The sequence below is a fragment of the Salmonella sp. 32100201201700099SM genome (assembly GCF_017572645.1).
GTDB lineage: Bacteria > Pseudomonadota > Gammaproteobacteria > Enterobacterales > Enterobacteriaceae > Salmonella > Salmonella enterica.
This window is the reverse complement of sequence record NZ_JAGERQ010000005.1, coordinates 287,702-345,372: the sequence shown is the minus strand read 5'-3', so window position 1 is coordinate 345,372 and position 57,671 is coordinate 287,702. Positions and strand designations below refer to the sequence as shown.

The 57,671-nt window shown below is 53.9% G+C and carries 50 protein-coding genes and 2 pseudogenes (2 of these 52 running past the window's edge); 24 read left to right on the top strand and 28 right to left on the bottom strand.

Annotated features, from left to right (window positions below; genetic code table 11):
- Positions 1 to 657, bottom strand: partial view of a DnaJ family molecular chaperone gene (locus tag J4685_RS10980; RefSeq protein WP_001033457.1) — the 5' portion only. Its footprint begins 519 nt before the window's first position; only the first 657 of its 1,176 coding nucleotides appear in the window; the start codon lies at positions 655 to 657; its stop codon lies off the left edge, out of view.
- Positions 658 to 982: 325 nt separating this feature from the next.
- Between J4685_RS10980 and pheP the strand changes: the two genes are divergently transcribed.
- Positions 983 to 2,377, top strand: a complete 1,395-nt coding sequence (pheP, locus tag J4685_RS10975) for a phenylalanine transporter (RefSeq protein WP_000786293.1) — start codon at positions 983 to 985, stop codon at positions 2,375 to 2,377.
- Positions 2,378 to 2,418: 41 nt separating this feature from the next.
- Here pheP and J4685_RS10970 read toward each other — a convergent pair whose 3' ends face one another.
- Positions 2,419 to 3,666: a mechanosensitive ion channel family protein gene (locus J4685_RS10970; protein ID WP_001156971.1), complete on the bottom strand. Its 1,248-nt coding sequence runs from the start codon at positions 3,664 to 3,666 to the stop codon at positions 2,419 to 2,421.
- A 310-nt stretch (positions 3,667 to 3,976) separates the two neighbouring features.
- Here J4685_RS10970 and J4685_RS10965 point away from each other — a divergent pair, with 310 nt between their 5' ends.
- Positions 3,977 to 5,947: an autotransporter domain-containing esterase gene (locus J4685_RS10965; RefSeq protein ID WP_000192439.1), complete on the top strand. Its 1,971-nt coding sequence runs from the start codon at positions 3,977 to 3,979 to the stop codon at positions 5,945 to 5,947.
- Between the two features lie 266 nt (positions 5,948 to 6,213).
- Here J4685_RS10965 and nfsB read toward each other — a convergent pair whose 3' ends face one another.
- The 3 genes from nfsB to J4685_RS10950 form a co-directional block, all read right to left on the bottom strand.
- Positions 6,214 to 6,867, bottom strand: a complete 654-nt coding sequence (gene nfsB / locus J4685_RS10960; RefSeq protein ID WP_000355879.1) for an oxygen-insensitive NAD(P)H nitroreductase — start codon at positions 6,865 to 6,867, stop codon at positions 6,214 to 6,216.
- A 96-nt stretch (positions 6,868 to 6,963) separates the two neighbouring features.
- Complete coding sequence (locus J4685_RS10955; protein WP_000348986.1) at positions 6,964 to 7,332, bottom strand: MmcQ/YjbR family DNA-binding protein; 369 nt, start codon at positions 7,330 to 7,332, stop codon at positions 6,964 to 6,966.
- Positions 7,332 to 7,913 carry a TetR/AcrR family transcriptional regulator gene (locus tag J4685_RS10950; protein WP_000113608.1) on the bottom strand — a complete coding sequence of 194 codons (582 nt, stop codon included), beginning with the start codon at positions 7,911 to 7,913 and terminating at the stop codon, positions 7,332 to 7,334. The genes J4685_RS10955 and J4685_RS10950 overlap by 1 nt, the downstream gene beginning before the upstream one ends.
- A gap of 288 nt (positions 7,914 to 8,201) precedes the next feature.
- Between J4685_RS10950 and J4685_RS10945 the strand changes: the two genes are divergently transcribed.
- On the top strand, positions 8,202 to 8,543 hold the full coding sequence (locus J4685_RS10945; RefSeq protein WP_000155633.1) for a RamA family antibiotic efflux transcriptional regulator: 342 nt from the start codon (positions 8,202 to 8,204) through the stop codon (positions 8,541 to 8,543).
- A 5-nt stretch (positions 8,544 to 8,548) separates the two neighbouring features.
- Here J4685_RS10945 and J4685_RS10940 read toward each other — a convergent pair whose 3' ends face one another.
- The 4 genes from J4685_RS10940 to J4685_RS10925 form a co-directional block, all read right to left on the bottom strand.
- Positions 8,549 to 8,797: a DUF1158 family protein gene (locus tag J4685_RS10940; RefSeq protein WP_000682497.1), complete on the bottom strand. Its 249-nt coding sequence runs from the start codon at positions 8,795 to 8,797 to the stop codon at positions 8,549 to 8,551.
- 66 nt (positions 8,798 to 8,863) lie between these two features.
- On the bottom strand, positions 8,864 to 9,982 hold the full coding sequence (locus tag J4685_RS10935; protein ID WP_001196906.1) for a YbdK family carboxylate-amine ligase: 1,119 nt from the start codon (positions 9,980 to 9,982) through the stop codon (positions 8,864 to 8,866).
- An 11-nt stretch (positions 9,983 to 9,993) separates the two neighbouring features.
- Positions 9,994 to 10,698, bottom strand: a complete 705-nt coding sequence (gene entD, locus J4685_RS10930; protein ID WP_001260573.1) for an enterobactin synthase subunit EntD — start codon at positions 10,696 to 10,698, stop codon at positions 9,994 to 9,996.
- Positions 10,699 to 10,744: 46 nt separating this feature from the next.
- Positions 10,745 to 13,000 carry a TonB-dependent siderophore receptor gene (locus J4685_RS10925; RefSeq protein ID WP_001034968.1) on the bottom strand — a complete coding sequence of 752 codons (2,256 nt, stop codon included), beginning with the start codon at positions 12,998 to 13,000 and terminating at the stop codon, positions 10,745 to 10,747.
- Between the two features lie 188 nt (positions 13,001 to 13,188).
- On the opposite strand from J4685_RS10925, the gene fes reads away from it, so the two are divergent.
- The 4 genes from fes to wzz(fepE) all read left to right on the top strand — a co-directional run bounded on the left by fes (position 13,189) and on the right by wzz(fepE) (position 19,919).
- Positions 13,189 to 14,403 carry an enterochelin esterase gene (gene fes, locus J4685_RS10920; RefSeq protein ID WP_000656602.1) on the top strand — a complete coding sequence of 405 codons (1,215 nt, stop codon included), beginning with the start codon at positions 13,189 to 13,191 and terminating at the stop codon, positions 14,401 to 14,403.
- 30 nt (positions 14,404 to 14,433) lie between these two features.
- Complete coding sequence (locus J4685_RS10915; RefSeq protein ID WP_000396011.1) at positions 14,434 to 14,652, top strand: MbtH family protein; 219 nt, start codon at positions 14,434 to 14,436, stop codon at positions 14,650 to 14,652.
- Positions 14,649 to 18,533, top strand: coding sequence for an enterobactin non-ribosomal peptide synthetase EntF (gene entF, locus J4685_RS10910; protein ID WP_000194148.1), 3,885 nt, complete (start codon positions 14,649 to 14,651; stop codon positions 18,531 to 18,533). Before J4685_RS10915 ends, entF begins: the two co-directional genes overlap by 4 nt.
- A gap of 249 nt (positions 18,534 to 18,782) precedes the next feature.
- Positions 18,783 to 19,919 carry an LPS O-antigen length regulator Wzz(fepE) gene (gene wzz(fepE) / locus J4685_RS10905; protein WP_001139584.1) on the top strand — a complete coding sequence of 379 codons (1,137 nt, stop codon included), beginning with the start codon at positions 18,783 to 18,785 and terminating at the stop codon, positions 19,917 to 19,919.
- A gap of 52 nt (positions 19,920 to 19,971) precedes the next feature.
- Here wzz(fepE) and fepC read toward each other — a convergent pair whose 3' ends face one another.
- From fepC to fepD, 3 genes are read right to left on the bottom strand one after another with little or no spacing between them, the layout of a single operon-like run.
- Positions 19,972 to 20,766: an iron-enterobactin ABC transporter ATP-binding protein gene (gene fepC, locus J4685_RS10900; RefSeq protein WP_000140618.1), complete on the bottom strand. Its 795-nt coding sequence runs from the start codon at positions 20,764 to 20,766 to the stop codon at positions 19,972 to 19,974.
- Positions 20,763 to 21,752 carry an iron-enterobactin ABC transporter permease gene (fepG, locus tag J4685_RS10895; RefSeq protein ID WP_000480056.1) on the bottom strand — a complete coding sequence of 330 codons (990 nt, stop codon included), beginning with the start codon at positions 21,750 to 21,752 and terminating at the stop codon, positions 20,763 to 20,765. Before fepG ends, fepC begins: the two co-directional genes overlap by 4 nt.
- A complete protein-coding gene (fepD, locus tag J4685_RS10890; RefSeq protein WP_001277879.1) occupies positions 21,752 to 22,759 on the bottom strand; it encodes a Fe(3+)-siderophore ABC transporter permease in 1,008 nt (335 codons plus the stop codon). Before fepD ends, fepG begins: the two co-directional genes overlap by 1 nt.
- Positions 22,760 to 22,869: 110 nt before the next feature.
- Here fepD and entS point away from each other — a divergent pair, with 110 nt between their 5' ends.
- Positions 22,870 to 24,114 carry an enterobactin transporter EntS gene (entS, locus tag J4685_RS10885; protein WP_001081664.1) on the top strand — a complete coding sequence of 415 codons (1,245 nt, stop codon included), beginning with the start codon at positions 22,870 to 22,872 and terminating at the stop codon, positions 24,112 to 24,114.
- 62 nt (positions 24,115 to 24,176) lie between these two features.
- On the opposite strand, the gene fepB is transcribed toward entS, so the two are convergent.
- Positions 24,177 to 25,133: a Fe2+-enterobactin ABC transporter substrate-binding protein gene (gene fepB / locus J4685_RS10880; RefSeq protein WP_001238996.1), complete on the bottom strand. Its 957-nt coding sequence runs from the start codon at positions 25,131 to 25,133 to the stop codon at positions 24,177 to 24,179.
- A gap of 308 nt (positions 25,134 to 25,441) precedes the next feature.
- On the opposite strand from fepB, the gene entC reads away from it, so the two are divergent.
- The 7 genes from entC (at position 25,442) to J4685_RS10845 (ending at position 32,827) form a co-directional block, all read left to right on the top strand.
- On the top strand, positions 25,442 to 26,617 hold the full coding sequence (entC, locus tag J4685_RS10875) for an isochorismate synthase EntC (protein ID WP_000367600.1): 1,176 nt from the start codon (positions 25,442 to 25,444) through the stop codon (positions 26,615 to 26,617).
- A gap of 9 nt (positions 26,618 to 26,626) precedes the next feature.
- Positions 26,627 to 28,237 (top strand): (2,3-dihydroxybenzoyl)adenylate synthase EntE, encoded by a 1,611-nt coding sequence (gene entE, locus J4685_RS10870; RefSeq protein WP_001222442.1) that lies wholly within the window; start codon positions 26,627 to 26,629, stop codon positions 28,235 to 28,237.
- Positions 28,238 to 28,250: 13 nt separating this feature from the next.
- Entirely contained in the window at positions 28,251 to 29,108 is an 858-nt protein-coding gene (locus J4685_RS10865; protein WP_001007166.1) for an isochorismatase, read from the top strand.
- Positions 29,108 to 29,863 (top strand): 2,3-dihydro-2,3-dihydroxybenzoate dehydrogenase EntA, encoded by a 756-nt coding sequence (gene entA / locus J4685_RS10860; RefSeq protein ID WP_001112172.1) that lies wholly within the window; start codon positions 29,108 to 29,110, stop codon positions 29,861 to 29,863. Before J4685_RS10865 ends, entA begins: the two co-directional genes overlap by 1 nt.
- A 2-nt stretch (positions 29,864 to 29,865) precedes the next feature.
- Positions 29,866 to 30,279, top strand: a complete 414-nt coding sequence (entH, locus tag J4685_RS10855; RefSeq protein ID WP_000637964.1) for a proofreading thioesterase EntH — start codon at positions 29,866 to 29,868, stop codon at positions 30,277 to 30,279.
- Positions 30,280 to 30,460: 181 nt separating this feature from the next.
- Positions 30,461 to 32,566: a pyruvate/proton symporter CstA gene (cstA, locus tag J4685_RS10850; RefSeq protein WP_001043113.1), complete on the top strand. Its 2,106-nt coding sequence runs from the start codon at positions 30,461 to 30,463 to the stop codon at positions 32,564 to 32,566.
- Between the two features lie 63 nt (positions 32,567 to 32,629).
- On the top strand, positions 32,630 to 32,827 hold the full coding sequence (locus tag J4685_RS10845) for a YbdD/YjiX family protein (protein WP_000460619.1): 198 nt from the start codon (positions 32,630 to 32,632) through the stop codon (positions 32,825 to 32,827).
- 35 nt (positions 32,828 to 32,862) lie between these two features.
- On the opposite strand, the gene J4685_RS10840 is transcribed toward J4685_RS10845, so the two are convergent.
- Positions 32,863 to 33,951, bottom strand: a complete 1,089-nt coding sequence (locus J4685_RS10840) for an oxidoreductase (RefSeq protein ID WP_001016853.1) — start codon at positions 33,949 to 33,951, stop codon at positions 32,863 to 32,865.
- Positions 33,952 to 34,077: 126 nt separating this feature from the next.
- On the opposite strand from J4685_RS10840, the gene J4685_RS10835 reads away from it, so the two are divergent.
- The gene (locus J4685_RS10835; RefSeq protein WP_001245592.1) at positions 34,078 to 35,238 is read left to right on the top strand and encodes a pyridoxal phosphate-dependent aminotransferase; all 1,161 of its coding nucleotides are present in this window, start codon (positions 34,078 to 34,080) and stop codon (positions 35,236 to 35,238) included.
- On the opposite strand, the gene J4685_RS10830 is transcribed toward J4685_RS10835, so the two are convergent.
- The 4 genes from J4685_RS10830 to dsbG all read right to left on the bottom strand — a co-directional run bounded on the left by J4685_RS10830 (position 35,239) and on the right by dsbG (position 39,195).
- A complete protein-coding gene (locus tag J4685_RS10830; RefSeq protein ID WP_001164759.1) occupies positions 35,239 to 35,856 on the bottom strand; it encodes an IbrB-like domain-containing protein in 618 nt (205 codons plus the stop codon). It lies immediately after the preceding gene.
- Positions 35,829 to 37,064, bottom strand: coding sequence for a phosphoadenosine phosphosulfate reductase (locus tag J4685_RS10825; protein ID WP_000118146.1), 1,236 nt, complete (start codon positions 37,062 to 37,064; stop codon positions 35,829 to 35,831). The genes J4685_RS10830 and J4685_RS10825 overlap by 28 nt, the downstream gene beginning before the upstream one ends.
- Before the next feature lie 165 nt (positions 37,065 to 37,229).
- Positions 37,230 to 38,132, bottom strand: coding sequence for a DNA-binding transcriptional repressor CitR (gene citR / locus J4685_RS10820; RefSeq protein ID WP_000002504.1), 903 nt, complete (start codon positions 38,130 to 38,132; stop codon positions 37,230 to 37,232).
- A gap of 316 nt (positions 38,133 to 38,448) precedes the next feature.
- On the bottom strand, positions 38,449 to 39,195 hold the full coding sequence (gene dsbG, locus J4685_RS10815; protein ID WP_000597122.1) for a thiol:disulfide interchange protein DsbG: 747 nt from the start codon (positions 39,193 to 39,195) through the stop codon (positions 38,449 to 38,451).
- Positions 39,196 to 39,635: 440 nt separating this feature from the next.
- On the opposite strand from dsbG, the gene ahpC reads away from it, so the two are divergent.
- The 6 genes from ahpC to J4685_RS10785 all read left to right on the top strand — a co-directional run bounded on the left by ahpC (position 39,636) and on the right by J4685_RS10785 (position 46,492).
- Positions 39,636 to 40,199 (top strand): alkyl hydroperoxide reductase subunit C, encoded by a 564-nt coding sequence (gene ahpC / locus J4685_RS10810; RefSeq protein WP_000052802.1) that lies wholly within the window; start codon positions 39,636 to 39,638, stop codon positions 40,197 to 40,199.
- Between the two features lie 241 nt (positions 40,200 to 40,440).
- Positions 40,441 to 42,006 carry an alkyl hydroperoxide reductase subunit F gene (ahpF, locus tag J4685_RS10805; protein ID WP_000887650.1) on the top strand — a complete coding sequence of 522 codons (1,566 nt, stop codon included), beginning with the start codon at positions 40,441 to 40,443 and terminating at the stop codon, positions 42,004 to 42,006.
- A gap of 332 nt (positions 42,007 to 42,338) precedes the next feature.
- A complete protein-coding gene (locus J4685_RS10800; protein WP_000377429.1) occupies positions 42,339 to 42,899 on the top strand; it encodes a molecular chaperone in 561 nt (186 codons plus the stop codon).
- The gene (locus J4685_RS10795) at positions 42,892 to 45,171 is read left to right on the top strand and encodes a molybdopterin-dependent oxidoreductase (RefSeq protein WP_000064326.1); all 2,280 of its coding nucleotides are present in this window, start codon (positions 42,892 to 42,894) and stop codon (positions 45,169 to 45,171) included. Before J4685_RS10800 ends, J4685_RS10795 begins: the two co-directional genes overlap by 8 nt.
- Positions 45,168 to 45,725 (top strand): 4Fe-4S dicluster domain-containing protein, encoded by a 558-nt coding sequence (locus tag J4685_RS10790; protein ID WP_001250381.1) that lies wholly within the window; start codon positions 45,168 to 45,170, stop codon positions 45,723 to 45,725. Before J4685_RS10795 ends, J4685_RS10790 begins: the two co-directional genes overlap by 4 nt.
- On the top strand, positions 45,725 to 46,492 hold the full coding sequence (locus tag J4685_RS10785) for a dimethyl sulfoxide reductase anchor subunit family protein (protein WP_000417104.1): 768 nt from the start codon (positions 45,725 to 45,727) through the stop codon (positions 46,490 to 46,492). Before J4685_RS10790 ends, J4685_RS10785 begins: the two co-directional genes overlap by 1 nt.
- Before the next feature lie 67 nt (positions 46,493 to 46,559).
- On the opposite strand, the gene uspG is transcribed toward J4685_RS10785, so the two are convergent.
- The gene (gene uspG / locus J4685_RS10780) at positions 46,560 to 46,988 is read right to left on the bottom strand and encodes a universal stress protein UspG (protein ID WP_000278499.1); all 429 of its coding nucleotides are present in this window, start codon (positions 46,986 to 46,988) and stop codon (positions 46,560 to 46,562) included.
- 222 nt (positions 46,989 to 47,210) lie between these two features.
- Between uspG and J4685_RS10775 the strand changes: the two are divergent.
- A pseudogene (locus J4685_RS10775) lies at positions 47,211 to 48,448 on the top strand (zinc-dependent alcohol dehydrogenase).
- An 82-nt stretch (positions 48,449 to 48,530) separates the two neighbouring features.
- Here the strand turns inward: J4685_RS10775 and rnk are convergent.
- The 9 genes from rnk to citC form a co-directional block, all read right to left on the bottom strand.
- Positions 48,531 to 48,941: a nucleoside diphosphate kinase regulator gene (gene rnk / locus J4685_RS10770; RefSeq protein WP_000089748.1), complete on the bottom strand. Its 411-nt coding sequence runs from the start codon at positions 48,939 to 48,941 to the stop codon at positions 48,531 to 48,533.
- Positions 48,942 to 49,175: 234 nt separating this feature from the next.
- Positions 49,176 to 49,982 (bottom strand): ribonuclease I, encoded by an 807-nt coding sequence (gene rna / locus J4685_RS10765; protein WP_001092588.1) that lies wholly within the window; start codon positions 49,980 to 49,982, stop codon positions 49,176 to 49,178.
- A 109-nt stretch (positions 49,983 to 50,091) separates the two neighbouring features.
- Positions 50,092 to 51,597 (bottom strand): anion permease, encoded by a 1,506-nt coding sequence (locus J4685_RS10760; RefSeq protein ID WP_000059033.1) that lies wholly within the window; start codon positions 51,595 to 51,597, stop codon positions 50,092 to 50,094.
- Positions 51,598 to 51,634: 37 nt separating this feature from the next.
- Complete coding sequence (gene citG, locus J4685_RS10755) at positions 51,635 to 52,531, bottom strand: triphosphoribosyl-dephospho-CoA synthase CitG (protein ID WP_000982665.1); 897 nt, start codon at positions 52,529 to 52,531, stop codon at positions 51,635 to 51,637.
- On the bottom strand, positions 52,503 to 53,054 hold the full coding sequence (citX, locus tag J4685_RS10750) for a citrate lyase holo-[acyl-carrier protein] synthase (RefSeq protein WP_001236076.1): 552 nt from the start codon (positions 53,052 to 53,054) through the stop codon (positions 52,503 to 52,505). Before citX ends, citG begins: the two co-directional genes overlap by 29 nt.
- 3 nt (positions 53,055 to 53,057) lie before the next feature.
- On the bottom strand, positions 53,058 to 54,587 hold the full coding sequence (citF, locus tag J4685_RS10745) for a citrate lyase subunit alpha (protein WP_000192319.1): 1,530 nt from the start codon (positions 54,585 to 54,587) through the stop codon (positions 53,058 to 53,060).
- Between the two features lie 9 nt (positions 54,588 to 54,596).
- Positions 54,597 to 55,505, bottom strand: a complete 909-nt coding sequence (locus J4685_RS10740; protein WP_000622338.1) for an aldolase/citrate lyase family protein — start codon at positions 55,503 to 55,505, stop codon at positions 54,597 to 54,599.
- Positions 55,502 to 55,798 carry a citrate lyase acyl carrier protein gene (citD, locus tag J4685_RS10735; protein WP_000700687.1) on the bottom strand — a complete coding sequence of 99 codons (297 nt, stop codon included), beginning with the start codon at positions 55,796 to 55,798 and terminating at the stop codon, positions 55,502 to 55,504. Before citD ends, J4685_RS10740 begins: the two co-directional genes overlap by 4 nt.
- The gene (citC, locus tag J4685_RS10730; RefSeq protein WP_000467871.1) at positions 55,795 to 56,871 is read right to left on the bottom strand and encodes a [citrate (pro-3S)-lyase] ligase; all 1,077 of its coding nucleotides are present in this window, start codon (positions 56,869 to 56,871) and stop codon (positions 55,795 to 55,797) included. Before citC ends, citD begins: the two co-directional genes overlap by 4 nt.
- 384 nt (positions 56,872 to 57,255) lie before the next feature.
- Between citC and dpiB the strand changes: the two are divergent.
- A pseudogene (dpiB, locus tag J4685_RS10725) lies at positions 57,256 to 57,671 on the top strand (sensor histidine kinase DpiB) (it continues 1,246 nt past the right edge of the window).

Genomic DNA, 57,671 nt, shown 5'->3' with positions numbered 1-57,671 from the left:
CTGCGCCTGGCGGAATGCGCTGTCGTCCTGATGGGAAAAATCCGCTTCCAGCTCGCGAATTTCCGCCAACAACGCGGTGATTAACTCCGTCTGCTGCTGGATTCGCTGACGGATGCCCACCGCTTCGCGCGAGGCGGCATTCAATCCTGTCCACTGCTGTTTTAGCGTTGCCAGTTGATCCACGGCCTGGGAAATAAATTGCAGGCAGGATTGATAATCCTTTTCCCGGCGTTTTATTTCGGCTTCTTGCTTACGCTGCATACTCACTGCAAGCTGTTTACGCAACTCCAGAATACGGCTCATCAACGGCCCGAGACGCAGATGATAGAGGTCGTTGAAATCGTCGAGGATTTGTACCCGCGCATTTCGTTTGTCAATCAGATCGCGAAGTTGGGCTTCAAGCGCTTTCAGCTCCAGTTTACTGGCGGCAATAGAGGGATCTTGCCACGTCGAGAGCGCCCGTTGAGCCTGTAGCCAGGCGGCGATCTCTTGCATGGCGTCACTGAATCGACGAGCTTCAATCGCCTGGGCAATCGCGCTGATTACGGCATCCTGCGGCTCATTTTTCAGGTAGATGAGCTGCTGACGGATAATCTCTTCGTCCTCAAGTTCGATGGCGCTTTTGATGATCTCTAAACGTTTGATGATCTTATTCATGACGTTGATGCCTGGCGTGGCTCAAAAACGGATAACAGATACCAGGTCTGATTCACCTTTTTGAAAATACTGAAAAAATACTAAATGTATTCTGTAGGGTGTCGTACTTTTCGTCCAGAGTTATTCACATATTTTATACTCGGCGTCTGTCACCCGTAACGTTCTATATCGGCGCGCACTCTTTTCTTTTTACTGCCCGCGACATCTTTTTTTACACGATAACGTTAACGTCCGGAGTTGAGCCTTGACAAACGATTGCGCCTTGCGGCAGCGAGAGCGAAATGTTAAAAGGTGCCCCTCAATAAAAACGATACAGGGGTAGGACGTGAAAAACGCGTCAACTGCATCCGGCGCCAGCGTGTCGGATGCCGCGTCGAAGAATGAACCGACGCTTCAACGGGGGTTGCAAAACCGCCATATTCAGCTAATTGCGCTGGGCGGCGCCATTGGCACCGGACTGTTTCTGGGCATCGGCCCGGCGATTCAAATGGCGGGGCCGGCTGTTTTGTTGGGCTATGGCGTTGCCGGGATTATCGCTTTTCTCATTATGCGCCAGTTGGGTGAAATGGTCGTGGAAGAGCCGGTTTCCGGATCGTTTGCCCACTTCGCCTGGAAATATTGGGGGCCGTTTGCGGGCTTTTTGTCGGGCTGGAACTATTGGGTCATGTTTGTGCTGGTCGGGATGGCGGAGCTGACCGCGGCGGGCATCTATATGCAGTACTGGCTGCCTGACGTACCAACATGGGTATGGGCGGCGGTGTTTTTTATTATCATTAATGCCGTGAATCTGGTGAACGTTCGTCTGTATGGCGAAACGGAATTCTGGTTCGCGCTGATTAAAGTGCTGGCGATTATCGGCATGATAGGTTTTGGTCTGTGGTTGCTGTTCTCCGGCCACGGCGGCGAACATGCCAGCATTGATAACCTCTGGCGTTATAACGGTTTCTTCGCTACCGGTTGGCATGGTTTGCTTCTGTCGCTGGCGGTGATTATGTTTTCTTTTGGCGGACTGGAGCTGATCGGCATTACTGCGGCGGAAGCGCGCGATCCGCAAAAAAGCATCCCGAAAGCGGTGAATCAGGTGGTATACCGTATTTTGCTGTTCTACATCGGTTCGCTGGTGGTGTTGCTGGCGCTCTATCCGTGGGTAGAGGTGAAATCCAATAGCAGCCCTTTTGTGATGATCTTCCATAACCTGGACAGTAATGTGGTGGCTTCGGCGCTGAATTTCGTTATTCTGGTCGCGTCGCTTTCGGTGTATAACAGCGGCGTTTATTCGAACAGCCGAATGCTGTTCGGCCTGTCCGTACAAGGCAATGCGCCGAAATTTTTAACCCGCGTCAGCCATCGCGGCGTGCCGGTGAACTCGCTGATGCTTTCCGGAGCGATTACCTCGCTGGTGGTGCTGATCAACTATCTGTTGCCGCAAAAAGCGTTTAGCCTGTTGATGGCGCTGGTTGTCGCGACGCTATTGCTAAACTGGATAATGATCTGTCTCGCGCATTTACGTTTTCGCGCGGCGATGCGTCGTAAAGGGCGCGAGACGCAATTTAAGGCGCTGTTCTATCCCGCCGGAAACTATTTGTGCATTGCGTTTCTGGCGCTGATTCTGGTGTTAATGTGTACGATGGACGATATGCGATTGTCGGCGATTTTGCTGCCGGTATGGATTGTATTCCTGTTTATCGCGTTTACCGTTTTGCGCCGTAAGGCTCATTAACTTTTTTGCCCGATCCCATGCTCATGCGATCGGGCAATCCATTAATGGCGCAATGTCCCTGACAGCGCGCGAATATCGCTGCCGGTCGGCGTCTGATGAATACGCAAGCCAAACTCTTCCACCACGGCAAAAATATGGTCGAAAATATCGGCCTGGATGCTCTCATATTCCAGCCACACGACGGTATTGGTAAAGGCGTAGATCTCTATCGGCAAACCATGATCGTCAGGCGCCAGTTGGCGTACCATCAGCGTCATATCTTTACGGATGCGCGGATGGTGGCGTAAATATTCGTTCAGATAGGCGCGAAATGTCCCGATATTGGTCATTCGGCGGTGATTTAAGGCTGATTCCGGCGCATCCAGCTGTTTATTCCATTCATCGATTTCCTGATGACGGCTGGTAAGGTACGGCTTTAACAGTTGCGCGGTTAACAGCCGCTGTTTTTCATCATCATCCAGAAAATGGATACTGGTCGCGTCAATATTAATGCTGCGTTTAATCCGGCGTCCGCCGGACGCAGACATGCCGCTCCAGTTTTTGAATGAGTCGGAAACCAGCGACCAGGTGGGAATGGTGGTGATGGTATTATCCCAGTTGCGTACTTTTACCGTGGTTAAGCCAATATCAATGACCGCGCCATCTGCGCCATATTTCGGCATTTCCAGCCAGTCGCCCAGTTTGAGCATATCGTTGGCGGAAAGCTGGATACCGGCAACCAGGCCAAGAATCGGGTCTTTAAAGACCAGCATTAATACCGCGGCCATCGCGCCCAGCCCGCTGATTAAAATTGCTGGTGACTGGCCAATCAGCAGTGAGATCATCAGAATGCCGACGATAATTGCGCCGATGAGCTTAATGCCCTGAAATATTCCTTTTAGCGGCAACTGAGAGGCGGCAGGCCATTTTTGCGATAGATTGAAAATCACGTCCAGTAGAGAAAATAACGACAGCAGGGCGTAGGTCATAATCCATAACTGCGCGCAGGTCGTCAGGATATCCGCAGCCTCACTGCCTTTTTGTAGCCAGAGCGCGGCCTGAATATTGACAATGATGCCTTGCAGCGTAAAAGCCAGACGATGGAATAATTTATTTTGGGTAATAATTTGCAGCCACAGGCGGGAACTGGCGCTGGCACGTTTTTCGAAAGCGCGCAGTACTATCCAGTGCAAAATAATATGCACGACAACTGCTGTCAGAAAAATAATACCAAATATCACCACCAGCGACGTGGTGTGATTCATTTCAATTCCCGCTAAATCTTCTACCTGGGATATCAATTCCTGCATAATCTCTCCTTTATAAACAGCAGCCTATGATGACTGCTGAATGACATTTATGCAAATCAGGACTCCTGCGCTTCAGGCATAATCAGCAACAGATGGGTAAAAGCGCCTCTGGGGTTATCCATACGCTATATTTTATCCAGCGCCCTATAAACGTCGTTATTTTACGCGGTTCCCTCTTTTTGAACAGGCGCCAGTCCGTCAACAATGGATGAAAACATTTTAACCAGAATGTTTAAAACGATTGCAATATCTCTGTCGGATAATGATTAGCACCGTCGTACCTATCAACAATAACATTAAGGAACATCGGATGACCCAAAAGCGTACCCTGCTAAAATACGGCATACTCTCGCTGGCGCTGGCCGCACCATTATCTGCCTGTGCGTTTGACTCTCTTACGGTGATTGGCGATAGCCTTAGCGATACCGGAAATAACGGTCGCTGGACCTGGGATAGTGGTCAAAATAAGCTCTACGACGAACAGTTGGCTGAACGATATGGGCTGGAATTAAGCCCTTCCAGCAATGGCGGCTCTAATTATGCCGCCGGCGGCGCGACGGCGACCCCGGAATTAAACCCGCAGGATAATACCGCGGATCAGGTACGGCAGTGGCTTGCCAAAACGGGGGGAAAAGCCGACCACAACGGTTTGTATATTCACTGGGTCGGCGGAAACGATCTGGCGGCGGCCATCGCGCAACCAACCATGGCACAGCAAATAGCCGGTAATAGCGCCACTAGCGCGGCGGCGCAGGTAGGGCTGTTACTGGATGCCGGCGCCGGGCTGGTCGTGGTGCCAAACGTACCGAATATTAGTGCGACGCCAATGCTTCTGGAGGCGGTAATCACCGCTGGGCTGGGCGCAGCGGCGCCCCCGGCGCTAAAAGCGGCGTTAGATGCGCTGGCGGAGGGAGCTACGCCCGATTTCGCCAGTCGGCAACAGGCGATCCGCAAGGCGCTGCTGGCGGCGGCTGCAACGGTAAGCAGCAATCCATTTATTCAGCAACTGCTCGTTGAACAACTGCTGGCGGGCTATGAAAAGGCGGCAGGGCAGGCGTCAGCTCTGACCGATTATTATAATCAGATGGAAGAGAAGGGGCTGGAGCAACACGGCGGCAATATAGCCCGTGCCGATATCAACGGCCTCTTTAAGGAAATTCTTGCCAACCCACAGGCGTTTGGTCTGACAAATACCGTAGGCATGGCCTGCCCGCCGGGCGTATCCGCTTCGGCGTGCTCCTCGGCAATGCCTGGATTTAATGCGTCGCAGGACTATCTGTTTGCCGATCATTTACATCCCGGTCCGCAGGTCCATACCATTATTGCGCAATATATCCAGTCGATCATTGCCGCGCCGGTACAGGCGACATACCTGAACCAAAGCGTTCAGTCGATGGCGCAAGGCAGTCGTACCACGCTTGACAGCCGTTATCAGCAGCTTCGCCAGGGGGAAAATCCTGTTGGTTCGCTGGGCATGTTCGGCGGATACAGCGGGGGATATCAACGTTATGATAATAATGAGGCCGACGGGAACGGTAATCATAATAATCTGACGGTTGGCGTCGATTATCAGCTTAACGAGCAGGTACTGCTGGGAGGGCTGATAGCCGGTTCTCTGGATAAGCAACATCCTGACGATAATTATCGTTATGACGCCCGCGGTTTTCAGGCCGCCGTATTCAGCCATTTACGCGCCGGTCAGGCGTGGCTGGATAGCGATTTACACTACCTGTCCGCTAAATTCAGTAACATTCAACGCAGTATAACGCTCGGTGCGCTAAGACGGGTGGAAGAGGGCGAAACCAACGGTCGGCTGTGGGGCGCGAGGTTAACCAGTGGTTATGATTTTGTCATGATGCCGTGGTTAACGACCGGACCGATGCTGCAATATGCATGGGATTACAGCCACGTTAATGGTTATAGCGAGAAGCTCAATACCAGTACATCAATGCGTTTTGGCGACCAAAACGCCCATTCGCAGGTGGGTAGCGCGGGTTGGCGTCTGGATCTCCGCCACAGCATCATTCACTCCTGGGCGCAGATTAATTATCGCCGTCAGTTTGGCGATGATACGTATGTGGCGAACGGCGGCCTTAAATCGACCGCGCTGACGTTTAGCCGCGACGGAAAAGCGCAGGATAAAAACTGGGTTGATATCGCGATTGGCGCAGATTTTCCGCTGTCGGCAACGGTGTCCGCTTTCGCCGGGCTGTCGCAAACGGCAGGGTTAAGCGATGGCAATCAAACCCGTTATAACGTTGGGTTTAGCGCCCGATTTTGATGACACGCCAGGGAGGGCCAACCCCGTGGTGACAATATCGCCATCGTAGGCGCAAACCGGTGTCACGCCGTTTTCTCCTTCATCCAGATAGGGGGTATCCAGATATGGCAAACGGCGTGTCAGTTTTAAATGTTATTTATTTTCAATGACTTGAAAGAGAAAGTTAACACTAGCGATGTAAAACCTGGCACTTCGCGCCATTGATCATTGGGGAACCTGGCAGAAAGGTGAAAAAAGCCGGACGGGCGTCCGGCTTAGGCAGGGGATTAGACTTCCGTCAGTGTGGTTTCAAGCGGCAGACGTGATTTCGGCAGCCCGGCGTTGAAATCCTCGACGCTATGATGGCCGACCGGCACCACGACCAGACTGGTATAGCCTTTTTCTTTCAGACCAAATTCAGCGTCGAGCACCTCGGCGTCGAAACCTTCAATGGGGACGGCGTCGAGACCCATCGCGGCGACGCCCAGCAGAAAGTTGCCGACGTTCAGATAAACCTGCTTCGCCATCCACTGGTGGTCATCTTTCAGCGAGACGCGGTGCATATCGGCGAAAAAGCGGCGACCTTTATCATTTGCCGCTTTAGCTTCCGGCGTAGCGAAACGGCCATCAGCATCTTCCTGATCGACGACGCGCTCAAGCCATGCGTCATCCATTGCGGTTTTGGCGCAGAAGACCACCACATGGGAGGCGTCCAGCATTTTGCGTTCGTTGAACGTGTAGTTTCCGGCAGCGGATTTTGCTACGCGCGCTTTGCCTTCTTCCGTACTGGCGACAATAAAGTGCCACGGCTGGGAATTGGTGCTGGAGGGGCTGTACTGTAGTAGTGTTTTTATTTTATCCGCTTCTTCGGCGGTCAGTTTTTTGCTGGGATCGAACGCCTTAGTGGAGTAGCGCTGTAAGGCGACAGAAACGATATCCATAAATGCTCCTGGTTGGTTTAGTACCCTTTTGTATCAGCAGGGTACCGGGTTATCGGTAAAAAGATAAGGGAGGAAAATGCGGAAACGGTTATTGCATCAGCGCGGCCGCAGGCGCAGTTGCTCTCTTTTAGGCAGCCCGTCTACGACCAGATTCCATGAGTCATTTATCAAATCGTTGAGTAGCGAGACGGTGATATCCTCGCCCGCATAGACTGAAATCCAGTGTTTCTTATTCATGTGATAGCCAGGCGTAATGCTGGGGTATATTTGTTGATTTACCAGGGATTTTTGGGGATCCGACTTCAGGTTCATCACTGGGCGACAGTGATGTTCAGTGAAAAGCATGAATATTTTGCCGCCGACTTTAAACACATCGTACTGTGGGCCGAAAGGCCAGCAGTGTTCGGTAAAAGGCAGTTCCAGCGCAAAGCGTTTTGCACAGGCGTGCAGTGTTTGACCGTCCATTATTGCTCCTCGCGAGTCAGCGCGCGCCACATGGCTTCGAATCCCAGCGCAATATATTCGCCAGCGCGAGCGGGATCGCGCGCGGCGAAATCCATTGTTGTTTCAGCCAGCGCCAGAAAAAGGCCGTCGCCGAAGGCGCGGTACTCATCCGACATAAACACCATCAAAACGAAACGATGACATAAATCGCGCAATTCGGGGAACATATCGTCGGCCCGTTGTTCCGTCTCTTTGGTGAGCTTTTCGCTGACGGCCAGTTGACGGATCGCCCGATGGCGCGCGGGATGGTTCAGACCCCAACTGATGTAACTGTTCCAGATAAAACGGGTCATCATTTTGGCATCGGTAATGGATCGATCCAGCTCCATTATCATTGACTGGCAGAGATCCTGCTTTAAATGCAAATACAACGTATTAATCAGCTCATCTTTGGTCGCGAAATAGCGAAACAATGTTCCTTCTGCAACACCTGCGTTACGCGCAATCACCGCCGTTGAGGCGGCGATACCGGATTGCGCTATCGCCTGGGTTGCCGCTTCCAGTAATGCTTGTTTTTTGTCTTCACTCTTCGGACGAGCCACTACACGTTACCCTTATGTCTGGAAAAACATGATTGAATCATGCCCGTTGTCGCGTCGCAACGGTGAATGTCAACCTTTGAAAAGTACCTTGACGGCGTATCTTTGCTTTCTATAATGAGTGCTTACTCACTCATAATCAAGGGCTGCCGCATGAAGTGGTAGAAAAGCATATTGCAGGCCATGCGATAAGCCGTCTCACAATTTGTGTGGTTATTACTATGCTTATTGCTGTTGCCGTAAATGTGCGGTGCGGGAGCCGCTGACGAGTTTGATAGAGGGGAGAGCACGATGACCATTTCCGCTCAGGTTATCGACACGATTGTCGAGTGGATTGATGATAATTTGAATCAGCCGTTACGTATTGATGATATTGCCCGTCATGCGGGGTATTCCAAGTGGCACCTGCAGCGCCTTTTTATGCAGTACAAAGGGGAGAGTCTGGGGCGCTACGTGCGTGAACGGAAGCTAAAACTGGCGGCGCGCGACCTGCGCGACACCGACCAGAAGGTGTATGATATTTGTCTCAAGTATGGTTTTGATTCGCAGCAAACCTTTACGCGCATTTTTACCCGCACGTTCAACCTGCCGCCAGGCGCTTATCGTAAAGAAAAGCATGGCCGTACGCATTGAAATGTTTAATCGGCCAGCGAAAACCAGCGCCGCCAGATAAAGCGAATGACATAATATTCCAGCGCGCCGAGCAACAGAAACCATAAACAAAACAACAAAGTATAAAGCTGGTTGAGATCCATAAGATGAAAGATCCCGACCAGTTTTTGCGCCAGCGCAAGGCCGAGCGAAGGGGCGGGCAGCAGCAGGCTGGAGAGCAACGCCATCAGCAAAATACCGGCAGCGGTCATCAATGATTCAAGCGGGTGTTTCATGGCTTTGTTAAACGTAAGTTAAAACGCCATTGTCCGGGATATCGCCTGGTAAGGCAAATATGCTGTCTATTGTCCCGCCCAGATTTCACAATGTTTTTGTACCAGGCCTATCAGCGATCCGCCGTCGGCAATAAACTCCCGCATATATTGCGCTTCGTTACCGCCTTTTTTCACCTGCAGACGTAGCGCGTCAATGGCGCTGTCGGCGCCCAGCTTGCGCGCTGAGAGGGTAACGTTATCCAGCAGACGCAGCGTATCATCTGCCAGGCGACGGCGGTCGCCGGTATAGACATCGATTAGCACGCTCTCCAGACCATAGCGGCAAGCCTGAAAACGGTTGAATTTATATAACAGATAGTCTTGTTCCTGCGGTTTAAAGGGACGCTCGGTCAGCAGCCAGTGCGCGGTCGCCTGAATCAACCCTGCCATATTGATGGCATGATCAAGGGTGAGCGGCGTATCCATCACCCGAACTTCTACCGTGCCAAAGGCCGGGCTGGGGCGGATATCCCAGTGCAAATCTTTGATGCTGTCGATCATCGTGGTGTAAGACAGGCGACGAAATAGTCCGGTAAACTCTTGCCAGTTACTGACCCACGGCATGGGCCCGTTATCGGGAAAAGCGGAAAAAATATTCAGGCGCGCGCAGGCAAAACGGGTGTCAGCTCCTTGCATATAGGGGGACGCGGCGGAGAGCGCAATAAAGTGCGGCACAAAATGCGACAGCCCGTGTAAAAGATAAATCGCATCGTCGCCGTTCGCGCAGCCGACGTGGACATGCTGGCCGAAAACCGTCGCCTGTTGAATTAAGTAGCCGAAATTTTCCAGCGTGCGTTGATAGCGCTCATTATCACAGACCTCCTGACGCTGCCATTTTTGAAAAGGGTGCGTACCGCCGCCGCAAATGCCGAGATGGTGTTCCGACGCCGCCTGTAAAATAACGTGCTGCATGGCAGAAAGTTGGGCCGCCGCCTGGTCAATATCGCGGCAGACGCCCGTGGCCATCTCCAGCATACTTTCGGTGATATCGTGCTTAATTTCTCCCGCAGTAAGTTGGGGCTTAACGGCGTCGATCAGCGTAGAAGAGTCCTGACTTAAATCGTAGCCAGGTGGATTGATCACCTGCATCTCCAGCTCAATACCAAGCGTATAAGGTTCAGAAACGTGAAAATCATTCAGCGCCATAGCGATCTCATTTATCGGGGGATTGCGCTAAGTATAGAAGCGGGAGCGCTCCTGTCGTGGGGAAAGCGCGTTATTGCAGAAACAAGAGTAATAACGCTATTGCTACGTTGAAACCATTCTGTACGGACGGTACGTTCAGCCATCATGGCGGCAAAGGCTGGCAGCAGATGTAACGAGATGTGCGTGGCGGTAAGCGAGGTAACTTTTGCGCTATCGAATCCCGGGAGCGTGACGCGGTCTGAAAAGGCTTTATAAACGCTCTCTTTGGCGGAGAAAGCCAGCGTCAGGGCAAGCGGAAAAGGGAGCGAGCTCGCCTGGAGAATTTGGCGCTCATCGCTATCAATAATGGACGGCGCCAGCTCTGTCGCCGTGTGTTGACTCATGATTTTTTCTATATCAATGCCGATACGCTGTTGGGATATGACGGCCAGCGCCGTTGACGCACAGTGGCTGATGCTGCCAAATAGGCCGTCCGGCCATAGCGGCTGTCGCTTGTCGCCAATACCGGGTACCGCCCTGACGTCCACCTCGCGTAGCGCATGAACGGCGGCGATGCGGCCTGCCAGATGTTCAGCTTTACGCTTGCGTCCGGCAGACCGGAGCCGATCGTGATGAGGCAGCCATAGCAGGTCGTGTTCGTGAAAGCTGCTCGCATCAAAGTCGACGATATGCAGCCAGTGTCCGGCAAAGGGAAGGGGAAAATGAGATGTCCGCATCGTTTTTTGCTAATTCCCTCCCCGAATGAGGGAGGGACGGTTGCCATCAGAAATGGGTATTAATGCTCATATACCACGTACGTCCCGGTTCGTTATAGGTGTACGCGCCAGCACCCGCCATATAAGCGCCAGTTTGAGTATCCCTGACGGTTTGCGCGTTACCTTCACGCCACAGACGTTTGTCAAAGAGGTTATCCACGCCACCGGTCAGGCTGACATTTTTGGTCACGTCCCAGGTAGCGCTCAGGCCAACAATACTGTATGGGCTGACCGCTTGCTTATCTGTTCCGGTAACGGGGTTGCCCTGATAATCATATTTCTTCGGCTCTTGTTTGCCGTACCAGGTGAAGGTCGATTGCAGAGAAACGTCCTGACGTACCTGCCAGCTCAGGGTTGAGTTAAGCGTGTACTGTGGAATAATCGACAGGCGTTCGCCGGTCTCTTTGTTTTTACTCTGCAGCATATACGTAACGTTATTCGTCCAGTTGACGGTGTCGCTAACCGGTACGTTTAACGTGCCTTCCAGACCTTCAACGACCGCTTTCGGCACGTTCTCCCACTGATAGACATCCGTTTTGCCGTTATTGATACGCTGCAACGGCACTGTACCCGCTTCAATCTTATTGCGGTAATCATTGCGGAACCAGGTGACGCCGGCCAGCCAGCCATCGCGTTTAAATTCCAGACCGATCTCTTTATTGATACTGGTTTCGGCTTTCAGATCATCGTTACCCATCATATAGCAGCCGATGCCGGTTCCCGCGCCAGTCGCGTAGCAACCCTGACCTTTACTGTACAAAATATAGTTTGGGTTAGTCTGGTACAGACTCGGGGCTTTATAAGCGCGGGCGATCCCCATTTTCAGGGTAAAGTCATCCCCCAGACCTTGCGACAGGTTCAGCGACGGGCTCCAGTTATCCCCCACAATACTGTGATGATCGAAACGTAGCCCCGGCGTCAGCATGGTGCTGTCGGTCAGTTCCATGTTGTTTTCAGCAAACAGAGAGAAAATTTCCGCTTTTGAATAGGGGCTACGATTGGTACTGCTGTAACCCGGGATATTTCCCCCCATAAAGGTTTGCGAGTTGGAGAGCTGGTCTTTCATACGCTGTTGGGCCCATTCGGTACCCAGCGTCAGGTTTTGATTGACCAGCAGATCGAAAGGAAGGCTCACTTCGCTGTGTAGGGTGACGTCATTCAAATCGGCATCGGCATATTTTTGCGATGCTTTGGGATCGAAAATCCCTTCGGTGCCGCCTGCCAGGCCTTCCGGCATCCGGGAGTTACGGGTATGTTCGTATTGCACCCAGTTACTGGTGGTTACGCCATTATCCCAGCCGCCGTTCCAGGTCAGAGAGTAGTTCTGCCGATAGAGGCGGTTCGTCTCTTTTCCGTAATTATCTTTCACCAGTTGGTTCGTATTGGTGTTCTGAGTATCGCCGGCATAGAGGTTGCCCTGGCGACTGTAACCGGCCTCCAGCTCCAGAGACTGAAGCGGAGCAAAATCCCAACGAACCACGCCGTTGATATCTTTGTTAATGACCCCCTCGCGTCCGGCTGGTAACGTGTCGGCGTAACTCCCGGTACGTTCAGACTGATGCCCCTGGTTAATATTACGCGCATCCGCCTGCGTTTTGTCGAGGTTGCCATACAGACGGAAGCTGAAATCCCCGCCCAACGGGCCGTTCAGGCTAAAGTTAGTGCGTTTGGTCGCGCCTTCGTCTTTATGTTCCGGCGCGTTGAAATAGGTATTCCAGGAACCGTGCCACTCGCTACCGCCTTTTTTGGTAATGATATTGACCACGCCACCCGCCGCGCCGTTACCGTAACGTGCGGCGGCAGGGCCACGCAGCACTTCAATGCGTTCGATCATCTCCGGCGGCACCCACGCGGTATCGCCGCGGGTATCGCGTTCGCCGCGCCAGCCCAGGCGTACCGAGTTACGGCTGGTAACGGGTTTACCGTCTATCAGGATAAGGGTGTTTTCCGGCCCCATGCCGCGAATATCGATTTGGCGGTTATTCCCGCGCTGACCGCTGGTGGAGTTGCCGGTCAGGTTTACGCCCGGCATGGTGCGGATGATTTCTGACACGTCGCGCGCGGGCGGATTTTTGCGGATCTCATCGGCGGTGATGGTGGATACGCCTGGCGCCTGTAGGTTTTGCTGGGCAGCGGTCACCACGATGGTGTCTTCATTGGTGAGCGCAGCGCTATCGGTTTTTTCTTCTGCCATCACGGGCAGAGCGGCCCCGTAAATCCCTAAATTGACCAGTAAGGTCAGGGAATGAATCTTCTTGTTCATTGTATATCCTGCTTTTCTTTAGCCACATAAGCCAAAGCGCCCGTCAAAGGCATTGGCCGGGTGGTGAAATTGTGTTCGCGCGTCCCATAGCGCGACAATACGCTATTGCAAATGCAAATAGTTATCAATAATATTATCAATATATTTCACCTTTTATATACAAAATTCATAATAAACACAGGGTTATAATGAAAGAGGCGCTGGCAACGGGAAGTGAGGCCTGGTGGAGGACGAAAACCGGGCCGGAATGGATACGGGAAAAAGACGGAAATTATCGGGTCACTTTTTGGTGGCGCGACCCGCAGGGAAACGAAACACACTCCCCGATACGGCGTGTCTGGGTCTACATCACTGGCGTAACCGATCATCATCAAAACGCGCAGCCTCAGACGATGGCGCGTATTGCCGGAACGGATGTCTGGCGCTGGAGCACGGCGCTTAGCGCTAACTGGCGCGGCAGCTACTGTTTTATTCCTACCGAGCGAGATGACGTTTTTGCCGCTTTTGCGCCGGGCGAAACGTCCGATCGGAACGCGCTGCGTGAAGGCTGGCGACAGCTATTACCGCAGGCGATTGCCGACCCGCTTAATTCGCAAAGCTGGCGGGGAGGACGTGGTCATGCGGTTTCAGCGCTGGAAATGCCGGATGCGCCCCGTCAGCCGGGATGGGATCGTCCTGAAACGTCGTACTCACCGCCTTTGATGATGCAGTGGCATAGCGAACGTCTGAGTAACTCCCGCCGCGTATGGATATTGACGACCGGAGACGAGGCGACGGAGGAAAGACCGTTGGCTATTCTGCTGGACGGTCAATTCTGGGCGGAAAATATGCCCGTCTGGCCCGCGCTCGCCTCGCTGACTCATCAACGCCTGCTTCCCGGTGCCGTCTATCTGCTGATTGACGCGATTGATACTCAACACCGCAGCCAGGAGTTGCCCTGCAATGCCGACTTCTGGCTGGCGGTGCAGCAGGAACTGTTGCCGCAAGTCAGAGCCGTGACGCCTTTTAGCGATGATGCCGGACGAACGGTGGTCGCCGGACAGAGCTTTGGTGGCCTGTCGGCGCTGTATGCCGGCCTGAACTGGCCGACGCGTTTTGGCTGTGTACTAAGCCAGTCAGGATCGTTCTGGTGGCCCCATCGCATCACCCCGCCGGAGGGGGAAGTCATTACCCGGCTGAAAACCGGCGCATTGTGCGCGCGCGGACTGCGTATCGTACTGGAAGCCGGCGTGCGTGAGCCGATCGTGTTTCAGGCAAATCAGGCGCTTTATGCCCAACTGAATACCTCGCAGCAGTCCATTTTCTGGCGTCAGGTTGACGGCGGACACGATGCGCTTTGCTGGCGCGGCGGGCTAACGCAAGGGCTGATGCTGCTTTGGCAGCCGCTTATCGACACGCTTTAACCGGGCACATGTCCATGACAGGAGTTGAGTATGGAATTCAGTAATCCCTTCGATAATCCGCAGGGACAGTTTTACATCCTGCAAAATGCGCAGCGTCAATTCAGCCTTTGGCCAGCGGCGTGCGCGCTTCCCGCAGGATGGGGCGTGGTATGCGAACCGCAATCGCAGGACGCGTGCCAGCAGTGGCTTAATACGCGCTGGACAACACTGAATCCGGCGCATTATGCCGATAAGCAGGAGGCGAAATGACGCAGCGTTTACCGTTAGTCGCCGCCCAGCCGGGGATCTGGATGGCGGAAAAACTCTCTGATTTACCCTCCGCCTGGAGCGTGGCGCACTATGTGGAACTGAATGGCGAGCTGGATGCCCCCTTGCTGGCAAAAGCGGTAGCGGTAGGGATGCAACAGGCGGATACGCTACGGATGCGTTTTACCGAAGAGAACGGCGAGGTCTGGCAATGGATAGATCCTGAGCACACCTTCGGCGAGCCCCCGATTGCCGATTTACGCGACCAGCCCGATCCGCATCACGCGGCGCTGGCGTTAATGCAGGCGGATTTACGGCAAAACCTGCGCGCAGATAGCGGTAAGCCGCTGGCGTTTCACCAGTTAATCCGCATTGATGATACCCGCTGGTATTGGTATCAGCGCTATCACCATTTGCTGGTGGATGGCTTTAGCTTCCCGGCGATAACCCGCCAGATTGCGGCGATTTATCGCGCCTGGCAGAGCGACGCCCCTACGCCGGAGTCGCCTTTTACCCCCTTTGCGGATGTGGTCGAGGAATATCAGCGCTATCGCCAGAGCGAGGCCTGGCAGCGTGACGGCGCCTTCTGGGCGCAGCAGCGCCGCGAGCTGCCGCCGCCGGCGTCAATTTCTGCCGCGCCGCTGCCGGGGCGGTCGGCGAGCGCGGGTATTCTGCGTATGAAATTGAGCGCGCCGGCGGGGGCGTTTCGCCAACTGGCGGCGCACATGCCTGAGATACCGCGAGCGGATCTTGCCCTGGCGCTGGTGACGTTGTGGCTGGGACGATTATGCGGGCGAATGGATTATGCCGCTGGATTTATCTTTATGCGGCGGATGGGATCGGCGGCGTTAACGGCGACCGGGCCTGTCCTTAACGTGTTGCCGCTGGCGGTGAACCTTCATGCGACGGAAGATCTGCCAACACTGGCGAAGCGTCTTGCGGCGCAGTTAAAGAAGATGCGCCGCCACCAGCGTTACGACGCCGAACAGATTGTACGCGATAGCGGGCGAGCCGCAGGGGAGACGCCGCTATTTGGCCCGGTGCTCAATATAAAAGTATTTGATTATCATCTGGATCTTCCTGGCATACAGGCGCAAACCCATACCCTGGCGACGGGGCCGGTTAACGATCTTGAACTGGCGCTTTTTCCGGATGAAAACGGCGGTCTGGATATTGAATTGCTGGCGAATGCACAGCGTTACGATGATGCCACGCTCTCCCGCCATGCCTTACGATTGATGGCGCTTATCACGCAGTTTGCGGATAACCCGGCGCTGTGCTGCGGCGATGCGCAAATGCTGCTGGCGGAAGAACAAACGCAATTAACACACCTTAATAATACGGCGGTAACGATTCCCGCCGCCACGCTTAGCGATTTGGTGGCGCAGCAGGCGCAAAAAACGCCAGAGGCTTCCGCGTTGGCAGATGCGCACTATCATTTTACCTACCGTGAAATGCGTGAACAGGTTGTGGCGCTGGCGTACGCGCTGCGGGAACGCGGCGTTCAGCCTGGCGATAGCGTGGCGGTGGCGTTGCCGCGGTCGGTTTTCCTGACCTTAGCGCTGCATGGCATTGTCGAGGCGGGCGCCGCCTGGCTGCCGCTGGATACCGGTTATCCTGACGATCGGCTGCGAATGATGTTGGAAGATGCGCAGCCGAAACTGTTAATTACGACTCAGGCGCAGCTGGCGCGCTTTCACGATATTCCGGGGATGGAATATTTGTGTTATAGCCAACCGCTACCGGTCAGTGACGCCACTCCGCTGGGGCTGTCGCTACCGCATCATACCGCTTACATCATTTTCACCTCTGGTTCGACGGGCAGGCCGAAAGGGGTGATGGTGGGACAAACGGCGATAGTCAACCGGCTGCTGTGGATGCAGGATCACTATCCGTTGACGGCGGATGATGTAGTAGCGCAAAAAACACCGTGCAGTTTTGACGTCTCAGTATGGGAGTTTTTCTGGCCGTTTATCGCCGGGGCGAAACTGGTGATGGCTGAACCGGAAGCGCACCGCGATCCGCTCGCGATGCAGCGGTTCTTTGCGCAATACGGCGTCACGACCACCCATTTTGTGCCGTCGATGCTGGCGGCCTTTATTGCCTCGCTCACGCCAGCGTCGGCGGGGAAAAGCTGCGCTTCCTTAAAGCGCGTTTTCTGTAGCGGCGAGGCCCTGCCGACGGCGCTGTGCCGCGAATGGGAGACGTTAACCAACGCGCCGCTACACAATCTGTACGGGCCAACGGAGGCCGCGGTGGATGTGAGCTGGTATCCGGCCTGTGGCGATGAGCTGGCGGCTGTTGACGGCAACAGCATCCCGATTGGTTATCCCGTCTGGAATACCGGTTTACGTATTCTCGATGCGCATATGCAGCCGGTGCCGCCGGGCGTGGCTGGCGATCTCTATCTTACCGGTATCCAACTGGCGCAGGGCTATCTGGGGCGTCCGGATCTTACCGCCAGCCGTTTTATCGCCGATCCTTTTGCGCCAGGCGAACGGATGTACCGTACCGGAGATGTGGCGCGCTGGCTGGATTCCGGCGCGGTGGAGTACCTGGGGCGCAGCGACGATCAGCTCAAAATTCGGGGGCAACGTATTGAACTGGGCGAGATTGACCGCGTCATGCAAACGCTGCCGGATGTTGAACAGGCGGTAGCACATGCCTGCGTCTTTAATCAGGCGGCGGCGACGGGCGGGGATGCCCGGCAACTGGTCGGCTATCTGGTGTCGCACTCCGGTTTGCCGCTGGATTTACCGGCGCTGCAGGAAAAATTACGCCAAAAACTTCCCGCGCATATGGTGCCAGTTGTGCTGTTGCAACTTACCAGCTTGCCGCTTAGCGCTAATGGCAAGCTGGATCGTAAAGCCCTGCCGCTGCCGGACCTGACGCCGCGCGTGAAAGGGCGTGCGCCGCAGTCCGCAACGGAGATTGCTGTCGCCGCGGCGTTTTCCCGCCTGCTGGGCTGTGAGATTAACGACGTTGAAAGTGATTTCTTTGCGCTGGGCGGACACTCGCTGCTGGCGATGAAACTGGCCGCGCAGCTAAGCCAGACGTTTAACCGCCAGGTGACGCCGGGGCAGGTGATGGTGGCGTCTGACGTGGCGCAGTTAAGTAAGCTGCTCGATACTGACGATGACGAACGCTCGCGCAATCTGGGGTTCGGGCCGCTGTTGCCGCTGCGTGAAAGCGATGGTCCAACGTTATTTTGTTTCCATCCGGCGTCGGGGTTCGCCTGGCAATTTAGCGTATTATCACGCTATCTCAGCCCGTCGTGGTCGATTATGGGGATTCAGTCGCCGTGCCCCGCTGGCCCTATGCAAACCGCAACCACCCTTGATGAGGTATGTGAACATCATCTGGCGACATTGCTCGCCCGGCAGCCGAATGGCCCTTATTATTTATTAGGCTATTCGCTGGGCGGGACGCTGGCGCAAGGGATCGCCGCCCGGTTGCGCGCGCACGGCGAAACCGTGGCGTTCTTGGGATTACTGGACACCTGGCCGCCGGAAACGCAAAACTGGCGGGAAAAAGAGGCGAATGGCCTCAATCCGGACGTATTGGCGGAAATTGAACGCGAACGCGCAGCGTTTGTCGCCGCGCAGCAGGGAAATGCCTCCGACGCCTTATTTACCGCCATTGAAGGCAATTATGCGGATGCCGTCCGTTTGCTGACGACGGCGCATAGCGTACCGTTTGATGGACATGCCACGCTCTTTGTGGCGGATAAAACGGTGCCGGAAGGCGTATCGCCTGAACAGAGCTGGTCGCCGTGGATAGCGTCTTTGGCTATTTATCGCCAGCCGTGCGCGCATGTAGATATTATTTCTCCCTCCGCTTTTGAAACTATCGGGCCCATCATCAGCGAACTTATTAATAAATAACGGGCGTTGTTTCTGCCTTTAACAAATTAAATCCTGAAACCCATAATAATGACTAATTATTATGGGTTTTTTATTGCAACTATTAATTCTTTTAACATAAGTGATACATGCTACAGGCAAGTTTAATTCCGAATATTTAGCTTTTCGGGCACTGGCGCGTAAAGATTGTTTCGGATAATTCTGACTTGCTGTTAGAATCTCTGACAGGAATGTGTTCTTTCATTGGATAAAGTTTTCAGGTCATACGGCATGCCATCTCTTAATGTAAAACAAGAAAAAAATCAGTCATTTGCAGGTTACTCACTGCCGCCCGCCAACAGTCATGAAATCGATTTGTTTAGCCTTATAGAGGTGTTATGGCAGGCGAAACGTCGTATTCTTGCTACCGTTTTCGCCTTTGCGTGCGTGGGGTTGCTTCTGTCCTTTCTGCTGCCGCAAAAATGGACCAGCCAGGCGATTGTCACACCGGCGGAGTCGGTACAGTGGCAGGGGCTGGAGAGAACGTTGACCGCGCTGCGCGTGTTGGATATGGAGGTAAGCGTTGATCGGGGCAGCGTATTTAATCTGTTTATTAAAAAGTTTAGCTCGCCCTCGCTGCTGGAAGAATATCTTCGTTCTTCTCCGTATGTCATGGATCAATTAAAAGGTGCGCAAATAGACGAGCAGGATCTTCACCGGGCGATTGTCCTGCTGAGCGAAAAAATGAAAGCGGTGGACAGTAATGTCGGCAAGAAAAATGAAACGTCGTTATTCACGTCGTGGACGCTGAGTTTTACCGCGCCGACGCGGGAAGAAGCGCAAAAAGTGCTGGCTGGCTATATTCAGTACATCTCCGATATCGTCGTGAAAGAGACGCTGGAAAATATTCGTAACCAGCTGGAAATCAAAACCCGCTATGAGCAGGAAAAGCTGGCGATGGATCGGGTGCGTCTCAAAAATCAGCTTGATGCCAATATTCAACGTCTTCATTATTCGCTGGAAATCGCCAACGCCGCCGGTATTAAGAGACCGGTTTACAGCAATGGTCAGGCGGTAAAAGATGATCCGGATTTTTCTATTTCTCTCGGCGCGGATGGTATTTCCCGCAAACTGGAAATTGAAAAAGGGGTAACGGACGTGGCCGAGATCGACGGTGATTTGCGTAACCGTCAATACCATGTTGAACAACTGGCGGCAATGAATGTGAGTGACGTGAAGTTTACCCCGTTTAAATATCAATTGTCGCCGTCTCTGCCAGTGAAAAAAGATGGCCCGGGTAAAGCCATCATTATTATCCTGGCGGCGTTGATTGGCGGTATGATGGCCTGCGGCGGCGTATTACTGCGTCACGCGATGGTCTCGCGTAAAATGGAAAACGCGCTGGCGATAGATGAACGGTTAGTCTGATTTACCCGAAAAGCCGGATAGCGATATCCGGCTTTGTCATCTGTGTGGGCGACTATCGCCGCCCCAGCGGTACCACCAGCGGCGTCCCGGCAACCGGATCGTCGATAATCATACAGCGCAGCCCATAGATTTTTTCGATAAGCTCAGCGGTAACAATCTCTTTCGGCGCGCCCTGTGCGACAATGTTACCTTCGCGTAATGCAATCAAATGTGTGGCGTATCGGCAGGCCTGATTCAGGTCGTGCAGGACGGCGGCTAGCGTATAGCCTTTTTCGCGGTTGAGATCGCTTAACAATTCCAACAAATCAATTTGATGGCTAATATCCAGCCACGTTGTCGGCTCATCCAGCAGCATGATGGACGTTTCCTGCGCCAGCACCATGGCTATCCACGCCCGCTGACGTTGGCCGCCGGACAGAGTATCTACGCTTTGCGCCGCCAGTGAGGTGATACCTGTTGCACGCATGGCACTGGCGACGGCATCGGCATCTTCCTTACGCCAGCGGGTAAATAACGGCTGATGCGGATAACGCCCTCTGGCGACCAGCTCTTGTACGGTGATATCGCCCGGCGTAGTGGCGTTTTGCGCCAGCAATCCGATGCGCCGCGCCACCTCTTTACTGGCGTAATGCTGTATCTGTTCGCCATCCAGCCAGACATGGCCGTCAACAGGCGTCATCAGACGGCTTAGCGTGCGTAGCAACGTTGACTTGCCGCAGCCGTTAGGGCCGATGATGGCGGTAAAATGGCCGTCCGGAATCGAAACATTAAGGTTTTTTGCGACGGTATAGCTGCCATAACCCAGCGTTAACTGGTCGCCGCGCAAACGGGCTACGGATTCGGTCATTTTTTGCGGGACTCCTGAATTAACAAGACGATAAGGTAAATACCGCCGAGGCTGACGGTGACCACGCCCACTGGAAGCTGATAAGGCATAAACAGTTGCTGCGCGCACGCATCGGCGGCCAGTAGTAATAACGCGCCGCACAGCGCCGACTGGGTTAATCCCCAGCGCGCTGTGCCGCTAAGACGGCGGGCGATGTGCGGCGCGACAAGGGCAATAAACGAGATGGGGCCAGCCAGTGCCGTTGCAGCTGCGGTGAGCGACACCGCCACCAGCATCAGCATCAGGCGTGACCGCTCCACGCTAACACCCAGCGCGCAGGCGCTGTCATCGCCCATCTCCAGCAGCCGCATACGACGCACCAGTAGCGCGGCGCCTGTCAGCATCACAATAATCAGCGGCGCCGAAGGCCAGGTTTTTGCCCATGTCAGACCGTTGAGCGACCCGGCGTTCCATAAGCCGGCGGTGAGCGCCGTTTCCAGCGACGCCTGCAACAGAAGCCAGGTATTAAAGGCGACTAACATCGCGCGGATGCCGATACCGATAATAATCAACCGGAAAGTTTCAATCCCGTTACGCCAGGCGAGCAGCCAGACAATCAATGACGTGACGATACCGCCCGCCATTGCCGCCAGCGCGATCGCGGTAAGATGCTGGCCAAACAGGACCATTGCGACCAGTACGCCGCTCCAGGCGCCGGTATTAAAGCCCATTACATCAGGGCTACCTAGCGGGTTACGCATCAACGACTGAAAAATCGCGCCACTGACGCCAAGCGCAGCGCCAATCAGCAGCGCCATTAATACGCGCGGTAGTCGCCATTCGGTTACGACAAGGGTGATGTTACGCGGCGCGTCGCCCAGCAGTGCGGCAATAATCTGCACGGTATCAAGAGGCACGGCGCCGCTTTGCAGGCTCCATAAGCCAATGGCGAAGCAGCCAGCCGCCAGAAGCAGGCAACTTACGATAAGCCGACGAGAAAGAAACATCACAGGCCGCCTCCGTTCGATTTACGGCGTACCAGAAAAATAAGTACCGGCGCGCCGATAAACGCACTGACGACCGATACGCGGAGTTCGCCCGGCACCAACAGACGACCAATAATATCGGCAAAAAGCAGCAGAGCAGGGGTTGCCAGTAGCGTCACTGGCAGCGACCAGCGGTGGTCTGCGCCCACCAGCCAACGCGCCATATGCGGCATCATCAGACCAATAAAGGCGATAGGGCCGACCAGCGCCGTTGCGCTGCCGCACAAGACGGTAATCGCCAGTAAACCGATAAGTTGGGTGCGCGCCACTTTACTCCCCAGCGCCGTCGCGGTATCGCTGCCGAGGCTCAGGCTGTTCAGCGCACGGCTCAGAAATAGCGCCACGATCCCAGCGATAACCACGGGCGCGAGCGCGACTTTCAACGTTTGCAGGCTGCGAATATCCAGCGATCCCGCCTGCCAGAAGCGAAGCTGGTCATAGACCTCTGGATTTAACAGCGCGATGCCGCTGGTCAATCCTTCCAGTACCGCGCCAAGCGCCACGCCCGCCAGTGTCAGGCGAACCGGGCTTAACTGGCCGCCGCCCTGACTACCGGTGAAGGCGACAATCAGCGATGCGATAAGCGCGCCGCTAAATGCCATGAAAAGCTGTTCCAGCGGCGTGGAGAAACCAAACAGCGCCGCGCCCAGTACAATGGCGAAGCTGGCGCCGTTGTTAACGCCCAGAATCCCCGGGTCGGCGAGCGGGTTGCGAGTGAGTGTTTGCATGAGCGCCCCGGCGAGACCCAACGCGCCGCCTGCCAGTAATCCGGCCAGCGTACGCGGCAAACGCGCATCCAGGACGATGGTGCAATCGGCGCTTTGGCACACGCCGGTGAACGCCTCCAGCACGACGGCGGCGGGCAGCGGTTTCGCGCCAATGACCAGGCTTAAAACCGCGGCGAGACTCAGTAATAACAACAATCCGGGCACGGCAAACGCGCGCGTCACGGAAAACGAGCATGACATAGTAACTTCCCTGATAATGATAGTAATTATCGTTATCTATCTTATTTGGTTATGTTAGCATGTGCAGCCATTGAATGGATATTAAAAAAAACTCGCATTAAGGCGTTGTAATGAATCGACAATCCTGGCTGCTCAATCTCAGCCTGTTGAAGACGCACCCTGCATTTCGCGCAGTATTTCTGGCCCGTTTTATCTCTATTGTCTCGCTGGGGCTGCTTGGCGTGGCGGTTCCGGTACAGATCCAAATGATGACGCACTCTACCTGGCAGGTAGGGCTGTCGGTAACGTTAACCGGCGGCGCCATGTTTATTGGCTTAATGGTGGGCGGCGTACTGGCCGATCGCTACGAACGCAAAAAGGTGATTCTGCTGGCGCGCGGTACTTGCGGTATTGGCTTTATTGGCCTGTGTGTGAACGCGCTGCTGCCGGAACCATCATTGCTGGCGATATATCTCCTTGGCCTGTGGGACGGCTTTTTCGCGTCTCTGGGCGTGACCGCGTTACTGGCGGCGACGCCAGCGCTGGTCGGAAGAGAAAATCTGATGCAGGCCGGCGCGATTACCATGCTGACGGTACGTCTGGGATCGGTCATTTCGCCGATGTTGGGGGGCATATTGCTTGCCAGCGGCGGCGTAGCCTGGAACTATGGGCTGGCGGCCGCCGGGACGTTTATTACGCTATTGCCGTTACTGACGCTGCCGCGACTGCCTGTCCCTCCGCAGCCGCGGGAAAATCCATTTCTCGCGTTACTGGCGGCATTTCGTTTTTTGCTCGCCTGTCCGCTTATCGGCGGTATCGCGCTGCTTGGCGGTCTGGTGACGATGGCAAGCGCGGTACGCGTACTCTATCCGGCGCTGGCGATGAGCTGGCAGATGTCGGCGGCGCAAATCGGTTTGCTGTATGCGGCAATTCCGCTGGGGGCGGCCATTGGCGCGCTGACCAGCGGACAACTGGCGCATAGCGTTCGTCCGGGGCTCATTATGCTGGTTTCGACAGTCGGTTCTTTTCTGGCGGTGGGGCTGTTCGCCATCATGCCGGTCTGGATCGCAGGTGTTATCTGTCTGGCGCTATTTGGCTGGCTTAGCGCCATCAGTTCGTTATTACAATACACCCTGCTGCAAACCCAGACGCCGGAAAATATGCTGGGGCGAATGAACGGCCTGTGGACCGCGCAAAACGTCACGGGAGACGCTATCGGCGCGGCGCTGTTAGGCGGTCTTGGCGCAATGATGACGCCGGTCGCTTCCGCGAGCGTGAGTGGATTCGGGCTGGTGATTATCGGTTTGCTGCTGCTGTTAGTGCTGGGCGAGCTACGCCGTTTTCGCCAGACGTCGCCGGTTAGCGATGCTGGCTGATGAAGAGGCGTTTATCCGACCGACCAAATCTGTCTGGTCAGTCGGATAAGACTCCGATAAGGCTAAAACAGGGCGGCTAGCCGGTTAAGCAGCAACGTTGCGCTGTAATAATCCAGACGGAACGTCTCCGTACCCAGGGCATAGACGCGCTTATTTTGCACTGCTGGCAGGTGCGCCAGCAGTGGATTGGCGTAAAGGGCCGCGACATCGTTGTTGTCGCCGGCAAACAGGAAAAGAGATTCGCCGTTTAACCCGGCGGCCAGATTTTCACCGCCAAGCTGAATGATATCGTGGCGCTTACCCTGGCTTTTGCTGGTTTGCAGCCCTTGGGGCAATGTCGCCAGCGTAAAGCCTACCTGCGTCAATAGCTTGCCTTGTGTTGATTCTGGCGTCCACAGATTGGCGCTATGCGCGGCAGGAGTATACACCAGCGCGCTAACCGGCTGCGGCGGCAGGGCGATTCGCTGTTTAACCGTCGTCAGTTGCGCCTCAAATTCCGCTATTCGCGCGGCGGCCTGTTTCTCCTGGCCGGTGATCTCGCCAAGCTGCGTGAGCAAACTCTGCCAGCTTTTATCGTCATAATTGATGACGAGCGTCGGCGCGATAGCGGAGAGCTGATCGTAAAGCGCCAGCGCGGAGTCGCCGCCGGTGGCGCTAATCAAAATGAGATCCGGCATTTGCGCGGCGACCGTTTCGGCATTCGGTTCGCCGATGTACAGCCGGGCGACATGGCGAGCCTTTGCTACGTCACTCCACTGGCGCATAAACCCTTGATCGTCAGCAAAGCGGTTATTCGGCGTAGTAGCCCCGCTGGCGACGACGGGCGCATCAATCGCCAGCAGCGAGCCTGTTAACGTCACGCTGGTAGAGACGATACGCGCGGGTTTGTGGTCCAGAGTATGAACGCCGCGGCTGTCCTGGATTTGCCGGGGCCAACCGGCGTCCTGGGCTAAGGATATTCCTGAAATTGATAAACCAACCACTAAAAGCAGCCAACGATAAAAGGCGGGGAGTCTCACAATAGCGTCCTGTTATTAATAAAGTTAATACTTCTCATTTTCATGTCAGCAGCAGCGAGATGCAAGCCTTAGTGCCATTTAAGTCATGACCAGAGTTGACAGAGCGACGTTTTACTCTTAGGTTAGCGCACTAAAAATAGAAATAATAATCATTATTATACACAAAATCATTCAAGAAGCATCGCGACGGCAAGGGAAGAAATCCCTGCGAGCATAGATAACTGTGTGACCGGGGTTTCTGAGCGCAGCCAACAAAGAGGCAGCTTGAAGGATGAAGTGTATATAAGCCTTTATCATTGGAGGATGATATGGATATGTCACTGGCCGAGGACGCTCAGGAGACAATGGCAACACTTGCTCCCGATCGCTTTTTCTTCATGTCGCCGTATCGCAGTTTTACCACTTCCGGGTGCTTCGCCCGTTATACCGAGCCTGCGGTTGCCGGCGATTCGCCGGATAGCCCTTTCCAGCAGAAATTGCGCCAGCAGTTTGCCGAGGCCAAATCGCAGGGCATCGCCAACCCTATCTTGGTGGGGGCGATCCCCTTTGATACCCGTCAGCCGTCGTCGCTATTTATCCCGATGGCGTGGCAGTCCTTTTCCCGCCAGCAAAAGCAGCGCACGGCGCGTTATTTTACTGACCATCAGTCGCTGACGGTGACGGCGCGAAAGGCGATTCCCGAGCAGGATGCTTTTGAAGCGATGGTCGCACGCGCGGCTATGCTGACCGCCACGCCAGACGTCGATAAAGTGGTGCTTTCCCGGCTGATAGATATCACCACTGATGTGGCGGTGGATAGCGGAGCATTGCTGGAGCGGCTGGTGGCGCAGAATCCAGTTAGTTACAACTTCCATGTGCCACTGGCGGATGGCGGCGTTCTGCTGGGCGCCAGCCCCGAATTGCTGCTACGCAAAGAGGGCGAGCGGTTTAGTTCGCTGCCGTTAGCAGGCTCGGCACGCCGACAGCCGGATGACGTTCTGGATCGCGAAGCGGGAAACCGACTGCTGGCTTCACAAAAAGATCGCCATGAACATGAGCTGGTGACGCAGGCGATGAAGCAGATCCTGCGCGATCGCAGCACGGAACTGCAATTACCTTCCTCTCCGCAGTTGATCACCACGCCGACGCTATGGCATCTCGGTACGCCGTTTGAGGGCAAGGCCAACGCCGGAGAAAACGCGCTGACGCTGGCCTGTCTGCTGCATCCGACCCCTGCGTTAAGCGGTTTCCCCCATCAGGCCGCGAAAAAGCTGATTGCTGAACTGGAACCGTTCGATCGTGAACTGTTTGGCGGCATTGTCGGCTGGTGCGACGCCGAAGGAAACGGCGAGTGGGTAGTGACGATTCGTTGTGCGAAATTGCACGGTAATCAGGTGCGCCTGTTCGCCGGCGCCGGGATTGTTCCTGCCTCTTCGCCAGTCGGCGAGTGGCGGGAAACCGGTGTCAAGCTCTCTACGATGTTGAACGTTTTTGGACTGCATTAAGGAACGATGATGCGTATACCTTTCACCCGTTGGCCGGATGAATTTGCCCGCCGTTATCGTGAAAAAGGCTACTGGCAAGACGTGCCGTTGACCGATATTCTGACCCGCCACGCTGACAGCGATAAGATGGCGGTCATTGAAGGCGAGCGCGCATTCAGCTATCGCCAGCTAAACCAGGCCGCGGATAATCTGGCCTGCAGTTTACGCCGTCAGGGCATCAAACCTGGCGAAACCGCTCTGGTGCAACTGGGGAATGTACCGGAACTGTATATCACCTTTTTCGCCCTGTTGAAGCTTGGCGTAGCGCCCGTTCTGGCGCTGTTTAGCCATCAACGTACCGAACTTAACGCCTATGCGATGCAGATCGCGCCGACGCTGGTGATTGCCGATCGCCAACATACGCTGTTCGCCGGGGAGGACTTTCTCAACACGTTTGTGGCTGAACACCGCTCTGTGCGGGTGGTGTTATTGCGCAACGACGACGGCGATCACAGCCTGGACGCGGCGATGCGGCAGGCGGCGGAAGATTTCACCGCCACGCCATCACCTGCTGACGAAGTGGCCTACTTTCAGCTTTCCGGCGGTACTACCGGCACGCCAAAGCTTATTCCCCGTACCCATAACGACTATTACTACAGCGTGCGCCGCAGCAATGAGATTTGCGGTTTCAACGAGGAGACGCGTTTTCTGTGCGCGATTCCCGCCGCGCATAACTACGCCATGAGTTCGCCGGGCGCGCTGGGCGTTTTTCTCGCCAAAGGAACGGTAGTGCTGGCGACCGATCCTAGCGCCACGCTCTGTTTCCCGCTGATCGAAAAACACCAGATTAATGCCACGGCGTTGGTGCCGCCCGCGGTCAGTCTATGGCTACAGGCTATCCAGGAGTGGGGCGGCAATGCGCCGCTGGCGTCATTAAGGTTATTGCAGGTTGGCGGCGCGCGGCTTTCTGCGACGCTTGCCGCCCGTATTCCGGCTGAAATTGGCTGTCAGTTGCAGCAGGTCTTCGGCATGGCGGAAGGGTTAGTGAACTATACCCGGCTGGACGATAGCCCGGAACGGATTATCAATACCCAGGGAAGACCCATGTGTCCGGACGACGAAGTGTGGGTGGCGGATGCCGACGGGAATCCACTGCCGCCGGGCGAGATTGGTCGTCTGATGACGCGCGGCCCCTATACTTTTCGCGGCTATTTCAACAGTCCGCAACACAATGCCAGCGCCTTTGACGCCAACGGTTTTTACTGTTCCGGCGATCTGATCTCCATTGATCAAGACGGCTATATCACCGTTCACGGGCGTGAAAAAGATCAGATCAATCGGGGCGGCGAGAAGATAGCCGCCGAAGAGATAGAAAACCTGTTACTGCGCCACCCGGCGGTGATCCATGCGGCGCTGGTCAGCATGGAAGATGAACTGCTGGGGGAGAAAAGTTGCGCATATCTGGTGGTAAAAGAGCCGCTGCGAGCGGTACAGGTACGCCGTTTCCTGCGAGAGCAGGGCGTGGCGGAATTTAAATTACCGGATCGCGTGGAGTGCGTTGCGTCACTGCCACTGACGCCGGTTGGTAAAGTCGATAAAAAACAATTACGCCAGCGGTTGGCGTCACGTTCACCGCTCTGAAGGAGAAAGAGAGATGGCCATTCCGAAACTACAGTCTTACGCGCTGCCCACCGCACTGGATATCCCGACCAACAAAGTGAACTGGGCATTTGAGCCGGAGCGCGCGGCGCTGCTCATCCACGATATGCAGGATTACTTTGTCAGCTTTTGGGGCCGCAACTGCCCAATGATGGACCAGGTGATTGCCAATATCGCCGCCCTGCGCCAGTACTGTAAGGAACATCATATCCCGGTCTATTACACCGCTCAGCCGAAAGAGCAAAGCGATGAAGATCGCGCGTTACTCAATGATATGTGGGGGCCGGGACTGACGCGCTCTCCGGAACAGCAGAAGGTGGTAGAAGCCTTAACGCCGGATGAGGCAGATACGGTGCTGGTGAAGTGGCGTTATAGCGCGTTTCACCGCTCGCCGCTGGAACAGATGTTAAAAGATACCGGACGTAATCAGCTCATCATTACCGGCGTGTATGCGCATATTGGCTGTATGACCACCGCTACCGATGCGTTTATGCGCGACATTAAGCCGTTTATGGTGGCGGATGCGCTGGCGGATTTCAGCCGGGAAGAGCATCTGATGGCGCTGAACTATGTGGCGGGGCGTTCAGGTCGCGTCGTCATGACTGAATCGCTGCTGCCGACGCCGGTTCCTGCCAGTAAAGCGGCGCTGCGGGCGTTGATTCTGCCGTTGCTGGATGAGACTGACGAGCCGCTGGATGATGAAAACCTGATTGATTATGGCCTGGATTCAGTACGCATGATGGGGCTGGCGGCGCGCTGGCGTAAAGTACACGGCGATATCGACTTCGTGATGCTGGCGAAAAATCCGACCATTGACGCCTGGTGGGCGCTGCTCTCTCGCGGGGTAGAGTAATGCCCTGTATTGATTTTTCAGACAAAACGGTATGGGTGACCGGTGCGGGGAAAGGGATCGGTTACGCGACGGCACTGGCGTTTGTTGACGCCGGGGCGCGGGTGATCGGCTTCGATCGCGAATTTACGCAAGAGAATTATCCCTTTGCTACCGAAGTCATGGATGTGGCGGATGCCGGGCAGGTTGCGCAGGTGTGCCAGCGTGTGTTGCAAAAAACGCCGCGGCTGGATGTGCTGGTCAACGCCGCCGGTATTTTGCGTATGGGAGCGACCGATGCGCTTAGCGTTGACGACTGGCAGCAGACATTTGCGGTCAATGTGGGCGGGGCATTTAACCTGTTTTCCCAGACGATGGCGCAGTTTCGCCGTCAGCAGGGAGGGGCGATTGTCACCGTAGCCTCAGATGCGGCGCATACGCCGCGCATCGGTATGAGCGCCTACGGCGCCTCTAAAGCGGCGCTGAAAAGCCTGGCGCTAACCGTAGGGCTGGAGCTGGCGGGCTGTGGGGTGCGCTGTAATGTGGTGTCGCCCGGTTCGACCGACACCGATATGCAGCGCACGTTATGGGTAAGTGAAGATGCCGAACAGCAGCGTATTCGCGGTTTCGGCGAACAGTTTAAGCTCGGCATACCGCTCGGTAAAATCGCCCGTCCGCAGGAGATAGCCAATACCATTTTGTTTCTTGCCTCCGATCTGGCCAGCCACATTACCTTGCAGGATATCGTGGTGGACGGCGGTTCAACATTGGGAGCCTGACGATGATCTGGAAACGGCATTTAACGCTGGATGAATTGAACGCTACCAGTCAGAACACGCTGGTGGCGCATCTGGGCATTGTTTACACCCATCTGGGCGATGACGTGCTGGAGGCGGAAATGCCCGTCGATGCCCGCACTCATCAACCGTTTGGTCTGCTACACGGCGGCGCATCGGCAGCGCTGGCGGAGACGTTGGGATCAATGGCCGGTTATCTGATGACCCGCGACGGGCAGTGCGTGGTCGGGACCGAGTTAAACGCCACTCACCACCGCGCCGTCTCGCAGGGGAAAGTACGCGGCGTTTGCCTGCCGCTGCATCTGGGGCGGCAGAATCAAAGCTGGGAAATTACGCTCTTTGACGAGCAGGGGAGGCGCTGCTGCACTTGTCGCCTGGGAACGGCGGTAATGGGATAGTTCTGGCAAAGTAAAATGCAATTGCAGCATTAACGAAGAAAGGAAGTGATCTGGTTAACACTGTAATGTAAAAAATGGGTAACAATCCGGTTTTATCATGTTGTTGTGTTGTTAATTACGGTAAAGGTGTTATAGAAACAAAATGTAACATCTCTCTGGAACACCCAAACGGACAACAACTATGAATAAATCAGGGAAATACCTCGTCTGGACAGCGCTCTCAGTATTGGGTGCGTTTGCCCTGGGCTATATTGCGTTAAATCGTGGGGAACAGATCAACGCGCTATGGATCGTGGTGGCGTCGGTCTGTGTCTATCTAATTGCGTATCGTTTTTATGGGCTCTATATCGCCCAAAAAGTGCTGGCGGTTGACCCAACGCGTATGACGCCCGCGGTACGTCATAATGATGGTCTGGATTATGTCCCGACCGATAAGAAAGTGCTGTTCGGTCACCATTTTGCTGCCATTGCTGGCGCAGGTCCGCTGGTCGGGCCGGTACTGGCGGCGCAGATGGGCTATCTGCCGGGGATGATCTGGCTGCTGGCGGGCGTTGTGCTGGCGGGAGCGGTGCAGGACTTTATGGTGCTGTTCGTCTCGACCCGACGCGATGGGCGTTCGCTTGGCGAGCTGGTTAAAGAGGAGATGGGCGCGACGGCAGGGGTGATCGCGCTGGTGGCCTGCTTTATGATCATGGTGATCATTCTGGCCGTCCTGGCGATGATCGTGGTGAAAGCGCTGACCCATAGCCCGTGGGGAACGTACACTGTCGCGTTCACTATTCCACTGGCGATTTTTATGGGCATCTACCTGCGTTATCTGCGTCCGGGGCGCATCGGCGAGGTGTCGGTCATTGGGCTGGTATTTCTTATTTTCGCTATTATTTCCGGCGGATGGGTGGCGGCAAGCCCAACCTGGGCGCCGTACTTTGATTTTACTGGCGTGCAGCTTACCTGGATGCTGGTGGGTTATGGTTTTGTCGCGGCGGTACTGCCGGTCTGGCTGCTGCTCGCGCCGCGTGATTACCTCTCTACCTTCCTGAAAATTGGTACGATTGTCGGTCTGGCGGTCGGGATTCTGATTATGCGTCCGACGCTGACTATGCCGGCGCTGACCAAATTTGTTGATGGTACCGGACTGGTCTGGACGGGCGACCTGTTCCCGTTCCTGTTTATTACCATCGCCTGCGGCGCGGTATCCGGTTTCCATGCGCTCATCTCCTCCGGCACGACGCCGAAGATGTTGGCCAACGAAGGCCAGGCCTGCTTTATCGGCTACGGCGGGATGTTAATGGAATCTTTCGTCGCCATTATGGCGCTGGTCTCCGCCTGTATTATCGATCCGGGCGTTTACTTTGCGATGAATAGCCCGATGGCGGTACTGGCGCCATCGGGGACAGCGGATGTCGTAGCTTCTGCCGCGCAGGTGGTCAGTAGTTGGGGTTTCGCTATCACGCCGGATACGTTACACCAGATTGCCAATGAAGTCGGCGAACAATCCATTATCTCCCGCGCAGGCGGTGCACCAACGCTGGCGGTAGGGATGGCCTACATTTTACATGGCGCGTTGGGCGGCATGATGGATGTGGCGTTCTGGTATCACTTCGCCATTCTGTTTGAAGCGCTGTTTATTCTGACGGCGGTGGATGCGGGCACCCGTGCGGCGCGCTTTATGTTGCAGGATCTGTCGGGCGTAGTGTCGCCAGGGCTGAAACGTACCGATTCGCTGCCAGCGAACCTGCTTGCTACGGCATTGTGCGTGCTGGCGTGGGGCTATTTCCTCCATCAGGGCGTGGTCGATCCGTTGGGCGGTATTAACACCCTGTGGCCGCTGTTTGGCATCGCTAACCAGATGCTGGCGGGTATGGCGCTGATGCTTTGCGCCGTGGTACTGTTCAAAATGAAGCGTCAGCGTTATGCGTGGGTCGCGCTGGTGCCAACGGCCTGGCTGCTGATTTGTACGCTGACGGCGGGCTGGCAGAAAGCGTTTAGTCCGGATGCGAAAATCGGCTTCCTGGCCATTGCCAATAAGTTCCAGGCGATGATCGACAGCGGCAATATTCCGCCGCAGTACACCGAATCGCAGCTCGCGCAGTTGGTATTCAATAACCGTCTGGATGCCGGGCTAACCATCTTCTTTATGGTGGTGGTCGTGGTGCTGGCGGTCTTCTCTATTAAGACGGCGCTGGCCGCTCTGAAGATTGATAAACCGACGGCGAATGAAACGCCGTATGAGCCGATGCCGGAAAATGTGGATGAGATCGTGACGCAGGCGAAAGGCGCGCACTAATCTTTTTTCATCAATAGCCCTCTCCAGAATAAGGAGAGGGCGTTTGGATGACAGGTGACAACGATGTTCGATACGCTTTCGAAAGCCGGAAAATATCTGGGACAGGCCGCAAAAATGATGATTGGCGTGCCAGACTACGACAACTATGTGGAACATATGCGCATAACGCATCCGGATCAGACGCCGATGACCTATGAAGAATTTTTCCGCGAGCGGCAGGATGCGCGCTATGGTGGAAAAGGCGGCGCGCGTTGCTGCTGAGTGTTGCCAGGCCTGATAAACGCAACGTCACCAGGCTATATTCTGAAAAATTCAACTTTTTCAAACGCCGCACGCAGGGTGTCTGGCGTTAACGTCACCGGTAAATAGTGGATGGATTCGACCGGGCGCAGGGTATGCGCGATGACCCTATCGATCTCGACGGTGTTATGAATATCCACGTCCAGTTCGCTAAGCCGGGCCGGCAGATGAAATCGCCGGTACGCTGTAATCAATTGCGCCAGCACGTCATCTTGTCCCGGTAGCGCGCTTTGCACCAGAATGCCATAAGCCACTTTCGTTCCGTGCAGGAATTTTTCCGTTTGCGGCAGGACGGTCAGACCGTTGTGTACCGCATGGGCGGCGGCGACACGGGTATAGCGTTCCCCGAGGCCGCCGACCATACCGCCGCCAGCAATAATCGCATCCACCACGTCGCAAAATGCCTGGGTCAGCCGACGCTGCTGTTTATCCGCTAATGCTTGTTCGCTGCTGGTCAGCAGGAGATCGCGAATAGCGCACGCGCTGTTAATGCCCAGTCTTACGGTCAATGGCAACGTTTCAGGCTGCGGCGCAAGCACAACGGCTTCATACCATTTCGCCAGCGTATCGCCAATGCCAGCTAACAGATAGTCATCGGGCGCCTGCAGAATAATGCGCGGTTCGACCAGCACCAGAAAATTGGCATCATCAAAAATTTCGAACTGTAACGCCTGTCCCGCGTCGTTATACCAGACGGAAAGCGGTGTCCAGGCGGCGCAGGTTGCCGCGATTGTCGGGATAGCGACAAACGGCAGCGCCAGACGGCGGGCGAGCGCTTTGGCGGTATCGAGCAGCGCGCCGCCGACGACGCCTATCACCACCTGACGATCGTCGTTGCAGGCGTGCGCCAGTTGGGCAACATGGCGTTCGCTACAATGGCCGGTAAACGGCAGATGCTTTGCGCCAGCACGTTCAAACGCTTCCGGCAGGTAAGGCCGGGCGGCGGCAATCGCGCGTTCGCCGTACACCCAAACGGCGTGGGAAAGCTGTTCCGGCGTGAAAAAGTCGGTCAGTCTTTCGAGGCTTCCAGCATGGGAAAAATAATTCGCCGGGCCGGTAACGACGCGGATCTCAGTGTGGTTCATGTTGTGTTGTCCTTAGGGTCTTCTCACCGTTGTTATTATATTTAGACATCTAAACGTCTTGATTGCCAAATACTAACACCCTGTGATAGTGTGTCAACAACCACATCACTGGCGGGTATGAAGATAATGAGAAATAACCCACTGATTCCAAAAAGCAAATTGCCCAATCTTGGTACCACGATTTTTACGCAAATGAGCGCGCTGGCGCAGAAACATCAGGCAATAAATTTATCGCAAGGCTTCCCTGATTTTGATGGTCCTCGTTATTTGCACGAGCGGTTGGCTTATCATGTCGCGCAGGGCGCGAATCAATATGCGCCGATGACGGGCGCGCAGGCGCTGAGGGAGGCCATTGCCGATAAAACGGCGGAAATATATGGTTATCGACCCGATGACGTAAGTGATATCACCGTCACGGCGGGCGCGACAGAAGCGCTGTATGCGGCGATTACCGCGCTGGTGCGGGCAGGGGATGAGGTTATCTGTTTCGATCCCAGTTACGACAGCTATGCCCCGGCCGTGGCGCTTTCCGGCGGCGTGTTAAAACGCATAGCGCTTACACCGCCGCATTTTCGCGTCGACTGGCAGGCGTTTTCGGCGTTGCTTAGCGAGCGCACGCGGCTGGTGATCCTCAATACGCCGCATAATCCCACCGCTACCGTCTGGCGTCAGGCGGATATCGAGGCGCTGTGGCAGGCTATCGGCGAGCGGGAAATTTATGTATTAAGCGATGAAGTGTACGAGCATATTTGTTTTGCCGCCGAAGGTCATGCCAGCGTATTGGCGCACCCTCAGTTACGAGAGCGGGCGGTTGCCGTTTCATCGTTTGGTAAAACCTTTCATATGACGGGATGGAAGATTGGTTACTGCGTTGCGCCTGCGGCTATTAGCGCCGAAATACGCAAAGTTCACCAGTACCTGACGTTTTGCGTCAATACGCCGGCGCAACTGGCGCTGGCGGATATGCTGCGCGCCGCGCCGGAACACTATCGCGCGTTACCCGATTTTTACCGGAAAAAACGCGATGTGCTGGTTAACGCGCTGGCGCAAAGCCGATTAAAAGTACTGCCCTGTGAAGGTACCTATTTTCTTTTAATCGATTACAGCGCAGTGTCGACGCTAAATGACGTTGAGTTTTGCCAGTGGCTAACCGAAGAAGTCGGTGTCGCCGCTATTCCGCTCTCTGTCTTTTGCGCCGCCCCTTTCCCGCATCAGCTTATACGTTTATGTTTCGCTAAACAGGAATCAACGCTGCTGGCCGCCGCAGAGCGCCTGTGTAAACTGTAGTTATTTAACCGTCCACGCTCTGGAGAATCGACGGTCTGCAAAAAGTTCCTGCAGTCCGTTGATCTGTTTCAGGCGCAGGACTTCATCGGCGTCCATACCTAACTCCTGTCCGATTTTGCTCTCGTCCCAGCCTAGCTGAGAAAGTTCGCGTACGATTTCGGACATGGCGTGGATCTGGTGGCGTCCGCGCGCGCGGTTATGCCGGATGGTTGCCGCCATCCGTTCGTGACGTTCTCTGTCCAGACACGCTACCGGCAGATAACCTTTCAGGCGCCTTTTCAGGACCGCTTTTCCTTTGCCCAACTCATGACGGTGAAAGCCGTCTACAATCTCGTATTCCTCCGTATTGGCCTTTACCACCACAATCGGCTGAGTAAACCCATCTTTTTCAATTGATTTAAGCAGCAATTTTTTCTCCGGCGGCGCAACGTTATTCGGGTTGTAGTCATTAGGCGAAATATGATCGTTTTTCACCCACAGGACACAATCGACAGGCTCATCGCGAAAAGGACTAACGTTATGTATCGCCATTCTAAATTCATTAATGGCGGCGATCCTTTCCTCTTCAGGCAGTCCAGAGAGAAAGTGAGTTATTTCGGTTGTGAGTCGGTGTTGCATAAGATCCCCCATTCCTGGCGTTTAGCTTTCATGCGTTCGTTATAACGCTGGTAACTCTTAGGTTTTGTCGGACTGAATGACAGCGCCCGGCACCAGTAATCATTGTTCAGTAATACTTTGCAGATCCGTCGCCATGACGGAATATCCCGCGATCCGATATCGCCCTGCTGCGTCTGTGGAATGGTGTTCATGCCTTTTTTCTTATACCACTGCAAATAAACGGCGATTTTATTACGGTAATGTTCGGCAGTGACTTCAGGCATACTGTGTAGCAGGAGCAGCGCGTACTCTTCCCAGTTAAGGTGATCGGGTTTTAAAATTTTCCGGTGGCCGTAAAAATGGCTGTCCTGCCCGGCGTATATTCCTCCGCTGAGTACGCCGCTGACTCTGGCGCACATGGCCGCCCAGCGCTCAGGTTCGATAACATGATACAGCCATAACCCCTGCCGTTGTTCCGGGCCGAATGGTTCGCAAATACGCATGTAACGGACCGGTACGCCAGCCTGATACATCAAATTATACAAGGGGTTACATGATTTACCTGTTTTGGCGAACCAGGTCCAGATATCTGCGGTTTTCCAGTCATAGATGGGGTAGATATACCAGGTGTGCCCCTTGGGGGCCAACGTGGTCCAGGGCTTATCGTCGGCAAAGCGCAGCTTATGCGAGTTAGCGATAGCGACAAACCGGTTATAGGATTCGTCGGAACGAATACCGACCAGCATAGCGGCAGGGCGCTTTTCTGAAGACCAGTCGGCAAAATCGCGAACGAACTGTTCAAAAGTCATGCCGTGTTGATAAAAGGAAAAAAAGGCCGGATCGGTAATCGCATCTTCTGGCGGTTGTCGTACCCAGTCGGTTCCCGGCTGCCAACACTGCCACTCCGGCTGGTATTGTGAAAGGGAATTTTGTGTGGTTAAGGGTAATGCGACCCAATAAAAACGCTCAATAACGTCCGCGTAGTATTCACGTAACGATTCAATATAAGCGATAGTACAGGAGAATTGCGCTTCCCAGTCAATGAAAAGAACGTGGATCTTTTTATTCATTTTGCGCGCCAACGTTGCCGTCAGGTGCAGCATAAGTCCTGAATCTTTACCACCAGAAAATGAGACGCAGACCCGGGGTAAAGTTTCCAGGGGCCATGTTATACGCTCTTGAGCCGCTTCCAGAACATTTTGCTCAAGCGGAACTTTATAAACCGACATCTCTGGATAGTCTCCAATGTGTTAACTACAATATATTCGCAATAATTAACATAAAGGATAATCTGATTATATGAACTTGCAATGTCTTATTATATTCTCTAAGTAAATACATTCTACGAATGTATACACTTAATTTATATTATTACTCGTTCTCTGATCTCCTTATTAACGCTTTTTTGTGATGTGCTCAATGAGCTCAGCAAATCCGCTATTATTCAGCGAAGCTCTATTGTACATAAGATAGAATTGTATAGGAGCAGTGGTAAAAGGTGTGGCGACTTTTTTAAGTTTGATAGAGGAAGAGTAATAGTCAACAAATGTTTGTGGTAAAAAACCAATAAGCTCCGTGGAGCTGATGGAGTTGGCGATAGTCATCACCGATTTGCTTCTTAAACCAATTATTCTCTCCCCCAGCACATCATCTATAAGTGAATGATACTCTTTCATACCGGTTGCTCGGGAGACGAGTTGCGTAAATGACTCTTGTAGAATTTCATCGATAGTGGCGGTGTCGCCTAGTCGGGGATGATTTTCACTGCAAACCAGGATACATTCTAGCCTATTAAAGTGAGTACAAACAATAGAACGATTATTAAGTGGGGCCATTGAAACCACAACATCTGCTTTGCGGTAGGCAAGCAGATCTTCAGGCAGTTCGTCAGTGGTCAAAATGTCGTGATGTTCAATTTCAACCTGTGGATCTTTGCGGATATATTTAACTAATTTCATCGCATATTGGGTGATCAACATCTGTGGGCTGTAGATAATAAATTTTTTCTTCAGACTGGACTGATTCATTATATTAATAGTTTGTTCCAGGCTGTTAAGGTTATTTTCTAAATGATAATGTAAATTAATGCCTGTTACGGTAGGCGTAATTCCTTTGCCTGAGCGAATAAATAGAGGATCATTGAATTGCGTGCGCAGGCGTTGCAATGACTGACTGACGGCAGAAGGTGTAATATAGAGTGTTTCCGCTGCTTTGCTAATGCTTAAATGTTGATAAATACATTCAAATATAACCAACAGGTTAAGATCAAATTTTTTAAGGTCGTAAAGGTTAGCCATAGTATCTTCCCGGCATTATCATTGTATCTTCCATGATTATGACTTAATCTCAATAATTTACCAGAATTATGTTTATTAAACTTAATGTAGAGTTTATTTAAACTAAAATACCACAGTTATGAATATTTTAGCGAGTAAATAATTACGGTAAAGGCGGACATAACGTACCCTGATATAATCACGCCGTTAGCCTAAAAAGGCTGTGCCGGATGACATTTTGGTCTGGCGTCGCGTTAATACCGGGAGGAGGTTGGCCCGACAAACGCAGCGCTATCGGGCGGGGTACGGTTAAGCTTCTGCCTTGCTAATTTCTGCGTTAAGGCTGCCCCATCATGGCGTCCAGTTGCGCTTTTTCCGGTAAACCAACAACCTGTTGCAAAATCTTATCTTTATTCATGTAATAAATTGCTGGCGTCGCGTTAGCGCCAAGATCGTCCATTAACTGCTGATTCTGATTAATGACTTTCATCTGCGCCGGGGGGATGGACGCAGGAACCTCCAGCTTCATCTTTCCTGCGGAGGCTTCATAGTCATGCCAGGTTTTCGCCGGGTCTTTCGCGGCTAAAATCGCTGCGGCTGTGGCCGGGCTTTCCGGTTTAATCACGCCGACCAGTAATGTGCGTAATTGTACCTTGCCGGATTCGACCCACGGACGAGCTTGTTGCCAAAACTGCTTACAATAGGGGCAGAAAGGATCGGCAAAGACATACAGCACCACCGGCGCGTCTTTTTTACCGTCGAGTATCCATGACGCTTTTTCCATTTTCTGCCACATTTCACGTCCGGCTGGCGCATAGATCTCTTTTTCTATCAGGGCGTTGCTAAGATTTTCACCTTTTTCATTATACATATAGCCGGAAATCGCGTGTTTACCGTCCGGCGTCAGATAAATCGTGACGCCCATATCCTGATACTTTCCGAGATAGCCCTTCATGCCCCCCGGCGCCTCGAAGGATTTCAGGATAGTTATACCCTGTTTTTCGATGGCTTTAACCGGCGCAGGCAGTTCTTCCGCGTGGGCGAGAATGGGCAGCATAGCAAGCAGCAATGTACGTTTAATCATATTTTTTCCTTTTAATATCAAAGCGAAAAGAGTATTAATGATGATGCCTATCGCAGACATAGGTAAGAGCTGGCGTGCCAGGATTGCCCTTTCTATGCTGGGGTGATGTAATCCTTTTCGCTGTTACAGCCTTTGTTAAGGTAATGTAGAGCGCAACACTTAGCCAGCATATACGCTATGGATTTCGAGTGGCAGGCAATACGCCTGCCATTTGCAAGACGAGTCGTACTGGCTCTGAAGTTACCTACGGGTAGTTCAGGTAATGGGGCCGCCTGTCAGGCGGCCTTTTTACTTTAGATGGCTGACAGGGCGCAGTGTTCACAATGTCGCCCGAATCGGGTTGTTAGTTAACGCTTATTGATTTGATAATGGAAACGCATTAGCCGAATCAGCAAAATTTCGTTAACTTACTCCTCAACGAAAACACGGAGGAAGTATAGATGTCCTTAATTAACACCAAAATCAAACCTTTCAAAAACCAGGCGTTCAAAAACGGTGAATTCATTGAAGTCACCGAGAAAGATACCGAAGGCCGCTGGAGCGTCTTCTTCTTCTACCCAGCCGATTTTACCTTTGTTTGCCCGACTGAACTGGGTGACGTTGCCGACCATTACGAAGAACTGCAGAAGCTGGGCGTAGACGTTTATTCCGTCTCAACCGATACTCACTTCACGCACAAAGCATGGCACAGCAGCTCTGAAACTATCGCAAAAATCAAATATGCGATGATCGGCGACCCGACTGGCGCCCTGACCCGTAACTTCGACAACATGCGTGAAGATGAAGGTCTGGCAGACCGTGCGACCTTTGTTGTTGACCCGCAGGGTATCATCCAGGCGATCGAAGTTACCGCTGAAGGTATCGGCCGTGACGCGTCTGACCTGCTGCGTAAAATTAAAGCAGCACAGTATGTTGCCGCTCACCCAGGCGAAGTATGCCCGGCGAAATGGAAAGAAGGTGAAGCGACTCTGGCTCCATCTTTAGACCTGGTCGGTAAAATCTAAATTTCCGTCGTCTTTCACGCCATAGCTGCGTTGGCGTCGCCTGCTCACCCCGGTCACTTACTTCAGTAAGCTCCCGGGGATTCTCAGGCTAGCCGCCTTACTCTGACGTGAAATACTTTGGAAATTGTTTCAGTCATGGGCGCACCCGCGCCCATTTCATTTCAGCACCATGACGCAAGTTGCATTAATGCAGTCCCGCGAAGTCGGCTTGCATGATGATGTTTTCAGAGAGGGAAGAAGAATGCTCGACACAAATATGAAAACCCAGCTCAGGGCTTACCTTGAGAAACTGACCAAACCTGTTGAGCTGATTGCCACGCTGGATGACAGCGCTAAATCGGCGGAAATCAAGGAACTGCTGGCTGAAATCGCCGAGCTGTCCGACAAAGTCACGTTTAAAGAAGACAATACTCTGCCGGTGCGCAAGCCGTCTTTCCTGATTACGAATCCGGGTTCTCAGCAAGGGCCGCGCTTTGCCGGTTCTCCGCTGGGCCACGAATTTACCTCGCTGGTTTTGGCGCTGCTGTGGACCGGCGGTCATCCGTCAAAAGAAGCGCAGTCGCTGCTGAAGCAGATTCGCGATATTGACGGTGATTTTGAATTCGAAACTTATTATTCACTCTCCTGTCATAACTGCCCGGACGTAGTGCAGGCGCTGAACCTGATGGCGGTGCTGAACCCGCGTATTAAACATACGGCAATTGATGGCGGCACCTTCCAGAACGAAATCACCGAACGTAACGTGATGGGCGTTCCGGCGGTGTTTGTCAACGGTAAAGAGTTCGGCCAGGGACGTATGACTCTGACCGAGATTGTCGCTAAAGTGGATACTGGCGCAGAAAAACGCGCGGCGGAAGCGCTGAACAAACGCGATGCGTATGACGTGCTGATTGTCGGCTCCGGCCCGGCGGGCGCGGCGGCGGCGGTCTACTCGGCGCGCAAAGGCATCCGTACCGGTCTGATGGGCGAGCGCTTCGGCGGTCAGGTGCTGGATACCGTGGATATCGAAAACTATATCTCGGTGCCGAAAACCGAAGGCCAGAAACTGGCGGGCGCGCTGAAAGCGCATGTCAGCGATTACGACGTTGACGTTATCGACAGCCAGAGCGCAAGTAAACTGGTTCCGGCCGCGACAGAAGGTGGCCTGCATCAGATTGAAACGGCGTCCGGCGCAGTATTGAAAGCGCGCAGTATCATCATCGCCACCGGCGCGAAATGGCGCAATATGAATGTGCCGGGCGAGGATCAGTATCGCACCAAAGGCGTCACCTATTGCCCGCACTGCGACGGTCCGTTATTTAAAGGGAAGCGTGTGGCGGTCATCGGCGGCGGCAACTCCGGCGTTGAAGCGGCTATCGATCTGGCAGGTATTGTAGAACATGTTACGTTGCTGGAGTTCGCGCCGGAGATGAAGGCGGATCAGGTGCTACAGGACAAAGTGCGTAGTCTGAAAAATGTCGATATCATTTTGAATGCGCAAACGACAGAAGTGAAGGGCGACGGTTCGAAAGTGGTGGGACTGGAGTATCGTGACCGTGTCAGCGGCGATATTCATAGCGTCGCGCTGGCAGGGATTTTTGTGCAGATTGGTCTGTTGCCGAATACCCACTGGCTGGAAGGCGCGCTTGAGCGTAACCGCATGGGCGAGATCATTATTGACGCCAAATGTGAAACCAGCGTTAAGGGCGTCTTCGCCGCAGGCGATTGTACCACCGTTCCTTACAAACAGATTATCATCGCCACCGGCGAAGGGGCGAAAGCCTCGTTGAGCGCCTTTGATTATCTGATTCGCACCAAAATCGCATAAAAAGAAGTAAGCACACCTGCAAGGCCAGTTAACTGGCCATCGTAAATGGCCCGATAGTGTAAGCTATTCGGGCCTGCGGCGTTTATGCCTGGGGAACGCCACTGGGTAAAACACGTTCTTCATTATCAATACTCTGAAACCGTCTGTTAATAACAGACGGTTTTTTATTTCAACGGTCTTCTGTTTTTAAACTTTGAAACAATAAAAAAGTCTTCTACGGATTTAACTGGAATTTTTCTGTTTTTTTATCAAAGAAAGATTAAGCGCTTCCGTTAACATGCCCATTCTTTTTTCTTGATTTATATTGCATTTGTATGTGAGGTTATTTATTCATGGATTCAATCTATGAATCACTGACGGAATTAGAAAAAACAGGGCTTACATTGCGTGATTTTTTTAATTCTCATGATAGTCATTCACTGAAATCTGCCTACGTGAGATTAAATCCATCTGCTGCGGTAAACCTTACCGACCGGGCGTGGCTGGAAGCGGAGTATGACTTTAATGCGCTATTCGTCGGCCCTGGCAAGCTGCTGGCTGCGCCTTTCGCTTCAGTGTATCTGGAAGAGGATGCGCTGGTGATGGGAAAGGCGACGCTGGAGATACGGGATTTTATGGCAGCGTTGGGATTATCGGCTAATCAGGAAAGCAATATTCCTGACGATCATATTTCCTGCGTGCTGGAATTGACCACACTATTACTGGCTAATACCCGGCAAACGTCACAATACCGCTCTACCCTCACTCAATATATCAATAACTATTTAACAAAGTGGGTGCCATTATATATCGAAAAAATAAAAACTCATGCACAAACGACCACGTTATATACGGTGGCGGACATCTTATTTTATTGGTTTGATGAATTAAAACGAGAGTATCAATATGAGTAATGAGACGGGACATCTGAACAGACGTTCTTTTTTAAAGGGGATAGTGGCGCTGGGCGCCGTTGCGGCTTTACCCGGAGGATTACTGACCTCCCGATGCGCGCTTGCGCAGCCGCCTGTTCCCTTTAACCCTAAAACGTACAAAATTTATCGTAACGCGTGTCCGCGTAACTGCTATGACACCTGTAGCCTCAAGACGTGGGTAAAGGACGGGGTCATTACTTTCGTGGAAGGTGCGCCGGAATCAACATTTACTCACGGTACGCCTTGCGTCAAAGGGTTGAGCTATCCGCGCCGGGTTTATAGTCCCGATCGTATTAAATATCCCATGGCGCAGGACGTTCGCGGTAGCGGCAACTGGCGTCGCATCTCATGGGAAGAGGCGATGCAGCGTATTGCCGCCAAAATGCTGGAGATTAAGAAAAAAGACAGTTCTATGCTCGGTCTGGCGCTGACCAAATATTCCGGTAAGTTTGGCGTGCTGAACTATGCCGTTGAAGGGATGATGTCCTCGCTTGGCTATACCACCCGTTTTGCCGGTACGCCGTGCTGGCCTGCCGGTATTGACGCGCAAAACTACGACATGGGCGACATGTGGTGTAACGACCCGGAAGATATGGTGAAAGCAAAATACATCATTATCTGGGGCGCGAACCCAGCCTGGTGCTCAATGCACTCCATGAAATATATCTATCAGGCGCGCGAGAAAGGGGCGAAGGTCGTGGTTATCGACCCGCTGCTGTCGCAGACTGCCGCCAAAGCCGATCTCTACCTGCGCGTACGGCCTGGCTCAGACGGCGCGCTGGCGCTGGGGATGGCGCGCCATCTGGTGGATAAGGGCCTGGTGGATCAGGATTTTGTCAACAACGACGCTCATGGCTATCCGGAATTTGAAGCCTATCTGCGTAACCATGTAACCGTGGAGTGGGCGGCAGAAATCTGCGGGTTGTCGGCACAGGTGATTCGTCAACTGGCGGAAGAGTTTACGGCGGTTAACCCGGCCACGGCCTGGATTGGTTACGGGATGCAGCGTCATGTCAACGGCGGCGCCAACGTTCGCGCTATCGATGCCTTTGTCGCTATGTCCGGCAACATCGGTGTCGAAGGCGGCGGCGCGCGTTATGGCCATCTGCATACCTGGGGCTTTAACTATAACGCCATGCTGCAGAAGCCGCCGGTGGGCGCTATTGGCATACCGGGAGCGGCGGGCACCACCAGTGAATTCGGGGCTGCCGCTGGCAGCGACGCCGTGCAGTACTCCGATCGCTCTCTGAATATTAACCAGACGGCGCAGGGGATTCTGGAGGCCAACGATCCGCCGGTTCGTATGCTGTGGGTCGCCTGTAAAAACCCGTTTGCCCAGGATTTCGATCGCAGCAAGATGAAAAAAGCGTTTGAAAAACTGGAAATGGTGGTCTGCGCCGATCAGTTCTTCAACGAAACGGTGCAACACGCTGATATCGTGCTGCCCGTTACCACCGCGTTTGAAGAGTGGAACGTGGATGCTTCTTACTGGCACTACTGGCTTTCCATTAATCAGCCGGCGATTAAGCCGATGTATGAAGCAAAATGCGACCTTGAAATCGCTACCATGCTGTCGCGCACCATTAATAAGATGGCGCCGGGTTCCTGTACCTTCCCGCAAGAGTTCGATCACAAGCGCTGGCTGGATCAGGAGTTCAACGACGGTATGGCGAAAATGTTCGGCATCTCTTCCTGGGACGATCTGCTGGACGGGCCAAAAAAAGCGATCCTGCCAAGCTCTGCCGCCTGGTACGATCGCAAGTTCAAAACGCCGTCAGGCAAGTATGAATTTAAATCTGAACTGGCGGAGAAAAACGGCCACACCGCGCTGCCGGAATACAAACCGGAAGCCGAGAGCAAACTGCCTTTCCATCTGTTTACGCCGCACGTGCAGTTTGGCCTGCACTCGCAGTTTATCAACCTGGACTGGATGCAGGTGTTCTATCCGGAACCGTTTGTTTATATCCATCCTTCTTCCGCGAAGAAAAAAGGCATTAGCGAAAATGACCGGGTCAAAGTTTTCAACAACATTGGCGAGGTGGAACTGCGGGCAAAAGTCACCACTAACGTGCCGGAAGATTTTCTGGTGATGTATGAAGCGTGGTTCCCGAAACGGCAGTACAACGTGCAAAACGTCGTGGCCGATACGCCTGCTGATATGGGGCTGATGAAAACTGGCGCGCCGGGCGCCGCTATCCACAGTCAGTTTGCTGACGTTGTATTGATCGGTAAAGGGGAATCCGTAGCATGAGACGTGCGTTTTTAGTGAATAGCGATAAGTGCATCGGCTGCCGCGGCTGTGCTATGGCGTGTAAAAGCTTTAACCAACTGGAGCCGGATCGCTTCTGGCGCTACGTTTATCCGTTGGATAAAGACATCTATCCACATGAAGAGCGGGCGTTTTACTCGCTGGCCTGTAACCACTGCGAACATCCGGCCTGCGTCGCCGCCTGTCCGGTCGAAGCCTATACCAAACGTGAAGATGGCGTGGTGGTGCATAACCCTGAGCGCTGCATCGGCTGTAAAAACTGTATTCGTAACTGTCCTTATGGCGCGCCGCGTTTTAATGAAGAGACGCGTAAAGCGGAAAAATGCAGTATGTGCTACGAGCGTCTTGATATCGGTATGAATCCGGCGTGCGTGAACGCCTGTCCGGTGGGCGCCTTGTCGATTATCGATTTGGATGCCGATCCTGTGCCCGATAATGCGGTGCAGTATCCGCCAGGGTTCCCGCATATGCCACAGCTCAATCCAGGAACGCGCTTTATTCTGGCGCGCCAGCCTAAGCAGCCGGAGGACAAGTAATGGAAAAATATGAACTGCCGCTGGTGTTTTTTACGGTATTAAGCCAGATGTCTGTCGGGATGGCTTTGGTACTGACATGGCGTACGCTGCGTGGTGAAGTGGAAGGCCAGCGTTTCTATTGGTTGGCCACCGGGCTGGTGCTGGCATTGGCGTCTATTGCCGCGATTCTGCATCTGGCGCATCCCGATCGCGCTTATAATGCGCTGATTAACCTGCGACATGCCTGGTTAAGTCGGGAAATCCTTGGCGCCACGTTGTTTGGCGCAGCGGTCGGCGTAACGTTCCTGGCAAAGGGACATAAAGCGATGGCTCTTATCGCCTCCGTGTTCGGCGTGTTACTGGTGGCGGTGCAGGGGATGACCTACGCCGCGCCAGCGATGGTAGCTATCGCTAATGGATTTACCATGCTGTTATTTTTTATTACGGTATGGGTCATGGGTTGCGCGGCGATTCCGCTGTTAAGACTCAGGCCTGCCGTTCCTGCGTTACGCCAGGGAATTGTGGTGTGTATCGCGGTACTTATCGCGGCGCCGCTGGTGTGGTTAAGCGGGGGAACGGTCATGCAGATGACGGCGCGTTCATGGCTGGCTTCCCCGTTTTATCTGGCAAGCCTGGTTTGCCTTGCGCTCGCTTTTGTCGCCAGCCGTCACGGTGATTCGCGCCCGAAACTCCTGTTCGTCTTGTTATTCGTTGGCGTATTTCTGAGTCGGCTGGTCTTTTTTGGCGACACGGTGAGTACTATTGTGAATATCGGGCATTTGTACTAACGATGATGCAGTAAAAAGCCCTGCCAGGCGTGACCTGGCAGGGCGTGTCAGTTTTTAGCCACCAGGGTTAACGCACAACCAATACTGGCAGCGTCGCATGGCGCACCACGCTTGAGGCGTTAGACCCCAACAGGTGTGTCGTGATAGACGGATTACGCGAACCGATTACCACGACATCCGCATCCAGTTCTTCGCCCATCTCATTGACGACATCGCGCACGCTACCAAAGCGAACATGCGTTTTAATTCGTGAAGGATCGATACTGAAGTGTCCCACCATCGTTTGCAGACGCGTTTCCGCCTCATGCTGTAAATGTTCTTCAAAGCGACGCACGTCGGCGGCAAAGCGGTGCAGACTCATGCTCGCGGACCCAGGCAGTACATGCAACAGATGAATGACGCCATCCTGTTGCGCCAGAAACTCAGCGTGGCGAATGGCTTTATCGCTAAGTTCCATTTCAAAAACATCAACCGGCATAATGATTGTCTTATACATACCCGTTACTCCCTGTTAATCAATACTGAATTTATTCAAGCATATAATAATGTTTCTTTCTGCTATTTGTCTGGCAATTTTAAATATTGCGACAACCTGACGTTAAAAAAGTCGTGTATTTTCCAGGAAAAATCCTAAAGCCGCCTGTTTTTCCGGCAGTCTCTCCGGGATAGCTACCCTTTTATAGTCGAACGCAACATTCACCGTTACCCCGGAGGCTGCATGAAAGCATTGACGTATCACGGTCCACATCACGTAAAGGTTGAAAACGTACCCGATCCCGGCATTGAGCAGCCTGACGATATCATTTTGCGTGTTACCGCCACCGCGATTTGCGGATCTGATTTGCATCTCTATCGCGGCAAGATCCCACAGGTAAAACATGGTGATATTTTCGGCCATGAATTTATGGGCGAGGTGGTGGAAACCGGACATGATGTGAAGAATATTCGGAAAGGGGATCGGGTTGTTATCCCGTTCGTCATTGCTTGTGGCGACTGCTTTTTCTGTCGACTACAGCAATATTCAGCGTGTGAAAACACTAACGACGGACACGGCGCGGCGATGAATAAAAACAGATCCCGCCGCCGGCGGCGCTGTTTGGTTATAGCCATCTGTATGGCGGCGTTCCCGGCGGACAGGCCGAATATGTTCGCGTGCCAAAAGGTAATGTCGGTCCATTTAAGGTGCCGCCGCTGTTATCTGACGATAAAGCGCTGTTTCTTTCTGATATTTTGCCTACCGCCTGGCAGGCGGCAAAAAATGCCCAGATTCAGCAAGGTTCCAGCGTGGCGGTTTTTGGCGCAGGGCCGGTAGGATTACTGACTATCGCCTGTGCGCGACTGCTGGGCGCGGAGCAGATCTTCGTCGTTGATCACCACGCCTGGCGCCTGCGTTTCGCCGAAGAACGTTACGGCGCGATACCGATCAACTTCGATGATGAGAACGATCCGGCGGAAAAAATCATCGAGCAGACGGCAGGACACCGCGGCGTGGACGCGGTAATTGATGCCGTAGGCTTTGAAGCGAAAGGCAGCATGACGGAGACGGTGCTGACGAACCTTAAACTGGAAGGCAGCAGCGGCAAAGCGCTGCGACAATGTATCGCGGCGGTCAGACGCGGCGGCGTGGTCAGCGTGCCCGGCGTGTATGCCGGTTTTATTCACAGCTTTTTATTCGGCGACGCCTTTGATAAGGGGCTAACTTTTAAAATGGGTCAAACCCATGTTCACGCGTGGCTGGGGGAATTATTACCGCTTATTGAAAAAGGGTTGCTGAAGCCGGAGGAGATTGTCACGCACTATATGCCGTTTGAAGAGGCGGCGCGCGGCTACGAAATTTTCGAAAAACGCGAAGAAGAGTGCCGGAAGGTTATCCTGGTGCCGGGAGCGATGTCGGCACAAGCGGCGCAGAAACAGGCGACGGGAGTAATCAACCCGATGCCAGGCGGCGTTGTCTGAAGCAGGCAGAAATGAAAGAGCTAACGGAAAGAGGATGCGCAGGCATCCTCTGTGTAAACGCATTAACGCTTATGCAGATGGTTTAACGCAGGAAGTCGCCCGCGGCTTCAGGCTGATATTCGAGTTCCAGCACTTCGAGATGGGTGGAGGCGCCGCCCGGCAGTTCCCAGTGAATGGTGTCGCCGACGCGCAGTCCCAGCAACGCCGCGCCGACGGGCGCCATTACCGAAAGCTGGGTACTGCTGTCCGTCATATTGGCGGGGTACACCAGCGTCCGCACGCGTGTTTCACCATCGCTCAAATTGCGGAATTTAACGCGGCTGTTCATGGTGACGACATCGTTCGGCATCTCTTGTGGGGAACACATTTGAGCGCGATCCAGTTCGGCGTTGAGCGCGTCGGCAATCGGCAGATCCGCATACGCAGGCTGTTCCAGAAGACGATCAATACGTTCGGCGTCAAGGTCGTTAATGATAATAGTGGGTCTGGACATTTCTTACTCCATGTCATCGATACTGCGAGTAGTGCAGGTAAATGGTCCCAAAAGAAAACCCTCACCGTCTGGCGGCGAGGGTTTAACTCTCATGATGATACTGAGACTTACCCCGTCTTTGAAGTGATTTAGTTCACATTCGGGTAAATCCTCAAACGTCATAGCCCTGAGTGAATTTTAGTCTACATTCGGGCGTGTTCTCAAATGTAGCTACGGTTTTAAACCTCTGCTTCGTCAATAACCGGCTTTATCGATAATAAACTGTTTCCCGCAGTTGCCGGGATGCGGCTGCGGCTGGAATGAGGCAGAGGAGAGCGGGGCGTTAATCATCGACGCCTTTAATGAAAACTGAATCTCTGTTAAATAGGCGGGATTGCCATGGCAGTTTACTTTAACGGCTTTGACATTATCCTGGCCCCACGTTTGTGCGACGACGCTATCAAACTCAGCGCGGCTAACGGTCTTGCCGTAATTATCCGCCAGAAACTGCCCCAGCGCGCTGTCTTTTATCGCCTTATCCAGCCGTATCATGGTGCCGAAATAGGCATTGGGATCAAACCCGAAACAGGCGCCATGTTTGGCATATTCGTAGCGCTCCAGACAGGAATTCCCCCCCGCGCCGGGCATCACTTCCTTAAGCGCTGTCGCGATGTCAGGCGAAAGTCCGGGGGCGGGGGCGGAGCATTTCCGGCTGGCCTTGACTTCAGGCAGATTCGGGATTGGCCGCGTCGCACAACCAAAGCGCTGCCAGCGTCTCTGGTCAACACCGCGTGCGGCGATAGATTTGGGTAATCCTGGCCACAGGCCGTGGACGGTCAGAAAGTCTGCTTTGTTGGCTGGCTCTTTTTGCAGACGGCACTCATCGGGTTCCCGATGGCGGCGTTCATGCTGGCTTTGACAAAAACCGGTTTGCCAGGAAAGCGCCAGCACATAGTCAGTGAAATCACCGTACTGTTGCGCCTGAAGTTCGTCGGCGTTGGCGGCAAAAATCGGGGTTAAGAGGACAGCCAGCAGCGGACTGTAATGCCATATTGTGTTCATGATGAATTCGATAATTTATAGACATTATGAATGTTACTCATTTAATCATAAAAAATGCCGCTCAGGTGAACCTGAACGGCATCATTTTTAACCTACGTTGGCGTAATGTTTAATTCCACATTGCCAGAATCGGCCAGCCCACCAGCAACAGCATCGCGATATAGATAACGCCAAAGATTGCGCCAAGCCGCCAGTAGTCTCTGGATTTCACGTAACCGCAGCCGTAGATAATCACACCAGGGCCGGTGGCATACGGCGTCAGACAGCCCATGATACCGATAGACAGCACCAGCAGAATACACAGTTGTTCCATCGGAACGCCCGGAATGCCTTTACCCACCGCCAGAATGACCGGCAGCATGGTCGCGGTGTGAGCGGAAAGACTGGCGAACAAATAGTGCGCGAAATAGAATACCAGTACCAGTACCAGTACCAGTACCAGTACCAGTACCAGTACCAGTACCAGTACAATGACGGTTGCATCCGGCGAGAAACCTTCCAGATGCGTACTCATGGTATTGGCGAACCAGTCAATAAAGCCGGAGCGGGTTAAGCCATTGGCCATGACCACCAGCGTAGCGAGGTTCACCAGGGTGTTCCAGGCGCTGTTGTAGCGCGTAATGTCTTTCCACGGCACAACATGCAGCGCCAGCATCAGCGAGACGGCCAGCAGACCCACGGCAGTGGCGTTGATGATTTTTCCACCAAAAACCCACAATCCTAAGCTAAGCAGCACCAGGCCAATCAGCGTCCACTCTTTGCGGGACAGACGCCCCATGTTTTTTAACTCGCCGCCAGCCCAGGCCGCGACTTCCGCACTGTGGGTCACTTCAGGTTTATAAAGTACATAGGAGAGCCACGGCGCAACGATCAGTAAAATAATCCCTACCGGCAGAAAGCTGAGAAACCACTGCAGCCAGCTAATCTGGACGCCGGCGATCTTGCTGACGAACTCCAGACCTAACACGTTTGGCGCCGCGCCAGTGACAAACATCGAAGAGCTCAGGCTGGTACTGATCACCATCATCCACATCAAATAACCGCCGATGCGGCGTGCGGAAGGATCGTTTGGAAACGATTTAAACAGCGGCGGCAGGTTCTTGATGACCGGGAAGACAGTCCCGCCGGTACGAGCCGTATTGGAGGGAGTAAACGGCGCCAGCAAAATATCGATAATGACAATCGCATAGCCGAGCGTCAGCGTGCGTTTACCCATGAATTTTACCAGAAACAGCGCAATGCGGCGCCCCAGCCCGGTCACTTCGTAGCCCAGCGCGAAAATAAACGCGCCGAAAACCAGCCAGACCGTGGTGCTGGAGAAACCGGCAAGCCCCCATTTCAGCGCCTGTTTACTGGCTTTAAACGCCGGATCGGCCAGTTCTGAAGCGTCAAATAGCAGGTAATTGCTGCCGATAACGCAAATGGTTACGGCGATAAAACTGATCGCTGTCGCCGGGATCGGCTCCAGGATCATACCGACAATCATCGCGACGAAAACCGCAAAATAGTGCCAGGCCTGCGGCGGCATACCATCTGGAACAGGAATTAGCAACATGACGCCCATCACCACTAATGGGGCCAACAACTTCCATATATTATCTTTGGATAAAGACATAAATGACTCTCCGGAAAGGATATTTTCTATAATTGTGTTAATGATTAACTTGCGAAATTTGCGCTAAAAACCAGGTCACGATCAGCAGGTCGGCGCTACCGCCTGGGCTGAGATTGCGTTCAATGCATTGCTGATCGAACCGGTGGAGATAAACGAGATCGTCAGGCGTCCGTATGCCGCCCTGATGTAATAAGAACGCCGCGTGCTGCTGTAGCCAGCGCAGACCGTCCGCGCCGCCGCGCGACGCGACGTTGGTATCGCCGTTAAGCGACATCAGCAGCAGTAAGGTATCAAGCAGCGCCAGATCCGGATCGCGCCCCTGCGCCAGTAATGCGCGGTAGTGCGGCAACGCGTGGCGGATGACCAGCGGATAGCCCGCTTCCGCTTCACCGCGCGCGCCGGTTAATCCCTGTTGCTGATACAGCCGCTGACCTGCGGTGAGCAGTAGGTTGTTCTGGCGCAGTTCGCGCGTAGTCAGGCCGCGGCAAAAATCGGCGGCGGTAGCGCAGAGGGTTTCTGCGGCGATCGGCTGGCGTAGCTGATACAGGCGGCCAATGGCGGCGCACAGTAACCCCAGCGAGAAAATGCTGCCTTTATGGGTATTGACGCCCGCCGTTGCGCGAAACATCGCTGCTTCACAGGCCATCCCCAATGGACGCAGGCCCGCCAGAACCGACTCTGGCGGCAGGCGCGTGCAGCTGGCGCCATATTCCATAAAGCGCGGCAGCCAGTGTCGAATCGCCTCCGCGCTGCGGTGAAAATCCGCCAGCGCCATATCTTTGTGCGCGCCGCAGTTTAGTCGGTCTACCAGACCGGGTTTTGGCGATAAATTTACCTCGGTCAGCATGGCGCGCCAGGCCAAATCGGCCCAGGCGTCGTACAGCGACCGCGGCTGAATGGAGGCGTTAGTCGGGTTGGCGGGAATCGGCATCATGCAGCAGCGCCTCCATATGAATCAGTAAATCAGTCAGCGCGTGGGTTTTACCCCGCGCGCATTCAGCCGCGCTTTGCCCGCACAGCAGACAGCGGCGGGCGGGAAGCGCGAAATGGCGGCGGGAGAGTATTTCGCCTTTCGCCGTCAGGACGTCGATATCCCACAGGCGCCCCAGTGGATAACGCTGTTCAAGCGTGATGGTCGCCTGTTTGAGCGCCTGAGCGGGCGCGTCAATCGCCAGCAGCCCTTCCGGCCCGCTGGCGGAAACCAGTGCAGCCTGCTCCCGGATAGTCCAGCCATACTCTTCTGCCAGCGTGTGCAGGGCAGTCACGCCGTGATTAAAGATCCGGCGGGTTAACGCGCTGTCTTTCATCGGGCCTGGCGCCACCACGGTAAAGGAGACCAGCGGAGTAGCGTGACGCGTTAGCCAGGCGCGCTGTCTTGCTTGTCTCTCATCCCGGCTGGCGAGCAGCTCAGGAATAGAAACGTCGTGACAGGTGGCGAGTTCAGGAAACAGGCGCATGGCTTATTCCTTCACCTGATGCACCACATCGATCACTGAACCGTCGCGATAACGCACGACAGCAATCACGCGGTCGGTGAATTCGATAGGGCGGGGCTGACCGGTAAGCAGTTGCGCGCGTTCGCGCAGCCACTCAATCGATACCACTTTCATTCCCGCTGCTTGCAGTCGTTCAGCCAGCTCCGGACGCGCCGGGTTGACGGCGATACCGTGATCGGTGACCAGAATGTCGACGCTGGAGCCCGGTGTGACGCAGGTGGTGACGTTATCAACCAGCGTTGGGATGCGACCGCGCACCAGCGGCGCGACGATGATGGACAGCGCCGCCGCGACGGCGGTATCGCAGTGACCGCCGGACGCGCCGCGTAGAACGCCGTCGGAGCCGGTCAGCACGTTAACATTGAAGTGGGTGTCTACTTCCAGCGCGCTCAGTACCACCACGTCCAGACGGTCGACGGAAGCGCCTTTAGAGCCCCAGTTGGCGTACTGGTTAGCGCTGATTTCGATATGGTTCGGGTTGCGGGCCAAAGATTGCGCAGCGTTACGATCGAAGCTCTGAACGTCAAGCAGTTTGCGGATTAAGCCCTTTTCATGCAGGTCGACCATGGTGGCGGTGATACCGCCCAGCGCGAAATTAGCCACAATGTTGCGGCTACGCATTTTGTCTTCCAGGAAACGGGTGACCGCCAGCGATGCGCCGCCGGTGCCGGTTTGCAGGGAGAAACCTTCGTTGAAGTAGCCGGAGTGAGCAATGACTTCCGCCGCGCTGCGGGCGATCAGCAGTTCACGCGGATTAGTGGTCATGCGGGTCGCGCCAGCGCCGATTTTGTTTGCATCACCGACTTCTTCGATTTGCACGATCAGATCAACCTGATCCTGGGCGATGCTTGCCGGGTTATGCGGATACGGCAGCAGTTGCTCCGTCAGCATCACGACCTGCTTCGCGCTGTCGGCATCCACCATCGCGTAGCCCAGTGAACCGCAACAGGCCTTGCCGGTATAACCGTTAGCATTACCGAATTCATCGCAGGAGGGGACGCCAAGAAACGCAACATCAATGTTGAGTTCGCCGCTTTGTACCAGATGCACACGACCGCCGTGGGAGTGAATCTGAACCGGCTCAGCCAGCAGGCCGCGAGAAATTTCTTCCGCCAGCGGGCTGCGCAGGCCTGACGTGTAGATGCGGCTGACCACCCCGTTACGAATGTGTTCAACCAACGGCGCATGGCAGTCGCTCAGCGAGCTGGAGGCCAGGGTCAGGTTTTTGAAGCCCATCTTCGCGATGGTTTCCATCACCAGGTTAATCGTCAGATCGCCGCCGCGAAACGCGTGGTGAAAGGAGACCGTCATGCCGTCGCGTAAACCGGAACGGCGGATGGCCTCTTCCAGGCTGGCGCACAGTTTGTGGTCGCGCGGTTTTTGCGCTTGTAGATCCAATTTTGCCGCACTGTGGTAAGCGCTCAGTTCGCTTTCAGCGTGACGGCTCCAGGCGGCTACGCGATCCTGGCGTTGAGATTCATTTTTCTGCGTCATTTTTTTGCCTTATTCTTCGCGAATACCGGAAAGTTCTGCACGGGAGAGCACCAGACGGGCGCGTTCAATCACCGGGCTGTCGACCATCTTGCCGTTAAGGGAAACGACGCCGAGACCTTCGCGGGCGGCGGCTTCTGCGGCTTCAACGACCAGACGCGCATGGGCGACCTCTTTACGCGTCGGCGCATAAAGGTTGTGCAGCAGTTCTATCTGGCGAGGGTTGATCAGTGACTTACCGTCAAAGCCCAACTGTTTAATGTGGGCGGCTTCTTGCAGGAAACCGGCTTCGTTGTTGGCGTCGGAATAGACGGTATCGAAGGCCTGAATGCCGGCGGAACGCGCGGCCTGCAAAATGGCGCAGCGGGCGAACAGCAGTTCGGTGCCTTCCGGAGAGCGTTCGGTGCGCAGGTTGCGAACATAGTCTTCCGCGCCCAGCGCAATCCCGATCAACCGTTCAGAGGCGTGGGCGATTTCTACCGCGCGGGTAATACCCAGCGGCGATTCCACGGCGGCTAACAGGCCGATACTGCCCGGTTCGTGACCGCAGGCGTTTTCAATGCGCAGAATTTCGTTTTCGATATCAATGACGTCCTGCGCGGTGTCGGTTTTCGGTAAACGCACCACGTCCGCGCCGCCGCGCACGACCGCTTCCAGATCGTTGACTCCCCATTCGGAGTCCAGCGCATTCACGCGGACAATGGTTTCGACGTCACGGTAAAGCGGGTGTTGCAGCGCGTGATATACCAGACGGCGCGCCGCGTCTTTTTCGCGTAATGCAACGGAGTCTTCCAGGTCGAACATCAGCGCGTCGGCCGGATAGATAAACGAATTGCTCACCATCGCCGCGTTGGCGCCCGGTACGAATAACATACTGCGGCGGGTGCGGGTTTTACGTTGTTGCAGAGAGGCGGAAATCATTGGCGATCCTCCCAGGGCAGAGCGGCAATACCGCTGGCGCGCGCCAGTAGCGTTTCCAGTCGGGCGCGCAAAATGCAGTCCAGAGCGCCTTTATCATCGACGTTCAGTTGTACGCCGCGCACGTCGTAGCGAGAAAGCACCTCCAGGATGGTGGCGCGAATGGCCTCGCCAAACTGTTTTTCAATGCTACTGTTGATTTGCAGGTCAATATCCTGCGTATCGAGCGGCGCAATGCGTATCATCACATCGCCGGACTCAAGCGTGCTTGCGACGGCTAGCTGGTTTATTTTCATTTTTCACCTGTTGCTAAGACGGGGGACTTTTGACGGGCTGCCGCGCTGCCCGGATGGCGTTCGACCATGCCCTGTAAATAGCGCAGGGTGGCGTCGGGAACCAGCGGCGCGATAGCCGTGAGATCGTGTTTAACCAGCAGCTTGCGTACCCAGGAGGCGGATATCGGCGTCTCCTGGAAGCAAAGCCGCTCTATTTCCACCAGCGTAATGGGTGGGGCGGGAAGCGTTGGCGTCTCCAGCCAGAAACGCATATCAAGGTTGTACTGGGCGGTAACGGTGCAAAACGGTTCCGTACCAACAAAGCGGTGTGTGATGCCAAGCGCGGGCGCCAGATACTGGCGGAAAATCTTCAGGTCGATTTCGGTATAACAGTGATTAATGACGCTCTGCTCTTTAATGAAATAGCAGGGGAACGTCGCCCGAGAAATAATGTATTCGGAGCCGCGGTGAACGGTTAAGCGCGGGATATCGGTGGTCCCTTTAAGGACCAGATCGAGTCGGTCTTCATAGGGAAAGCGTGATGTATCTTCTTTGACCAGGAACAGATGCAGCCAGTCGCACTGTGCAGCCGCCTGTTGGATCAGATAGCGATGGCCGTTCGTGAAAGGATTGGCGTTCATCACAATACAGCCAATTTTCTTTCCCTCGTGACGTAATGTCGCCAGCGATTCCGCATACCGTTTCAACCGGGTCGCGCTATTTTCCATTAAGACCATCACGCCAGGGACGCTGGCTATCGTCGAAAAGCTGCACTTTTTAAACAGAGCTTCGTATTCCGTTTTGGTATAAATAAAAAGATGGGTGCAGTGCCGTTCCCAGGCGAGATTAATCAATTCCGTCGCCAGCGTTAACGCTAAGCCTTCACCGCGTACTGATTCGCTAATGGCCACGCATTTAATGATATTTCCGGCAATACCGCCGCAGGCAATAAGACGGTCATCACGGCTGACGGTAATAAACACTTCTACAGTGGTATCGACGCTTAAATCATTCTCTTTGAGAAAGTGAGCGATCTCCGCCATTTTTTTATTTTCAGAGCGTTTTACCCGAGTGAATACATTATTGCCAAACATAGTAAGAAATATCCTGGTGATATGCTTGTTGCCACTTTTCTGTATATGTTGCGCTGTGTTGCAACTTGATAACTTTTTCTTTTCAGTCAGAGTGGGAGTATTTTTATGACGAGTTATTTATTTTTCTCTCTGACGTATACATCGTAAGGAGTATTTTGGTGGTAAATTTTGATTTATTTCACAAAGCGTTAGATGGTTTTTTAGTGTTTTATGGTTTTAAGTTTTTTAATTAATTTAATCGCCATTCCGGTAGTGGGTTTTAGTTGTTTAATTGATTTAATGTGGGGAATCTGTAACGATCGGTTTTTATATGCTTCAAGATACTCAAAACATTTTTATTACATTTGCGATAAATCTGTAGAGAAATGCCCATAAGGAACCTTAATGTCCTACCAGAAAAATAAAAAGCTGTTTCCTTTTTTTCGGCAACTCGCGTTTCCGTTACGTATTTTTCTGCTCATTCTGGTGGTTTCTGTTTTCATTGTGGCAGCGTTAGCACAATATTTGTCTGCCAGTTTCGAAGATTATCTGGCATCCCATGTTCGTGACATGGCGATGAATCAGGCAAAAATTATTGCTTCTAACGACAGCATTATCGCTGCCGTAAAAAACCGGGACTATAAACGCCTGGCGATAATTGCGAATAAACTACAGCGCGGGACGGATTTTGACTATGTGGTGATAGGCGATCGCCACTCGATCCGGCTTTACCATCCGAATCCGGAAAAAATCGGCTATCCCATGCAGTTTACGAAACCCGGCGCGCTGGAAAGAGGAGAAAGTTATTTCATTACCGGTAA

Excerpts from the sequence above, each read along its gene's own strand:
- J4685_RS10970 (WP_001156971.1), bottom strand. The coding sequence starts at position 3,666 with ATGCAGGAATTGATATCCCAGGTAGAAGATTTAGCGGGAATTGAAATG.
- J4685_RS10965 (WP_000192439.1), top strand. The coding sequence starts at position 3,977 with ATGACCCAAAAGCGTACCCTGCTAAAATACGGCATACTCTCGCTGGCG.
- nfsB (WP_000355879.1), bottom strand. The coding sequence starts at position 6,867 with ATGGATATCGTTTCTGTCGCCTTACAGCGCTACTCCACTAAGGCGTTC.
- J4685_RS10955 (WP_000348986.1), bottom strand. The coding sequence starts at position 7,332 with ATGGACGGTCAAACACTGCACGCCTGTGCAAAACGCTTTGCGCTGGAA.
- J4685_RS10945 (WP_000155633.1), top strand. The coding sequence starts at position 8,202 with ATGACCATTTCCGCTCAGGTTATCGACACGATTGTCGAGTGGATTGAT.
- J4685_RS10940 (WP_000682497.1), bottom strand. The coding sequence starts at position 8,797 with ATGAAACACCCGCTTGAATCATTGATGACCGCTGCCGGTATTTTGCTG.
- J4685_RS10935 (WP_001196906.1), bottom strand. The coding sequence starts at position 9,982 with ATGGCGCTGAATGATTTTCACGTTTCTGAACCTTATACGCTTGGTATT.
- entD (WP_001260573.1), bottom strand. The coding sequence starts at position 10,698 with ATGCGGACATCTCATTTTCCCCTTCCCTTTGCCGGACACTGGCTGCAT.
- J4685_RS10925 (WP_001034968.1), bottom strand. The coding sequence starts at position 13,000 with ATGAACAAGAAGATTCATTCCCTGACCTTACTGGTCAATTTAGGGATT.
- fes (WP_000656602.1), top strand. The coding sequence starts at position 13,189 with ATGAAAGAGGCGCTGGCAACGGGAAGTGAGGCCTGGTGGAGGACGAAA.
- J4685_RS10915 (WP_000396011.1), top strand. The coding sequence starts at position 14,434 with ATGGAATTCAGTAATCCCTTCGATAATCCGCAGGGACAGTTTTACATC.
- entF (WP_000194148.1), top strand. The coding sequence starts at position 14,649 with ATGACGCAGCGTTTACCGTTAGTCGCCGCCCAGCCGGGGATCTGGATG.
- fepC (WP_000140618.1), bottom strand. The coding sequence starts at position 20,766 with ATGACCGAATCCGTAGCCCGTTTGCGCGGCGACCAGTTAACGCTGGGT.
- fepG (WP_000480056.1), bottom strand. The coding sequence starts at position 21,752 with ATGTTTCTTTCTCGTCGGCTTATCGTAAGTTGCCTGCTTCTGGCGGCT.
- fepD (WP_001277879.1), bottom strand. The coding sequence starts at position 22,759 with ATGTCATGCTCGTTTTCCGTGACGCGCGCGTTTGCCGTGCCCGGATTG.
- entS (WP_001081664.1), top strand. The coding sequence starts at position 22,870 with ATGAATCGACAATCCTGGCTGCTCAATCTCAGCCTGTTGAAGACGCAC.
- entC (WP_000367600.1), top strand. The coding sequence starts at position 25,442 with ATGGATATGTCACTGGCCGAGGACGCTCAGGAGACAATGGCAACACTT.
- entE (WP_001222442.1), top strand. The coding sequence starts at position 26,627 with ATGCGTATACCTTTCACCCGTTGGCCGGATGAATTTGCCCGCCGTTAT.
- J4685_RS10865 (WP_001007166.1), top strand. The coding sequence starts at position 28,251 with ATGGCCATTCCGAAACTACAGTCTTACGCGCTGCCCACCGCACTGGAT.
- entA (WP_001112172.1), top strand. The coding sequence starts at position 29,108 with ATGCCCTGTATTGATTTTTCAGACAAAACGGTATGGGTGACCGGTGCG.
- entH (WP_000637964.1), top strand. The coding sequence starts at position 29,866 with ATGATCTGGAAACGGCATTTAACGCTGGATGAATTGAACGCTACCAGT.
- cstA (WP_001043113.1), top strand. The coding sequence starts at position 30,461 with ATGAATAAATCAGGGAAATACCTCGTCTGGACAGCGCTCTCAGTATTG.
- J4685_RS10845 (WP_000460619.1), top strand. The coding sequence starts at position 32,630 with ATGTTCGATACGCTTTCGAAAGCCGGAAAATATCTGGGACAGGCCGCA.
- J4685_RS10840 (WP_001016853.1), bottom strand. The coding sequence starts at position 33,951 with ATGAACCACACTGAGATCCGCGTCGTTACCGGCCCGGCGAATTATTTT.
- J4685_RS10835 (WP_001245592.1), top strand. The coding sequence starts at position 34,078 with ATGAGAAATAACCCACTGATTCCAAAAAGCAAATTGCCCAATCTTGGT.
- J4685_RS10830 (WP_001164759.1), bottom strand. The coding sequence starts at position 35,856 with ATGCAACACCGACTCACAACCGAAATAACTCACTTTCTCTCTGGACTG.
- J4685_RS10825 (WP_000118146.1), bottom strand. The coding sequence starts at position 37,064 with ATGTCGGTTTATAAAGTTCCGCTTGAGCAAAATGTTCTGGAAGCGGCT.
- citR (WP_000002504.1), bottom strand. The coding sequence starts at position 38,132 with ATGGCTAACCTTTACGACCTTAAAAAATTTGATCTTAACCTGTTGGTT.
- dsbG (WP_000597122.1), bottom strand. The coding sequence starts at position 39,195 with ATGATTAAACGTACATTGCTGCTTGCTATGCTGCCCATTCTCGCCCAC.
- ahpC (WP_000052802.1), top strand. The coding sequence starts at position 39,636 with ATGTCCTTAATTAACACCAAAATCAAACCTTTCAAAAACCAGGCGTTC.
- ahpF (WP_000887650.1), top strand. The coding sequence starts at position 40,441 with ATGCTCGACACAAATATGAAAACCCAGCTCAGGGCTTACCTTGAGAAA.
- J4685_RS10800 (WP_000377429.1), top strand. The coding sequence starts at position 42,339 with ATGGATTCAATCTATGAATCACTGACGGAATTAGAAAAAACAGGGCTT.
- J4685_RS10795 (WP_000064326.1), top strand. The coding sequence starts at position 42,892 with ATGAGTAATGAGACGGGACATCTGAACAGACGTTCTTTTTTAAAGGGG.
- J4685_RS10790 (WP_001250381.1), top strand. The coding sequence starts at position 45,168 with ATGAGACGTGCGTTTTTAGTGAATAGCGATAAGTGCATCGGCTGCCGC.
- J4685_RS10785 (WP_000417104.1), top strand. The coding sequence starts at position 45,725 with ATGGAAAAATATGAACTGCCGCTGGTGTTTTTTACGGTATTAAGCCAG.
- uspG (WP_000278499.1), bottom strand. The coding sequence starts at position 46,988 with ATGTATAAGACAATCATTATGCCGGTTGATGTTTTTGAAATGGAACTT.
- rnk (WP_000089748.1), bottom strand. The coding sequence starts at position 48,941 with ATGTCCAGACCCACTATTATCATTAACGACCTTGACGCCGAACGTATT.
- rna (WP_001092588.1), bottom strand. The coding sequence starts at position 49,982 with ATGAACACAATATGGCATTACAGTCCGCTGCTGGCTGTCCTCTTAACC.
- J4685_RS10760 (WP_000059033.1), bottom strand. The coding sequence starts at position 51,597 with ATGTCTTTATCCAAAGATAATATATGGAAGTTGTTGGCCCCATTAGTG.
- citG (WP_000982665.1), bottom strand. The coding sequence starts at position 52,531 with ATGATGCCGATTCCCGCCAACCCGACTAACGCCTCCATTCAGCCGCGG.
- citX (WP_001236076.1), bottom strand. The coding sequence starts at position 53,054 with ATGCGCCTGTTTCCTGAACTCGCCACCTGTCACGACGTTTCTATTCCT.
- citF (WP_000192319.1), bottom strand. The coding sequence starts at position 54,587 with ATGACGCAGAAAAATGAATCTCAACGCCAGGATCGCGTAGCCGCCTGG.
- J4685_RS10740 (WP_000622338.1), bottom strand. The coding sequence starts at position 55,505 with ATGATTTCCGCCTCTCTGCAACAACGTAAAACCCGCACCCGCCGCAGT.
- citD (WP_000700687.1), bottom strand. The coding sequence starts at position 55,798 with ATGAAAATAAACCAGCTAGCCGTCGCAAGCACGCTTGAGTCCGGCGAT.
- citC (WP_000467871.1), bottom strand. The coding sequence starts at position 56,871 with ATGTTTGGCAATAATGTATTCACTCGGGTAAAACGCTCTGAAAATAAA.